Here is a 57671-nt window from a genome sequence, read left to right as displayed (position 1 = left end):
CTACATTAGGCGCGAGTCTCTCGCTTTACATGAGGGAATCGGTTTGCTAGAATAGGATCGAATTGTTAACCTTTTATAATTATAATTGGTTAACAATAAAATGCGATAGGGGCGGTGATCAGGGATGGAAACGGCCACAACCTGCGAAGAGCTGGCAGCTTGGAATAAGGCGTACTTATGGCATCCGTTTACACAGATGAAGGACTATGTTCAAAGCGAGCCTCTCATCATTGAACGGGGCGAAGGCGTCTTGCTTTACGATGTTCGGGGACGCGCTTACTATGACGGGTTTTCGTCGGTCTGGCTCAACGTGCACGGACACAACGTTCCCGAGTTGAACGAAGCGGTAGCGTCCCAACTGGCGAAAGTCGCTCACTCGACTCTGCTCGGCATGGCCAATGTGCCGGCGATCGAGCTGGCTGCGAACCTGGTGCGTATCGCTCCGGAGCGGCTGACGAAGGTGTTTTATTCCGATGCCGGCGCGACCGGCGTGGAGATTGCGCTCAAGATGGCGTTCCAGTACTGGCACAACCGGGGCATCGGCCGCAAAACGAAATTTATTACGATGAACCAGGCTTACCACGGGGATACGATCGGCGCCGTTAGCGTCGGTGCGATTCCGCTATACCACGATGTCTTCCGGCCGCTGCTGTTTTCCTCTTACGTCATACCTTATCCTTACGCTTACCGCACTGCGGGCGGAGCTTCCGCGGCGATGGAAGCAACGCTGTCCGCGCTGCGGGAGCTGCTGGAGTCGCGGGCGGACGAGATTGCGGCGCTACTTGTGGAGCCTGTCGTGCAAGGAGCGAGCGGCATCATCGTCATGCCGCAAGGATGCTTGCGCGAGATTGCCGCGCTGTGCCGCAAGCACGACGTGCTGCTGATCGCCGACGAGGTGGCGACAGGCTTCGGCCGCACCGGAGCGATGTTCGCCTGCGATTTGGAGGGCGTATCGCCCGACTTGATGGTCGTCGGCAAAGGGTTAACCGGCGGCTATCTGCCGCTGGCGGCAACGCTGGCAACCGATGAGATTTATGCAGCTTTTTATGCGGATTACGCGGAGCAAAAAACATTTTTTCACGGTCACTCCTATACGGGCAATCCGCTTGGCTGCGCTGTCGCGCTGGCCAGCCTCCGGCTTCTCGAGGAACGGAAGATGATACATACGGTAAATGCAAAGGCCGCATTTGCGGCGAAGAAATTGGCTCTGCTAGCCGATTGGCCGCATGTCGGCGAAATCCGGCAGCAAGGCCTGATGATCGGGATTGAGCTTGTCCGGGATAAAAAGTCCCGCGAGCCTTATGCCTGGATGGACCGCATCGGTGTCCGCGTCAGCATGCGGGCGCGAGAGCTCGGCATGCTGACCCGCCCGCTCGGCAACGTGATCGTTTTGATCCCGCCTCTCGCCAGTACGGAAACGGAGCTCGATGCAATGACGGACATTTTAGCGGCTGCGATCTACGACGTCACCGAGGAAGGCTGGGGAACGTGACGGGGGCGCACGTATCGTCTGCGCACGGCGACGAGAAGCTGCCGGGCCGGAAGCGGTGGCGCGGATTATTCGTCACGGGTACGGATACCGACGTCGGCAAGACGGTGATGACGGCGGCCATCGCCGCCGCGCTTCGCAGCGAAGGGCGGAACGTCGGCGTCTGGAAGCCGGTCCAGAGCGGGGGGCTTCTTGGCAAAGGAATCACCGATGCCGAACGGCTGCTGCGCGGGACGGGTATCGTTGAGCGGCCGGAACAGGTCGCGCCGTTTACGTTCGCAGCGCCGCTGGCTCCGGCACTTGCCGCCATGCAAGCCGGTGTAAGCTTGACGATGGCCGGGCTTCTGGCGGCAGGGGAACCGTTGGCCGAACGGTACGACGCGCTGCTGATCGAAGGGGCAGGGGGCGCTGCCGTGCCGTTAACCTCCGACGCCCTCGTGGTGGACCTCATCGCCGAGCTTGGCGTTCCGGCGCTGATCGTCGCCCGCTGCGGCCTCGGCACGGTCAACCATACGTTGTTAACCGCAGGGCTGCTGCGGCAGTGGGGAATTCCCGTCGCGGGCGTCGTGATGAACGAGGTCGATCACGCGACATCGCGCAACGATCCGAGCACCGCTGCGAATGCGGAGCTGATTGAGCGCTATGGCGGTCTCCGCGTGCTGGGACGGTTCCCGTGGGTAAGCGGCGAAGCTACGATGGAGAGACTCGTGCAAGCTGTGAAGCAGCATATCGACATTTCGCCAGTCCGACAACTATTGGAAAATGAAATAAATTCGTAGGAGGAGAGGGAAATGAGGATGAAGGCAACCGAAATGTCTGGAATACCTGAAATATCCGAAACGGCGGCGGACTGGCAGGCGTTGGCTCAAAAGGCGCTGGATGGAGAACGTTTGTCCGTCGAAGAAGGGCTCGCCGTGCTGGAGGCTGATGACGACGAAGTGCTGCCGCTGCTGCAGGCCGTTTTTCGGGTACGCAAACATTTTTACGGCAAGAAAGTCAAGCTGAACATGATTATTAACGCCAAAAGCGGCCTTTGCCCCGAGGACTGCGGCTATTGCGCCCAATCCGTCGTATCCTCCGCGCCAATCGCCAAGTATCCGCTGTTGGAAAAAGCCACGCTGCTGGCCGGCGCGCGCGAAGCGATGGCCCGTCAAGCGGGAACCTATTGCATCGTCGCGTCCGGCAAAGGCCCGACGGACAAAGAATTGGATCAGGTCATCGAAGCGGTCAAGGAAATCCGCGCGACAATGCCGCTCAAAATTTGCGCGTGCCTCGGCCTTCTGAAGGATGATCAAGCCGAACGCCTCGCGGAAGCGGGCGTACACCGCTACAATCATAACTTGAACACGAGCAGGGCGAACTACCCTTCCATCACGACAACCCATACCTACGATCAACGGGTCGAGAGCGTGGAAAAGGTGAAACGCTACGGCTTGTCCCCTTGCTCCGGCGTTATTATCGGCATGGGCGAGACGAACCGCGAAATCGTGGAGATGGCTTACGCGCTTCGGGAGCTGGAGGCCGACTCGATTCCGATCAACTTCTTGAACGCCATTCCGGGGACTCCGCTGGAACAAGCGGGCCGTACTCCCGCGATGAAGGCGCTCAAGGTGCTGGCGCTGTTCCGGTTGATCTGCCCGTCGAAGGAAATCCGCGTGGCGGGCGGGCGCGAGGTCAATCTCCGGACGCTTCAGCCGCTTGGCTTGTACGCCGCCAATTCGCTGTTCGTCGGCGATTATTTGACGACGAAAGGGCAGGACGCTGCGGCCGATTATCAAATGATCGAGGATTTGGGCTTCGAGATTGAACAATGTGCGCTTTAAGGCGGTGACGGTATGAAATGGATCGAAGACGAGCTTCAGAAGCTGGAAGATCGGTCGCTGAACCGTTCGCTGCAGATCAGCGCCACGGCATCCGGCCGACAAGGTTACGTGCTGCGCGGACAAAATACGCTGCTTGACCTGTCGTCCAACGATTACCTCGGTCTGGCCCGACATCCGGCTATTGTTGACGCCATGATACAAGCACTTCTCGCCGAGGGTGCCGGTTCCGGCGCGTCGCGTCTGGTCACCGGCAATCGGCCTCCCTATAGCCGTCTGGAAGATGCTCTCGCCGCCTGGCAGCAGAGCGAGGCTGCGCTTGTTTTTGCCAACGGCTACATGGCGAACCTTGGCGTCATACAGGCGCTTGCAGGCCGCGGAGATGTCGTGTTCAGCGACCGGCTGAATCACGCGAGCATCGTGGACGGCATCGGGCTAAGCCGCGCCGAGCACGTCCGGTACCGCCACAACGACATGGAGCATTTGCGCCGGTTATTGCACAAGCACCGCGATGCAGGACGCAAGCTGATCGTCACGGACGCGGTCTTTTCGATGGATGGCGACCAGGCGCCGTTAGCCGAGCTTGTTGCACTGAAGCAGGAGTACGGAGCCATCCTCATGGTCGACGAAGCTCACAGCGGAGGCGTTTATGGAGAGCGCGGCGAAGGGCTGTGTCATGTGCTGGGGCTGCAAAGCGGCGTGGACGTGCACGTGGGAACCTTCAGCAAAGCGTTCGGCGTATACGGAGCCTACGTTTCGGGCAGCCGTGTGCTCATCCGCTGGTTGGTCAATAAGGCGAGGCCGGTCATCTACTCGACGGCGCTGCCCCCGTCCGTCATAGCCGGGATTGCGGAAGCTCTGAAGCTGGTGCAAACGGAACGCCGGCGGCGCGAACGGCTAGCCGCGTCCAGTCGGCAGTTCCGTTCCTCACTACGCAAGGCAGGTTTTCAAGTCGGGACCGGAGATTCGCCGATCGTCCCGGTTGTCGTCGGGGACAACGCGACTGCCCTGCGTTTCAGCTCTGCGCTGGAAGCGGAAGGCATCGCCGCCGTTGCCATCCGTCCCCCGACGGTCCCCGATGGAACGGCGCGCATCCGCTTTTCCTTATCGGCTGCGCATACCCCGGACGACCTGGCCGATGCTGCCAGCCGCATCGAACGGGTCGCTTTGCGGTTGGGGGTGCTTGCGCGATGACGGACCCGATTCACATCTTCGCAAATCGAACGGCATCCGCCATAACGCATACAACGGCAGGACAGCGCTGCGCCGTTATCTTATGGCTGACCGGATGGAGCATGCCGGAAACGGTATTTGCGGAGCTTCAATCGCATCTCCCGGAATTCATTCATGTCCCGGTACAATTCATCTGCGCCGAAACGCCGGAGCAGATGATGGCCCTGGCTGAAGCGGCTGCCGCCGCTTGGTTCAACGGGACAAACGGCGCCCATCCGAACCTTGCCTCCTCCGGCAGAAGCAGAAAGCTCCTGATCGCCGGCTGGTCCCTCGGCGGATTGCTTGCGCTGCGGCTCGCCGCCCGGGGGTTCGCGGACGGCCTTGTGCTTTTCGGCGCAACCGCCCGATTCGTCCGCTCCAAGGAACAGTCGCATCTCGGCTGGCCGGATGCCGTTCTCCGGCAAATGTCGGCGGCGATCGCCAAGGACCGGCTGGCGGTAGAAACCCGATTCCGTCTACGGCTGCTTTCGGATGAGGAGAAGAAAAGCGTCTACAGCCCGCAGCTACCCCTGGCAGGAAGCTGGACGACCGCGGCGCTGCTCGCCGGCATCCAGCTTCTGCGGATGGAGAATCATATATCGGCATTGCCGGAGATTGCTTGTCCGACGCTTCTTGTCCACGGCAAAGAGGATGAAGTATGTCCGTACGGTGCGGCGGAGGAGCTGTATGAACGGCTACCGCGGGCGGAAATCCTGCCGGTTGATGGCGGCGGGCATATCCCGTTTCTTGGGCGGGAGGCAGCTATGGCCGAAGCGATAAGGAGGTGGCGGCATGGAGCACAGGCTGCATTCGATTCGCCGCCGGTTTGACCGCTCCGCCAGGGCATCCTACGACGCGCACGCACGCGTTCAACGCGTCATGGCGGACAAGCTCGGCAGGTCGCTGGCCCGCTGGAAGCAGGGAGTCGGCGAAACGCAGCCGCATCTGCTGGAAATCGGCTGCGGCACCGGCCTGCTGACCGAGATTTTGCTGCGCGATTGGCCCGATGCGCTCATCACCGCGCTGGATATTGCCCCGGTCATGCTGAAAGCGGCGGAACGGCGCATCCGGACTAAGGCGTCATCGGTCGCTGCGAGCCAACGGCTCCCCGTAAGCTTCCATCTGGCGGATGCCGAAGCGTGGGCCGCCCAAGCGGAGCCGTTATCGTTCGATCTGATCGTATCGAGCGCTTGCTTTCAATGGCTGGGCCGTCCGCATGAAACGCTGCGGCATTTGCGGCGGCTGCTGCGTCCCGGCGGTTTAATGGCGTTCACGACCTTCGGTCCGGAGACGTTCCGCGAGCTGCACGAATCGTTTGCCGCCGTTTACCGCTCCCGCGGTCTGGAGCCGCAGCGGCACGGCCTTCCTTTTCTTTCTGCCGGCGAGTGGCGGAACCTGCTTCAACATGCGGGCTTTGCGGACGTTCGAGAGGAGAGCGCCATCCGGACCGAAGGCTATGCCTCCGTCAGCGAATTTTTGCACTCGGTCAAAGCGACGGGAGCCAGCGCATCGGCGGCCGACGCTCCGCGCGGTCTTGGCTGGCGCTCCTTATTCGCCGGTATGTTTCGGGAATACGAAAAACGGTTTCCGGCCCCGGAAGGGATTGCAGCCACGTACGAGCTTCTTTTTCTCCAAGCGGAAGTTCCCTCATGACAAAGTTTCCTGGAAACGGTAAAATGGAAACGAAGTTACTGGAGGTGAGATGGCGATGTGCCGCTATGCAATGTATGGCCCGTACAAAAATATTTACGCTTGCTTTTCGTGCCGCAAAGTGTTCAAGCAGACGTCCGATTATGAACTGAGCAAAATCGAAGTGGCGAACAGACAATACAAATGTCCACAATGCGGGGAAGTCATGAATAATATGGGACACGACTTTCAAGCGCCAAAGCAGAAGGATACTAGGCAGTGGAAAAAAGTCGAGATCCTCTATGCTCACGGCTTCAGCTATCATTCCTGCGGATGCAATGGACCGGGGTACCGGCCTGCGAAGCTGAACGAAGTCGAGGCGTTTCTGGAGGCGAATCAAACGTTCAAGACTGAAGGAGAGGTTCTGCTGCGGAAGCTGTCGGTCAAGGCATAGAACTGCTGGACATATAATAACGAAAAAAAGGCCGGGGATGCTTTCCCACAGGCCTTTTTTTGATGGCTCGACGGACCATTCGATCATTCGAACCACTAGAACTTAGTGTACCGTATTTTGGAAGTTCGCGGCAAGAGAACGTTTATTCGGTTCCATCGGCCAAATGAATACATTTTACCAAATTTGAGCAATGTATCAGTAGAACCAGAGCCACATACCAATTGCAGGTGACGGAGGATGCGTTTCTTCAAATTAACCAGAGCCGGAAGGTCCGAACGCAGCGCCGCTGGAAAATGGGAGGCCAATGGAGCCTGCTCTACTCCACAGGAAGCCGTGCCGTTAAGCCCGGACATGGAGCTTAATTTAGAACACATTCGGGTGACGACGGGAAACAGCCCGGATCTAATCATACGGACGATTCGCATCGGAGCTTCAGGTACGACGAAGGCGGCGGTCATACATACCGACGGGCTGACGGACAAAGAAATCATTACCCGGTTTCTGGAGTCGTTCATGCTGCATGCCCGCGATCCGGCGCTGTTCCGGGATTTGCATGGGGCGGAGAGCCCAGGGACTCCGCTGCAAATGCTTGAAAATTTTACCTTAACGCTCAGTTCGGTAACGGAAATCGACAATTTTAACGCGCTGTTCGATAATCTGCTGTCCGGCAATATGATCATTCTGATCGACGGGTTCGCCAAAGGGCTGTCCGCCGATACAAAGGGTTGGGAAGACCGCGGCGTCCAAGAGGCATCCGTGCAATCCGTTGTGCGCGGGCCCCGGGAATCGTTCTCGGAATGTCTGGGTACCAACATTGCCTTAATCCGGCGCAAAATCAAAGACCCGAAGCTGTGGCTGGAGACCCGGTCGATCGGCCGCGTGACGAAGACGAAAGTCACTTTGATGTACATCAAGGGTATTGCCAACGACAGCACGGTTGAGGAAGTGCGCAGCAGGCTGGACCGCATTGATATCGACGGTATTTTTGAGAGCGGGAATATCGAAGAGCTGATTCAAGAGAAAACGATTACCCCGTTTCCGACGATGTATAATACGGAACGCCCCGACTCGGTCGCAGCGAATCTTTTGGAGGGCCGGGTGGCGATCGTTGTGGACGGGACGCCGTTCGTTCTGGTCGTGCCGGTCGTATTCGCCCAATTTTTTCAGTCTCCCGAAGATTACTATCACCGGTCGGATTACGGGATTATTCGCATTCTCCGATACATTTCCCTGATGATTGCGCTGCTCGCTCCCGCTTTATTTATTTCCGTCACCACCTTTCATCAAGAGATGCTGCCGACCACACTGATGACGAGTATCGCGACACAGCGGGAAAGGGTGCCGTTTCCGGCGGCTATCGAAGCTTTCCTGATGGAGTTTACGTTCGAGCTTCTCCGCGAGGCGGGCATCCGGATGCCCAGAGCGATCGGCCCTGCGATTTCCATCGTAGGGGCGCTTGTGCTAGGGGAGGCGTCGGTCAGGGCCGGTCTGGTATCCCCGGCGATGGTCATCGTCGTGTCGATAACGGCCATTGCCAGCTTTGCCTTTCCTTCGTTCGCGATGTCCATTCCGATCCGGATTTTGCGCTTCGCCTTGATGGGATTGGCCGCATCCTTCGGCCTTTTCGGCGTGTTTATCGGACTGATTGTGCTTAACCTGCATTTGTGCAGTCTGCGTTCGTTCGGAGTTCCATATATGGCGCCTTTTGCCCCGTATATTCCAAGCGACAAGAAAGACGCGATATTCCGGTTCCCGTTGTCTGCGATGCGAAAACGGCCGGTCCTGATGCAGAGTCCGAATCCGGTTCGGCAAAATACGGTCCCGTCTGAGCCGAATGCAGATCATCAGCGGGAGGGCAAGAGAGGTAACCCATGAAGCGTAACGTGTCGGTGGTTTGCGTTTTATGCCTGCTGCTCGTCCTGACCACGGGCTGCTGGAGCCGCCGCGAGCTGAACGAGCTGGCGATCGTTACAGGCATTGGCATCGACAAGATCGATAACCAATACTTGCTGTCGCTCCAAGTGCTCAACATGGGGCAAGCGGGGAGTGAAGCTCCGGGAGGCGGGGGCGGCTCGAGTTTGCCGGTGACGACGCAGTATATAAAGGCGGATTCGGTCTTTGAAGGCTTTCGCCGTTTGACGACCAAGCTTCCCCGCAAGCTGTATTTTTCTCATATCCGGGTTCTTGTATTTAACGAAACGCTTGCGCAAGAAGGACTTCGGGACATCCTTGATCTGTTTGTGCGCGATCATGAAATTCGGCCGGATTTTTTCCTTGTCGTGACCAAAGGGGTCGAAGCCAGGGAAGTGATGAGCCAGATCGTGCCGATCGAGCAGTCGCCTGCTACCGCCTTGTTGAAAAACTTGGAAATTTCTGAAAAAAACTGGGCTCCTACCGTTGCCATTACGTTGGACGAGTTTATTACGGATCTAATGAAAGCAGGCAAGGAAGGCGTGATGACCGGGCTGCAATTGAACGGGGATCCTCAGAAAGGCCAGACGGATGCAAATTTAAAAAGAGTCGACCCTCCAAGCTTTTTCCGGTTTTCCAGCATTGGGGTGTTCAAAAACGACAAGCTGGTCGGCTGGCTGAACGAGGATGAAAGCCGGGGCTTCAGTTATATTACCAACCGTGTCAATGCCTCGGTCTTTGAAGTGCCGTGCGATTCGGGAGGAAAGGCGGTGGTCGAAGTTCTTCGCAGCAGCACGCGCTTAACAGGAAAGGCGCCCGGCGGGGAACCGGTAATTACCGTGGGTATCGCGATGGAGGGCAATATCGGAGAAATCTCGTGCAGGGAAGATTTGTCCAAGTCGGAGACAATCTATGCGTTGGAACGCCAGGCGGAGCGGAAAATCGAAGGCTTCATCCGGCAGGCCGTCCGCAAAGCCCGGCAGAGCAGCCGATCCGACATCTTCGGATTCGGCGAGGCGATTCACCGCTACGATCCCCGGAACTGGAATCGGTTGAAGGACGATTGGGACCGGTATTTCATGAGCGCCAAAGTGGATACCCGAATCGACGTCAAGCTGCGCAGAACGGGCAAGGTGGGACAATCGTTCATCGACAAAATGAAATAAGGAGGGACGTTCGTCATGTTGAAGGTGCTGCTCGTCTTATTGGCCGCAGCTGCGATTATTGCTATCGAATGGCGTTCCTTGATGGAGCGGAAGCTGAAGAGAGAGCTGTGGACGTTCTTCCTGCTGTGCCTCGTCGGAACAAGTCTGGGTGTGGCGGAAGCGCTGCGGCTCAACATCCCCAATCCGCTGGACTGGATCTCCGCGCTGTATAAGCCGCTGAGCAACCTCATCTACGGAAGCTCGGCTTAAGCTCAAATCGTCTGTCGAGGAAATGGCAGGTGGAATCGTATGTTCGATAACGACAAGATCGATACTCATCAATTTACGCTGCTTGTGATTTTATTTGTTGTCGGGGATGCGCTGTTGTACGTGCCTTCGTGGCTGGCTTCCTCCGCCAGACAGGATGCCTGGCTGGCAGCCGTTCTCGGATGCGCCGAGGGCTTGGCGATCGCATGGCTGTACACGACGCTGGCCAAACGCCACTTTCCGTCGACGCTAATCGATCTATGCCGCTCCGTCCTGGGCCGATGGGCGGGAACGGCGGCTGCTTGCTTCTTCATCAGTTTTATTCTGGTCGATATTTCCCTCATGCTGTATGAAATCGGGGACTTTATCACGACACAAATGATGCCGGAGACTCCGATTGAGGTCGTCATTCTGCTTTTCACCGGCGTCATCGTATTAGGCGTGCGGCAGGGGGCGGTTACGCTGGTTCGCTCGTCCGAGTTGGTGTTTCCTTCGTTTGTGCTGCTTTACCTGATTCTGATCTTGTTTATTTCCCCGCAGATCAGGCCGGAGAATGCCCAGCCGGTGTTGAACGAAGGGATAAAACCGATTATCGAAGGGAATTTAAGATTTTTCGGGAATTTGGAGGAAAGCGTCATTCTGCTCATGCTGTTTCCTTTCGTCCGCAACCCGGGCCGAGGGGCGAAAGCTTTTATGACGGGCTTGGTTGCCGGCACGATCATTCTTACTGTATTTTCCACAGTATCCATTCTTGTGATGGGCAGCGATATGACCGCTTTGTTAGCCTATCCGAGCTATGTGCTGGCGCAGAAGGTTGCTGTCGGCAAGTTTTTGGAACGGATCGAAGCCATTATGGCGTTTATTTGGTTCATTACCGTTTTTGTCAAAATTTCCGTCTGCTTTTATGCGGCTTCCTATGGAATAGCGCAGATCGTGAAGCTGCCGAGATACCGTCCGGTCACGCTGCCGCTTGGGATGATTAGCTTTGTGCTGGCTCTGGTGTTCGTTCCGAACCGGCCGTATTTTGACCATTTTGCGACGAAGTTCTGGACTCCTTACACGCTCACCTTCGGATTGTTTCTCCCTTTGCTAATGCTTGGAGCGGCCTGGCTGCGCAGGTCGCCCGGGAAGAGATGAGGTGAAGGAATGGACGGTCAACGGCAACTATCGGTATATCAATTTACAGTCCTGACGATCTTGTTCTCGCTTGGCTCCACGCTGCTCGTCATTTCATCGGGAATGGCCGATGAGCTGAAGCAGGATGCCTGGCTGGGCGCCGCTTTGGGCACCTTGGGAGGGCTGGCGCTCGTCGCGCTGTATAATGCCTTGGCGGGACGATTCCCGGACAAGACTTTGGCGGAGCTTGGCACCTATCTGCTTGGAAAAATGGCAGGCCGTGTCTTTATGCTCGTCTACTTCTATTTCAACTTTTACTCTGCAGCAGCTTTAATCTGGTATGTCGGCAACTTCCTGACGACCAATCTTTTCGTTGACACCCCCCGGCCGGTTCTGATGATCCTTTATGTCGCTGTCATGATGTACGGGACGCATCTGGGGCTTGGGGCTTTAGTCCGCTCTGCGGAGGCGTCTTTTTTGATCTTTATGTCCGCGCTTGTCGTTGTCATGTTATCGCTGCTGCCGGAAGCCCAGACCGGGAACTTGATGCCGGTTCTGGAATCGGGACCCGGAACGCTTGCGCGGGCTTCGTTTACGTTTACGAGTTTCGCCTACTTCCCGTGGATTTCGCTGCTGATGATCTATCCCAAGCATGTGGCCCGACCTAAAGCGTGCGGTAAAGCGCTATATACCTCCGTTATAAGCTCGGGCGCGATTTTGACGGCCGTAACCGCATTGACGGTCATGGTGTTAGGACCCGACCGGACGGCCATCGAGATATATCCTACCTATAGCCTGACGATGAAAATCAATATCGGCCATTTCTTTGAACGCATCGAAGCGCTGCTTGTCCTGTTGTGGCTGCTGGCGATATTTTATCAAGCGGTAGTCTGCTATTACGCGGCCGTAACGGGCTTGGCCCAGATGATTCGGGTGGACGAATACCAATCGCTCAATTTGCCGATGGGCCTGTGCCTCGTTCCTTTTGCGCTGCTCATTTATCCGAATGTGAGCTACGAGCAGACATGGGATTTTAAGGTGTGGCCGTTATTTTCTCTGACGTTTGCCTTGTGGCCTGCGCTTCTGCTGCTGGTGGCGGCAGTTCGGGGCAGAAAGTCGAAACGTTATACAAAAAATGGTAGGTAAAGCGCGGACGATTCGTTATAATGAGAGCAGGATCCCAAGGAAGGTGGCTGCACATGCTCTCAAATGTACCGGTAAGCTTCGCTTCGCTTCAATTTCGTAAGACCGCTGAAGAGGACTTGGAGTTTGTATTAACGACAGAGCAGCATCCTGCGAATGCGCCATTTATCATTCCGTGGACCCCGGAGCAGCACCGGGAAACCATGCGCAGCAGCGATAAGCTGCATCTCCTCGTTGAAACGCTGGATGGCAGGCCTGTCGGTTACCTTATTCTCGCCGGATTGACGAGTCCGAACCGCTGCATCGAGCTGGTCCGTATCACAATCGCCGATCAAGGGCGGGGGTACGGCAAAGCGTCGATCCGGTTCGTTCAGAACTATGCGTTCAAGCACTTGAGGGCGCACCGCTTGTGGCTGGATGCCAAGGAGCATAACGCAAGAGCGAAGCAGCTTTACGAATCGTCGGGCTTTAAGGCTGAAGGAATGCTGCGGGAATGCATCCGCACGAACGGCGGGTACGAATCGTTGATCGTCATGTCTATGCTGGAGCGGGAGTATGAAGAGCATGGCGCCGGGTGAAGGAATATATTCCGGACCTTGGTGTCCGCCTAAAGTCTGAACAATCGGGTTTTACTGCATATTTTTTCTTTAGTTGGGCATGGTAATCAAGATCGTCCAACCCGGAGGCTTCGCGGATGAAAAAGTATGCTTTTAACGAAATTACGACTTGGCAATATATATTTCTCATTTTCACCTCGGAAATTGGCATCGGCGTTCTCCCGTTTCCTGCGAATGTGGCCCGGTACGCGGGGACGGACAACTGGATATCGGTCATCTTGGGCTGGGCTCTGATTACGGCCGCCAGCTTGTTTATCATCCAAGCCATGAAGCGTTACCCGGACGGGACGCTGCTTGATCTGCTGACGAATTATTGGGGCAAATGGGCGGGGATGGCCGGCGCGATCGTCGTCGCTCTCTATTTTGCTTTCTTCTCGTACGTCGTTTTCTCCCGGACGGTGATCTACGTCAAAGCATGGTTGCTGCCGCAAACAGCGGAGCTTATGCTCGTCGTATTGCTGATCGTTCCGTTCTGGTTCATTGCCCGCAGCGGAGTCCGGGTCCATGGCAGATTTGCGGAGTTCGTTGTTTTGATCTGCTGCTGGATGCCTTTGATTTTTATCTACGTGCTTGGCGACGCCGAGTGGCTTCATCTGCTTCCCGTGCTTAAGGAAGGGTGGGGACCGGTGCTAAAGGGTACGCCGGAGATGGTGTTCACTTTTTTAGGCTTTGAAATGACGTTTGTGCTGTATCCGTTTCTGCTAAAGAAAAACCGGGCGGCCATCGGGGTGATTACCGGCAATACGCTGGCCTTGCTTGTCTACTTGCTGTTGGACTTTACTTGCCTGGTGTTCTACAGCCCGGACGAGATCTCGCAATATAACGAACCGGTGATCAGCTTGCTGAAGGTGGTCGAATTTCCTTTCATCGAACGGTTTGAAATTGTGTTTCTCGCGCTGTATCTTTTACTTATCGCCCTGACGTGGATTCCTTTTACATACTGCTGCGTATACTCCACGAGCTGGATGCTGGGCAAGCGGGACCATCGGCCGCATCTGATCGTATTTTTGCTGCTGCTCGTGGGGTCTTATTGCTTTTATCAGCCGACGTTCCGCGCGAACAACAAAATGATCGATTGGATGGGTAAATTCGGAGCAGGCTTTGCCGTCGTGTTTCCGTTGTTGCTCTGGATGCTTGTTGCGGCTACCGACCGGTATCGGAGGACGGCCAGTTAATTGACAATGATAATCTTTATCAATATTATAAATATGGTAAGTTTATCTAGGGGAGTGATTCCATGTTTATTGAAATGAAAACGATTATCGTGAAAGAGGGAACCTCGGATCTGGTCGTTCAGCGCTTCAGCGGAGAGGGTGCCATTGAAAAATCCGAAGGCTTTATCGATTTAAGCGTACTTGTCAAGAAGGCGAGAAAAGGCGACGAAGAGGTCATTGTGATGATTCGCTGGGAGTCTGAGGAAGCGTGGAAGAAATGGGAGACCAGCGAGGTTCATCTCGAAGGTCACCGGCAAGCAAGAGGCAAGCCGAAGCCGGAGCATATCGTCAGCTCAAGCCACGGAAACTATGAAGTGAAAACGTCCAAAGGGCCGTATCGGCAGCAAGCGCAAGCGTGACGGGACCGCTCCCGTCCATTCTATCGATTCGGAAACGAAGCCTTCGGCTTTAGCTCCACACGGGGCGCCGGAGGCTTTTTTTGTTGCCCATATGCTGGAAGGAATCCCTCTGGACAATCGGGGCGGGCTCCTTTACAGTAGAGAGGAATGACTTGACAAAAGGAGTACGGGAAATGAAAAGCAAGCTCAAAAAAGTATTACTGCCTACGATGGCGTTAAGTCTGATGATCATGGCACCCGCTATTGCGGAAGGACCGTCCCAAACGGCGGGACAGCAGTCGCCGCTGCCTGAAGAAATCGCCTTCCAAATTCCGACGAACAATTATTGCAGCGCGGATAAGTCTCTGGATTTTTCGTTCCAATTATCCAATGCCGGCAGCACGCCTGCCGATATTACGGTGTCCTTCTATCAACAGGACGGCACCAAGCTTACGATGGAAGGCACGTCCTACCAGGAGATCGGCTCCACGATTATCCCCGGCAAGCCTTTTACGCTGAAGGGCTATGCCACAGGGCTGTACCATATTAACTTTGGCAACCATCTCCAGTGCAGCGAGCGCGTATATCTGGGGAGAATTTTCGTCAACTCGGGCAAAGCCTCGCTGCTTGCGAGAGGCTGGGTGAATACGAACGGAGCGGTTCAAAACGTTGAAGTGAACGGCAATCAGACGTTCGAGCTTGCCGCCGTGCCAACGGCAGCCGAAGCGGCAGCGGTCAAAGCAGAGTAGGCCAATCCAGTTAGTCCATAGAGGAGCGTCGGTTTCGTTTAGGAGCCTGGCTCCTCTTTTTTGCAGGATAGACGAATGGAAGCTTTTGGGAGGGTTCGTTATGGGTGCCAATTGGGACGACGAGAGCATCGCGAGGGAAGCTTTAAAGCAATTCCCGGTTCATGGGGAGCGGCTTGTTTACTTGGGGAAGAGCGATAATGTGACCTTTCAGGTGAAGACGAAGCAGGAAAGCGTGAACTATCTGATGAAGCTGCATTATGCTGCAAGGGGAAGTCATTCCAAAAAGACCGTCGAATCGGAGCTGCTATGGCTCGAAGCGTTAGCCGCGGATACGACCTTGACGGTGCCTTCTCCGGTAAGAAACCGGGACAACGAACTGACCGTAGAGGCAGTCGTCAACGCATCCGGGAAAAGCATCGTCGTCACGCTGCATCGGTGGGTGAATGGCGAGCTTCTGGACAGGGAGCCGACAGCCGGGGAAGCTCGAAGCCTGGCCCAACTCATGGCCGCGTTGCATCGGCATGCGATGGAGTGGAACGCTCCCGCAGGGTTCACCCGGCCGGTGTATGATACGGACAACGTCTTGTCACTGCCCGTTTCGTTAAAGCGGCTGCCGGAGCTGAACGTCATTTCGGACGAAGCATATGCTTGCCTGGAGCGGACCGCGCATAAAATCGCCGCCGGGCTGCAGAGCCAAACGGTGGACAAGTCCACCTGGGGACTGATTCATTCGGATCTGCACGAAAGCAATTACGTCTTCGATCAGGGCATTCCGAGACCCATCGACTTTTCCGCGTGCGGCTTCGGCTTCTACCTGTTTGACGTGGCCGAAACGTTTCTGCATCTTTCGCCGGAGAACCGGCGCGAATTTTTGTCCGCCTACCGGGAGGAACGGCAGCTGCAGGAGATCGACGCGAAGAGCCTGGACCTGTTTTTCGTCTGGGCGATTCTGCGCAACTTCGCTTTTCTCGCCCATAACCCTGTGGAGCATGCGTCGCTATCCGATCTTATCCCCAAAGTGGTGAAAAGCTACTTTGCAAACTATTTAAAGGACGAACCGGTACTGGGAGGGGGATAACGTGCTACTGTTTGAAGCGATCAAAGACAGGTCGATGGCAGCGCTCGAAGCCGCAGCGCTAGCGGACGATGTGAACAGGCCGGACAAGTTCGGCCGCACTCCGCTGCACTATATCATTACGCAAAAGGCGCCGATGGAGATGTTTGCGTTTTTGCTCGCCAAGGGGGCCGATCCGCAGCTGGAAGACAAGCTTGGCTTAACGGTGCTGGAAAAAGCGGTCAAATTCGGCAATAAGCGGGCGGTGGAGCTGCTGATCGTGCATGGCATCGAACTGGATCATCCGAAGGGCATTACGCATACGCCTTGGTTTAAGGCGAGACATCATCCGGAAATTGCCGATCTGCTGCTTGGCGCGAAAGGAGCCTTCCGGTTAACGCTGACGGGGGCGGAACGCGAGCTCGTCGATTCTCTGCTCTATTCGGAGAACGAGGAGCGCCTGGCCCGGCTGCAGCTGTTGAATACACCAGAGCTTCTGCATGCTTTTGTGCTGGAATTTAACTGGGATGACGACTTGGAGCCGATCGAGGCGATTGTGCGGCACCCGGAGTGCCGGGAAGCGACGGCTTACGAAATATATGACCTTGCGGACGGAGACTATTGGCTGGAACGCGAGAGGATCGAGGATGAGTACGAGCAGCAGTACATCGCGCTGATTCGTCATTTGCTGGAGAGATTTCCGCACTTGAAGAATACATAAAAGGAGAAGCAGAAGCATGAGGGAGAGAATAAAAGCATGGATCGCTCGATGGGACACGCTGCTGAAACGCCTCGAAGCGCAGGGCGCAACGGTGCGCGAATGGGTCGTCGAGTCGGAAGCGGACGAGCAACGCGTGCGGGAAACGGAGGCGCGCCTCGGAATCGCGCTGCCGCCGACCGTGCGACGGATCATCACCGAAGGAGCCGGAAAAGTTACGATTTATTGGGATTTTGATAAGGAGACGCTAGCTCCTTTTGAGTCGTCCGGGGAGCTGGCATGGAGTGTTGATACGTTCGAATGGCCGTATTTCGGCGATGACGAGCTGGAGGAGGAGAAGCGATATCTCGCTTTTCATGTAGCCGGCAACGGGGACTATGTGCTGCTTGATCTTGAAGGCTGTCCGGACGATCCGCCGGTTATCAGCTGGGGACATGAGACAGGCGAGTTTCTGCTGCTGGCCCCATCGTTCACCGAATTTGTGGAGCGGGTAACGGAGTTGGCCTTCATCGGCGCGGAGGACAGCGCGTATGAGCCGTTTTGTGGGCCGGACGGTCTGGATGTCGACGGGCCAAACGCGAAGGTATGGAAAGCTTGGCTGGACCGCTATTTGACGCTTACGCTGGAAGACGCGGCGAAGGAGCTGCCGCTGCTTATCGACTATATTACGTTCCATGAAGCGGAGGAGGCGGGGGTATGCGAAGCTCTTGCGCGCTATGAGCCAGCCGCCGTGCTGGAGGCATGGCTGTCCAGGCTGGAGCGGGAGACGTACCGGGGTAACCGGGATCGGCTGTTCGGGTACATAGGGGAAACCGTTGGCGAAGCGGCGGCAGATTGGGTGCGTATGCTCTGGTCGGACCGGCCTTCGGTTGAAGTGTCGAACCATAGCAGAGCGTATTTGTCGGCATGCTGCCTCCCGGGAAACGAAGGGCTGGAACGGGTATTGGCCCGGCTGGAACTGGAGGCGCAGAACAGCAAAATTGATGGCTACAGCGCCAATGGTTTGCTGCGGTATTTCCACAGCCGGGACGTCATCCGGTGGATGGAGTCTCACGTCGCGTTTCCGTTCGGAGGATGGGACGAACTGTTCGCGGCCTCCGCGCCCTATTGGGAGGACATCCGCCGCTGGCTGGACGGGCATGAGGCCATGCGGCAGACAGTGCTGTCCGCACTCGGGAAGCTGTTCGCGAGAGGGGAAGTTCCGGAGGGCGAGCCGGATCGCGGTGAAATCATCCGTCTGCTGGATAAGGCCGAGCGAGAAGCTGTGCTGAAGAAAGAAAAGGAAGCGGTTCGCCGGGTAACGGCGCATTTAGCCGATTGGCGGTAACGGGGTAGGGGCAGGGCGAATGTACTGTCCCATTTGTTCGGCTGTTGACATTTGGTTGAAACTGGTGTACAACTGTACTAATTGAATTTCCTATTAAATTCGTTGACGAGAACGAGTACGCTAATCCCTTGTTCCCCAGAGAGTTGGCCCTGTGCTGAAAGCCAACGTTCAAGAATTAGCCGAACATCCTCTCCGAGAAGGAATGCTGAAGCTTCAGTAAGCAGCCCCGGGATCCCGCCGTTACAAGGGACGCGTATGATGGTACGTCGTAGAGGTGCCGCGGAATCATGTTTCATGATGATTGCTGCGGAACAAGGGTGGTAGCGCGAGAGCAAATCTCGTCCCTTTACGGGGCGGGATTTTTTTGTTTTTCAAAAAGAAAGGATGAGATCTGTGAGAAAAGTCGACGTGAAAGAAAAAGCGAGAGTCCGCGAGCTTCGCGTGCTGGAGCAATGGAAGCGGGACGAAACGCACCGTAAATCGATCGAGAACCAGGCCGGACGGCCGAATTTCGTATTCTACGAAGGGCCGCCGACGGCTAATGGCTCGCCGCATATCGGGCATGTGCTCGGGCGCGTCGTGAAAGATTTTATTTGCCGCTACAAGACGATGTCCGGCTATCGCGTCGTCCGCAAAGCCGGCTGGGACACGCACGGTCTCCCGGTCGAGCTGGGCGTCGAGAAGCAGCTCGGCATCTCGGGCAAGCAGGAGATCGAGAAATACGGCGTGGCCGAATTTGTGGAAAAATGCAAAAGCAGCGTATTCGAATACGAGAAGCAGTGGCGGGAGCTGACCGAGGCGATCGCATATTGGACGGACATGGACCATCCGTATGTGACGCTGACCAACGAGTATATCGAGAGCGTTTGGCACCTTTTGTCCGTAATCCATGGCAAGGGTTTGCTGTATAAAGGCCACCGGGTCAGCCCGTACTGTCCGGACTGTCAAACGACGCTCAGCTCGCACGAAGTGGCGCAAGGGTATGAGGATGTCAAGGACTTGAGCGCCACAGTAAAATTCAGGAGCAAGCGCGGAAACGAAATCTTCCTCGCTTGGACGACCACTCCGTGGACGCTGCCGTCCAACGTGGCGCTTGCCGTGAATAAAGATATCGACTATGCGAAGGTAAGGTACAACGGCGAAGTGTATGTCGTCGCGGAGAAGCTCGCCGGAGACGTGTTCAAGGCGGACTACGAAATCGTGTCGGTGCATAAAGGATCGGAGTTCGTCGGCACCCCTTACGAGCCGCCTTTTGGCTATGTTCGTCCGGTCAAAGGGCATATCGTCGTCGATGCGGACTACGTGAGCGATACGAGCGGGACCGGTATCGTTCATACGGCTCCCGCGCACGGGGAGGACGACTACCGGACGACCCGCAAGCACGAGCTGGATTACGTCAATCTCGTGAATCTGGCCGGCCGCTACACCGAGCAGGTGACGGAATTCGCCGGGCGCTTCGTCAAAGATTGCGACGTCGATATCGTGAAAAGCTTGTCCGAGCGCGGCCTGCTGTTTTCCAAAGAGCGTTACGAGCACAGCTACCCGTTCTGTTGGCGCTGCAAATCGCCGCTGCTGTATTATGCGATGGAAAGCTGGTTCATCCGGACGACGGCGGTCAAGGACCAATTGATCGAGAACAACCGCAACATCAACTGGTATCCTTCCCACCTGCGCGAAGGGCGTTTCGGCAAGTTTCTCGAAGAGCTCGTTGATTGGAATATCAGCCGCAACCGCTACTGGGGGACGCCGCTGAACGTCTGGCTGTGTCAGGATTGCGGGCAAGATCATGCGCCGGGGAGCCGGAAAGAGCTGCGGGAGCGGGCGATTCAGCCGCTTGACGAGAGTCTGGAGCTGCACAAGCCGTACGTCGACGAAGTGAAGCTGCGCTGTGCCTGCGGCGGCACGATGGAGAGAACCCCGGAAGTGATCGACGTCTGGTTCGACAGCGGCTCGATGCCGTTTGCGCAGTACCATTACCCGTTCGGCGACGAGCAACTGTTCCGCGAGCAGTACCCGGCGGATATGATCTGCGAAGGGATCGATCAGACGCGGGGCTGGTTCTTCAGCCTGCTGGCCGTCTCGACGCTCTACAACGGTCAGTCGCCCTACAAAGCCGTCATTTCGACCGGACACGTGTTGGACGAGAACGGGCAGAAGATGTCCAAGAGCAAGGGCAACGGCATCGATCCTTGGGAAATCATCGAAGAGTTCGGCACCGACGCGTTCCGCTGGGCGCTGCTGGCCGACAGCGCGCCGTGGAACAGCAAGCGGTTCTCCAAGCAAATCGTCGCCGAAGCGAAATCGAAGGTAATCGACACGCTCCATAACGCACATGCGTTTTATGCACTGTATGCGGCGATCGACGGCTATAAGCCGGAGGAACACCCGCCTCGGACTTCCGCAAACGAGCTGGACCGCTGGATTTTGTCGAGGCTGAACAGCACCTTGCGTCAGGTCGTGAAGGGGCTGGACGACAACGATTTCCTGAATCCGGCAAAACAGATTGAGGCGTTCATCGACGAACTGAGCAACTGGTATATCCGCCGCTCCCGTGACCGGTTCTGGGCCAGCGGCATGACCGAGGATAAAGTGTCCGCGTACCGGACGCTCCGCGAAGCGCTCTTGACGCTCGCCGCCATGATCGCGCCCTATGCGCCCCTTATCGCCGAAGACATCTATGGCAATCTTGGCGGCGTGGGAAGCGTTCATCTCGCGGATTACCCGAAGGCGAGCGATTCCGCGGTGGATACGATCCTTGAGCGGGACATGGAAACCGCGCGGCAAATCGTCGAACTGGCACGCAGCGTCCGCAACGAAACCGGGATCAAAACCCGCCAGCCACTGGCGGAGCTGGTCGTTTCGTGGGACCGGGACTTCCATCTGAGCCGGTACGCGGACATCGTCAAAGAGGAGATCAACGTCAAAGATATCCGCATCGAGCAAAGCGACAGCGGGTTCGTGGACTTCAGCTTGAAGCTGAACCTGAAAGTGGCCGGCAAAAAATACGGCAAATTTGTCGGACCGGTGCAGAGCCACCTGAAGCAGCTGTCCGCCGCGGAAGCGAAGCAAGCTGTCGCTGCGGGCTTCCTGGAGGTGGCGGTCGACGAAGAAACGCTTCATCTGACGCTCGACGAGCTGCTCGTGGACAAACAAGCGAAAGCCGGTTTCGCGTCCGCTTCCGGCTACGGAATCACCGTTGCTCTAAATACGGCGATCACGGAGGAGCTAGAGCAGGAAGGGCTTGTCCGGGAGGTCGTCCGCGCCGTTCAGGATTACCGTAAAAAGCTAGAACTGCCGATCGAAAAGCGCGTCGCGCTCGTGCTCGACGTCGATCCGCAGCTCAAGGAAGCGCTGGAGCGGTTCGATCATGTGCTACGGGACAACGTGCTGCTGTCTGGCGTCCGTTATGCCAAGGAAGTCGGGATGGAATCCGTTTCGTTAGGAGAGCGCACGATCGGCCTGCGTATTGAATAATCAAGCTGCTTTTGCGTGAAGCAGAGGGGACATATACGGTACGAAGCATCAAGATGTGAGACGTCTTGACGCTTTGTGCCGTTTCTTTTTTAGCGGGCCTCCCAAATTATTGGTGGCGAAAAAAATTGATATATGACGTATGTTGACAGGTTTTCTTGATTACAATGAGGGAGTATTTCAACGACTAAGGAGGAATCATCGATGAAATCTTTGCATGGAAAGGTAGCTTTGGTTGCCGGCGCTACGCGCGGCGCAGGCCGAGGCATTGCAATTGAATTGGGAGCGTCCGGAGCCACGGTTTATGTCACCGGCCGGACGACCCGGGCGAAACGGTCCGAGTATAACCGGCCCGAGACGATCGAAGAGACGGCCGAGCTTGTCAATCGCGCGGGCGGCAAAGGAATCGCGGTTCAAGTGGACCATCTTGAACCGGACCAGGTCCGGGATCTGGTCGCACGAATAGAACAGGAACAGGGGCGACTGGACATCCTGGTCAACGACATTTGGGGCTCCGAATACTTGGTGCAATGGAACGTGCCCGTATGGGAGCAGTCCCTCGAAGGAGGGCTGCGCATGCTGCGGCTGGCGGTCGATACGCATATCATTACGAGCCATTTTGCGCTTCCCTTATTAATCCGCAGCGGCAACGGACTGGTCGTTGAAATGACCGACGGCACGGAAGAATACAACCGTCAAAACTACCGGCTGTCGCTGTTTTACGATTTGGCCAAAACTTCTGCCATTCGCATGGCCCGGTCCTTGGCCCATGAGCTTGCGCCACACCAATGTACGGCGGTGGCAGTGACTCCCGGCTGGATGCGCTCCGAAATCATGCTGGAGCATTTCGGGGTGAAGGAAGAAAACTGGCGCGACGCCGCTTCGAAAGAACCGCATTTCATGATCTCGGAAACGCCGCGGTTTGTAGGCCGGGCCATTGCCGCGCTGGCGGCCGATCCGAAGGTGTCCCGGTGGAACGGCCAGTCCTTGTCGAGCGGCCAGCTTGCGCAAGTGTACTGGTTCCATGATCTGGACGGCTCCCGGCCGGATTGCTGGCGGTATATCGTCGAGGTGCAGGACGCGGGAAAACCGGCAGATGTCACCGGGTACCGTTAATCGGTTATAATGAAATGTACTTCTGCGAAGCGAGGTGGAAGCTCGTACTATTTGCTTTTTTCCGACTCGCTGCTCAACATTTTGGGGTTTGTAGTCAAAGAAAAGTACCGAAACCAAGGTGTTGGCGGTATGCTGATCCAGAGTCTTGAAGATTGGGCGGAAACCAGCGGGTTTTCCGGAATTAAGTTGCTGTCCCATCCGAGCCGGATTCACGCCCACCGGTTCTACGAACGAAGAGGATATGTTTTTACAGACCTTAGCCGAGAAAGCCCTTACCTTTAGACATGGGATGAATCGGCTTAGGACAAGGGCTGTCTTTAGCCAGCTTCATTATCCTACATTCTTTCATCTTGTTGCAGTTGTATATTTAGACTGATACAATCGGCGTATGAGAGAAGAATATAGAAGAACGGCAACAACCGTATCACTCATCAACTATCATTTTGTGTTTTGCCCGCGATACCGAAGAAAGGTACTTGTGAATCAAGTAGAAGCGCGATTTAAAGAGCTTGTGCAAGAGCTGTGTCAGGAAAACGATTGGCTTATGGTTGCGATGGAAGTCATGCCCGATCATGTGCATCTATTCTTAAATGTGCGACCAACGGATTCTCCAGCGGACATTATGGCAAAATTGAAAGGTGCGACCTCGCGATTTTTGCGTCAAGAATTTAAGCACTTGAAGCATCTGCCAAGCCTTTGGACACGTTCCTATTTTGTCAGCACGGCAGAGAATGTTTCGAGCGAAACCATCAAACGTTATGTGGAAGAACAAAAGACAAGGGGGTGAAGCCATGCAAACCGTAACCGTTCAAATTCGAATATTCCCAAACAATGTTTCCCTGCTGAAGGAGATGGGGGGCGAATACATCAAAACGGTCAATCTCCTAACCGAACAAGCGGAAGAATCGGGTACATTTCCAAAGCTCACCTCCAAGGATGTCGATGCCAAACTTCCATCCGCAGTAAAGAACCAAGCTATTCGAGATGCGCGAAGCATTCATAAAAAGACGAAAAAGCAAGGAAAACGTCCGGTTCTCAAGCGCAGAGCCTACTACGTAAATAACCAGAACTATTCACTTGGGGACCATAGCGTTGCATTTCCTGTTATGTTGGACGGAAAGGTACAGCGACTGAAGATTTCGGCCCGTGTAACGGAACGTGAACAACGTTTTCTATCCAGCGGCAAGCTTGGCCTTTTAAAAATGGTTGAGAAGTCGGGCAAGTGGTACGTACAAATTTCTGTTGAAAGAAAGACAGAACAAACAACGGGCGATGTCATGATGGGAATTGACTTGGGCTTAAAAATCCCTGCCGTTGTTGTCACCTCAACAGGTAAGACGAAATTTGTTGGCAACGGCAGACAGAACAAGTACATTCGCCGCAAATATAAAGAGCGAAGAAGAAAGATGGGCAAGTTAAAGAAACTGTCTGCGATCCGTAAGCAAGAAAATAAAGAACATCGCTACATCAAAGACCAAAACCACAAAATCAGCCGTAAGATTGTGAACATGGCGATCGAAGAACAAGTGTCGGTCATCAAGATGGAAAAGCTGACGAACCTTCGCCAAACGACAAGGACAAGTCGTAAAAACGCTAAAAACTTGCATAACTGGACGTTCTATCAATTGCAAATGTTTATCGCATACAAAGCGGCATTGGCCGGGATCAACATCATCGAAGTCAATTCTGCCTACACCTCCCAAACGTGTCCAAACTGCGAGAAACGGAACAAGGCAATGGACCGAACGTATCAATGTTCATGCGGGTATCGCGCACACCGCGACAGAGTTGGAGCCATCAACATCATGCGCCAACCTGTGATAGATGGTAACAGTCTATCAGCCTAGATAGCTATACGCTCTGATCTAGGATGAGCTAATGAGCTAGCTCTTAACTTAGCAGTCTGCACAAAACAGAAATGGCCTGCGTGCGTTAACTAGCTAAGAATCCCTCGGCTTTAGCCGTGTTGGAGGCTCAAAAAGGACCAAAAAAATTATATTAAAAAGTTCAACTAGCACTCTTTTCTTGATCGGCATCATACGGAAAAAAAAGGATATTTGAGGATGCTCCTCGAATACATTACTTCACTATCATACGCCATCTCATGCCGACAAGGAGTGAAGTTTAGACGATGATCGACCGCCGCCATGATGTAAGACCCGAAGTAAGAGCTTATCTGGAACGAATCGGATATGATGGTCCGCTGGACGGAAGCGCGGCCGTGCTGGCCGAATTGCAGGAATGTCATATTCATTCGGTGCCTTACGAAAACCTGGATATTGTGCGTCGCATTCCGCTGTCATTGGAAGTCGAGGATCTGATCGACAAAATTGTCGTTCGTGGCCGCGGCGGATACTGCTTCGAGCTGAACGCGCTCTTCGGCTGGCTGCTGCGGGAGCTGGGATACCCTGTCGCGGATTTCGTAGCCCGCTTCTGGCGCGACGAGCCGGCCCCGCCCCCCAAACGCCGCCATCAGGTGCTGAAGGTCGAGGCGGAAGGGGCGACGTATCTATGCGATGTGGGAGTAGGCGGGATTGTGCCACGCCGGCCCGTCCAGCTCATCGAGGGACTGGAGCATCAGCAGGGAGACGAATGCTACCGGATGGAACGCGACCCCTACTACGGTTGGGTGCTCAGCGAGCTGAAGGATGGGCAATGGTGTTGGCTGTATTCCTTTACCGAAGAACCGCAGCTGCCTAAGGACTTCATCATGGCGAGCTATTGGTGCGAGAACGCTCCCGACTCGGTCTTCATCAACCATGCCAGAGCGGCGATTCGTACCCGGGACGGGCGGAAGACATTGGCCGGGGAGGAGTTCCGGATTTTCACCGCGGACGGTGTCGAAACCTTTACCCCGCAAACAAAAGAAGAGTATGACGAAGCGCTACGCAGTCATTTTGGGATTATTTTGGAATAAAGGAGGGGGACGCATGAGCCTTCGACAAAAAATCCAAAAATGGTTTAAATACTTCGTGATTATGACGAAAATGTAGTTAATGCCACACGTAATTAATGATGCTAATTATTAATGAAGTGAAAAAAAGAACTGCCGCACCGCTAAGAAACGGGGCTGGCAGTTCTTTGCTTTAAGTCGGCTCGACATGCGCGCAAAATTTTGTCGCTGAGCTCCGGATCGTTGACGGAACGGGCCAGCAAAATCGAGCCGACCATGGTCGCGGTAAGAGCGATACTTTTGTCCTCGCCTTGGCCGGCAAGTCCCGAAACGAAAGAGAGGAAGCGGGATACTTCTTCGGTAAACACTTCCCGTATGTCGTCGGAAGAGCGGGCGATTTCGCCTGCCAGAGCTGGCATGATGCACCCTTGCTCCGCAGAGTCACGGTGGGCCGCGCTCAAGTATGATTCGATCACGGCGCCAAGCTTCTCCTCGACTGACGCCTGTTCCGCGACGGAACCAAGCCGGGTGACGGTGCTTTCCATCGCGCTTTTGCAGGCTTCGGCGACGAGCTGCTCCTTGCTGTCGAAATGGGCGTAGAAGCCGCCGTGCGTCAGTCCGGCTCCGCTCATGATTTGCGGCACGCTGACCGCTTTGATCCCGTTCGCCCGGAATGCTTGCGAGGCGCTTTGTACAATTTTATGCCGAATGTTCATTTTATGTTTTTTGGTATAAGGCATTATTTCTCACCACGCCTAACGATAATTTATGTATTCTCCCTGATGTCACGAAGGAAAGCATTTGCGGAACGCCGTAAGCAGCTTGAGCGGGCCTTTCGTCCGGATTTTGCGAAGCAGCATAGCGGGAAGCGGATGCTCCATCTTCCCAAGGACGCGAATCCAGGTCCCGCTGTCTGCGTTCAGCTCAAAATCCGCTTCGCCGGTATGCCCCTCCGTTACGGTGATCGTCTGCTGCTTGATCACGACCGTTGCTTTCGCTTCTTCCTGACCGGTAAAGGTAAAATGATACGTTGCGTTCAAGTCCTTGGCCTGATGGCGCTGAAAGAAGAGCGGAAGCATCTTCAAAAAAGATCGGACGGACTTCGAACGCAGCCCGTTGCTTACCCGCTTCACCCGCTTGTGCGGAAAACGGCGGACGACATGCTGCTCGGCATCGGAACCTGGAACGACATAGATCGTTTCTTTTTTGTTCTGCAGCGGCTTGACGATGTCCTCCAGGAATTGCTTGCGGTTGTTCCAGAACGCGCCGATGACGTCTTCTCCTGCGGGACAGACGGCCATACAGTAGGCCGCCTTGTAATTCGCGCCGAACGATAAGCTCTGCCACATGGAGGCCGTTTCTCCGTCTTCGACTCTGGAGCGGTACGCTTTGGCGTTTTTGCTGTCCGCAATCGTCTCGATCCAGTTGGTGAACCCGCCCGAAAATTCCCGGTAGTTGTGTGTGTAGCACGCCGAAAAATTAAAGTGTCCATCCGGCTCGATGGCGCCGACGGGGCAGGCGGCGACGCAGAGCTTGCATTCCAGACACGGATTGTAGTCGATGGGTCTCGACTCCTCCGATATGCGGGCGTTCGTCACGATGGTCCCGAGCAAAATGAAATTGCCGAATTTCGGATGAATGACAATGCGGTGAATGCCCATTTGGCCGAGCCCGGCCGCCACGGCGATCGGCTTGTGCGAAATGACCCATTGCTTGCCGTTTCTTGCTACCTCCATGGGGAAGCCCATCGGAGGATTCACCGCTCGGATGCCCATCGCCTCTAGGCGGGCTACAATCTCATGCCCCACATGCGTAATGCGGTCGTGCACATGATAAAATTCCGCGTTAGCGACGGAGCGGGCCGCTGCCCGCACCGGCTCGCGGTTCATTCGGCATACGAAGCTGATCAGCAGACCGGCATCCGGCAGCAGCTCGCGTATTTCGTGCCGCTGCCCATCCAGCTCGGGCCGGTCGACCGCGACGAAGCCGACGTCGTCCGCTCCCGCTTCCAGGCAAAGCTTACGCAGCCAGGCGGAATCAAGGGCCGTTTCACGGGACGTGCCGGAAGGGGGCTGTTTGGCAAGGTGCTGGCGGACGGTAGGATGTTCTTCGAGCTTTCTTCTCATTGATCATTATAGCTCCTTTCGTTCCAAAAACGAAAATGAAGAAACCGGATCGATGATTTAAATATGATGATCATCATAAATATTATAGTCATCATATTTAAAATGGTCAATAAATATCCACATTTGAAGAACCCGCACCAGGACGCAGGCGGGACCGAATGCACCCCAAAAATCACCCGAATACCGCTGTTCAACCCATGAGCATTAGTCTTGACAAACACAATATCTTGATATAGATTTGAAACTATCATCTACATATCGTGATTGGACAGGTGCCTTTCGCTATAGACGCGGACAGGCTTAATAGGGAAGTCCGGTACAAAGCCGGCGCGGTCCCGCCACTGTAAGGATGAGTGTCCCTCCGAGTTCGCCCACTGGTCTTGCTGCATAGATGGCCGGGAAGGGGGAGGGAGCGATGACTCCGAGCCAGGAGACCTGCCTGTCCATTCGACACCCGCCCTACGGAGATAGGAACGTGTCCGGCATCGTGCTTAGACAGCATGTTTATTTACATGCTGTTTTTGAGACGCATTCGGTCCGTTCCGCGGGCCGGCAGCGTCTTTTTTTGCCGGGCCCGGGGCGTTGGCGGGAGAGAAAAAAGGAGACGAGAACCCATGCTGATTGCGTACGATTCCAGAACGGGGAATGTGCGGAGATTTATCGGTAAGCTGAATATGCCATCGGTTCAAATTGAGGAGAACATGCAGATGGACGAGCCTTTCGTCCTTGTTACGTATACGACCGGTTTCGGTCAGGTTCCGGAGAAAACGGCCGCTTTTCTTGAGCGCAATCACAGCCGGCTGCTTGGGGTTGCCTCCAGCGGCAACCGCAATTGGGGCGACGGCTTCGCCAAGAGCGCCGATCGGATTTCATCCATGTACGGCGTGCCGGTCTTGAGCAAATTCGAGCTTGCAGGGACGAAGCGCGATGTAGAAACGTTTAGAAGCGAGGTGGGCACCGTTGCGGCATATTGAATTGAACAACCAACTGATGCGGCGGGAAGCGGACGGATTTTTCCAATTAGAGAAGGACCGGGAAGCGGTCCGGGCGTTTATGGAAGAGGTGGAACGCAGCAGCATCCGTTTCGCGGATACGTCTGAAAAGGTCCGTTATATGATCGACAACGACTTCTATGAGAACGTGTACGACCGCTATTCGCCGGAAGAGGTCGAGGACGTCTACCGGATTACGCACAGCTACGGCTTCCAGTTCCAGTCGTACATGGCGGCATCGAAATTTTATACGGATTATGCGATGAAAAGCAACGACCGTTCGCTCTACCTGGAGCATTATCCCGACCGCGTGGCGATCGTGGCTCTGCATCTCGGACGAGGCGATGCGAACACGGCTCGGGCCTTGGCGGCTTCGATGATGGAGCAGCGGCTGCAGCCGGCGACTCCGACGTTCCTCAATGCCGGAAAAAGCCGGCGCGGCGAGATGGTGTCGTGCTTTTTACTGGAAATGGACGATTCGCTCAACTCGATCAACTACGTGCTCGGCACGTGCATGCAGCTGTCCAAAATCGGCGGCGGCGTCGCGGTGAACCTGTCCAAGCTGCGCGGGCGCGGAGAGCCGATCAAAGGCGTGGAAGGCGCCGCCAAAGGCATCATGCCGGTGCTGAAGCTGATGGAGGACGCGTTCTCGTACGCCGATCAAATGGGACAGCGCAAAGGCTCGGGTGCGGCCTATTACAATATTTTCGGCTGGGACGTTATGGAATTCCTGGACAGCAAGAAGATTAACGCGGATGAGAAAAGCCGACTGAAGACGCTCTCGATCGGACTGATCGTTCCGAATCGGTTCTACCGGCTGGCCGAGGAGAACGAGCCGCTTCACGTATTCGCGCCATACTCCGTCTGGAAGGCCTACGGGACGCATCTGGACGACATGGATATGGACGAGATGTACGACCGGCTGATGGCCGACGATCGGGTGCGCAAGAAAGCGGTCATGAGCGCGCGCGATATGCTCGTGAAGATCGCGACGGTGCAGCTCGAATCCGGGTACCCGTACATGATGAACAAAAGCAACGCCAACCGGGCGCATGCGCTTAAAAATATCGGCTCGATCAAAATGTCTAACCTTTGCACGGAGATTTTCCAGCTTCAGGAAACGTCGGAGATTGCCGATTACGGGCAGCCGGACATCATCCGGCGCGACATCAGCTGTAATCTGGCTTCGCTTAACATCGTCAACGTGATGGAGCAGGGCAAAATACGCGAATCGGTCCGCGAAGGGATCATGGCGTTAACGGCAGTCAGCGATATGACCCATGTGGCCAATGCCCCGGGCGTGGCGAAAGCGAACCGCGAGATGCATTCGGTCGGGCTCGGCGCGATGAACTTGCACGGCTTCCTGGCGAAGAACAAGATCGCGTACGAAAGCGAAGAAGCCAAAGATTTCGTCCGCACCTTCTTCATGATGATGAACTTCTACTCGCTGGAAGCCAGCATGGAGACGGCGAAAAAGACGGGCGTTACGTTCGCGGGCTTCGAACGGTCGGATTACGCCGACGGCACTTATTTCACCCGTTACACGAGTACGGATTACCGCCCGGGTACGGAGAAGGTTAAGGAACTGTTCGGGCAAATGGCGATCCCTTCTCCCGAGGATTGGCGGGCGCTGCAGGAGGCCGTTCGTACGCATGGGCTGTATCATGCCTACCGGCTGGCGATTGCCCCGACGCAAAGCATCTCGTATATCCAAAATGCGACCTCCAGCATCATGCCGATCGTCGAGCCGATCGAGACGCGGACGTACGCGAATTCGACGACGTACTACCCGATGCCGTATATGAACCGGGACAACTTTTTCTATTACAAGTCCGCCTACCAGATGGACCAGTTCAAGGTGCTGGATCTGATCGCGGAGATTCAGGCGCACGTCGACCAAGGCATCTCGACCGTGCTGCACGTCAACAGCGACGTGACGACGAGACAGCTGGCACGGTATTACATTTATGCGGCCCGCAAAGGCTTGAAGTCGCTGTACTATACCCGGACGAACCGGTTGACGATGGAAGAATGCATAAGCTGCTCCGTGTAACGACGACAGCATTCGAGCAAGGCAAGAGAGAGGAGCCAATGGGATGAGCGTGTTGAAGGCGGTCAACTGGAACCGTCCGGATGACGATTTTACGATAACCTTCTGGAACCAGAACATCATGCAGTTCTGGACTGACGACGAAATTCCGCTGTCCGACGACAAAATGAGCTGGCTGACGCTCAATGACGACGAACGCGATTTATATATGAAGGTGCTTGGCGGATTGACGCTGCTCGACACGGTTCAGGGCGGCGTCGGGATGCCGAAGCTGCTGGAGCACGTCGAAGGGCTGCAGCGCAAGGCAGTGCTCGGCTTTATGGGCATGATGGAGCAGATTCACGCCAAATCGTACAGCAGCATCTTTACGACGCTGGCGACAACCGAAGAGATCGACGGCGTGTTCCGCTGGGTGGAGCAAAATGTGTTTTTGCAGACGAAAGCGGAGACGATCTCCCAGTACTACAACCACATCCGGACGCCGAAGGAGCTGTACTTGGCGATGTGCGCGTCCGTTTTGCTGGAAAGCTACTTGTTCTACAGCGGCTTTTTCTACCCGCTCTATTTGGCCGGGCAGGGTAAAATGACGAGCAGCGGCGAAATCATCGATCTCATTCTCCGCGACGAGAGCATCCACGGACTGTATGTCGGCGTGCTCGCGCAAGAGGTGTTCGCCGGGCTGAGCGAGGAAGACCAGGTGGACGTTACCGAGACGTTGCTCGGGCTGCTGCGTTATTTGCACGGCAACGAGGAACGGTATACGGAGCAGCTGTATTCCTCCGTCGGCTTGGTCGACGAGGTGAAGGCGTTTCTGCGTTACAATGCGAACAAAGCGCTGATGAATTTGGGTCAAGACCCGCTGTTCGAAGAAGAAGAGATCAACCCGATCGTCTTGAACGGCATCAGCACGCGGACGAAGCAGCACGATTTCTTTTCCAAAAAAGGAAACGGCTACGTGCGCACGATTCATGTCGAGCCGCTGACCGACGACGACTTCCGGTTTGACTAAGCCGAGTGTGTAGGTCGTTGACTTAAGGCTAGAAGCACGGTTTGCCATCCAGATTATTCGCTTGAAGCGGATCGGATGGCGGATCGTGCTTCTTTTAATGATGCCCGAAGAAAAAATCCCTCCAGTGTTCGGCATGCTCCGCATGAAGGCGGACACCGGGTTCCGTTCCCTTTACAATTAAGAAACGAAACGGAGGGAGGAATCGTTAAATGCGTGCAAAATCCATTATTTTTACTTCGGTCCTGATTGGCTATGTCGGTCTCGGCATTCTCAATCCGCTTGTCGCTCCGCTGATCCGCGAGCTCGGACTATCGGAAACGGATGCCGGCTGGATTGTAGCGGCTTCCTCGTTCATGGTGCTGCTCACTTCGGCGTTCTGGGGAAGCTGGAGCGACCGGATCGGGCGCAAGCCGGTGCTGTTGATCGGGCTGACGGGCATGGCCGCCAGCTTCGGCATGTTCGTTGCGGTGACCGAGCAAGGCTTGGTCGGCAAGTTCCAGCCTGCCGTATTGTTTACGCTGCTGCTGATCTCGCGCCTGCTGCTGGGAGCCGCGTTTCCGGCTATCCTGTCGTCCAGCCAGGCATATATGGCGGATATTACGACCGAGAAGGACCGCGCCGCCGGGATGTCGTTAATCGGCGCGGCCAACGGGCTCGGGCTTGTCGTCGGTCCTGCGGTCGGTGCGCTGCTGACCGCCTTGAGCTTGCTGGCCCCGATCTACCTCGCGGTAGCGCTGCCTCTCCTTGTCATGCTCTGGGTCGCCTTCGGCATGGCGAATTCCAAGCCGCAGACGCACGGTCAGCAGAAAAAAATGCTGCGCAAAGGAATACTTCCTTACCTTGCGGTCGCCATGATCGTCATGATGGCGTTGATCCAAACGCAGGTGACTGCCGGATTTTATTTTCAGGATAAGCTCGGCTTGTCGGCGACCGAAACGGCGCAAGCGGTCGGCGCAGCTCTGTTCTGCATCGGCTTCATGATGGCGCTGGTTCAGTTCACGGTTGTCCGCAAAAACCGGCTCACCCCGCTGAAATTGCTACAGCTGGGAGTCCCGGTCTTCGCCGTCGGTCTTGTACTGCTCGTAAGCTTCAGCCATATCGCGCCGTTCTTTGCCGCTTTCGCCCTGATGGGGATCGGGGTAGGGCTGGCCATTCCCGGCTTCACCTCGGGGGCTTCCTTGGCCGTAGCGAAGCATGAGCAGGGCGCTGCCGCAGGGATGATCGCCGCAGCCATCGGCATCGGATCGCTACTCGGCCCGTTGACCGGCACGTTCCTGTATCGGATCAGCCCGGAAACGCCGTTCTGGCTGTTGATCCTGCTGCTTGCGCTGCTCACGGGATATGTGTGGGGCAGCCGGGGAATCCGGGGGGATCAGCAGACCGTGGTTGACTAATCAATTGAGAATTATTATCATTTAAGAGGAGGGATGAACGACTACGAAGTGAGAGGATTCAGGTGCTAACGATGATGGCTGAGGATTTTCATCAAATATATAATGCGTTTTTCGACGGTTTTCAATTGTCGCGCCGTTATGCCGATCGGACCGAGCGGCTGCCCGTTCCGCGTCAAGCCGGAGAAGGCACGCTGCGTCGGTTCGTGCCGCGACCGGATTTGGAGATCGTCATTTCGGATTACACGCTTACGAGGAACCGTCAATTTCAGCTGCGCACGGATTCGGCGATGGTCGAGCTTAGCTTTTGCCTGCAAGGGAAGCGGGAGTTGAACATTTCCGGCACGAGGCATGAATTTTGCGCGAACCGCTGCACGCTGCAGCTGGTGGACCGGTTTCACGCGCATTTTGACTTCGACGGGAACCAGCCGATGCTTGCGGTTGGTATCGGGATTCCAGTCGCGACGTTCGACCGTTTTATGGAAGATTTTGAAGGGAAGCGCTTCGTCGATTTTGCCAAGCTGGTCGACCGTCGTTCGTTTCGCCTGTTCGAGCAGACGATCGAGCCCGCGGCTTCCGTCATCCTGCAGCAGATGCTGGACGCTTCCTACTCGAACGAGACGCGCAAAATTTATATGGAAAGCAAGGCGCTGGAGCTGCTTTCCCTGTCGTTTCATACGCTGCTGTGGGATCGCGAGCCCGACGATAAGCATATCCGGTCGAAGCTGAGCAAGAACGATCTGGAGAAAATACGCCAAGCGCAAGAGGTGCTGCTGCACCGTATGGATAGTCCGCCCTCGCTGCTAGAGCTGTCTCGAACGGTCGGTCTGAACGATTTCAAGCTGAAGATCGGCTTCAAAGAAGTGTACGGGCGCACGGTTTTCGGCTATTTGCGGGAGAAGCGGCTGGAGAAAGCGCTCCTGCTGCTGCAAAGAGGGCAGGTCAACGTGAATCAGGCCGCCTGCGTCGTCGGCTATTCGAATCCGAGCCATTTTGCCGAAGTGTTCCGCGAGAAGTACGGGTTCAATCCCGGCGAGCTCGTCCGCAAGTAGCGGGTCTTCCGCGTCTGACCGCCAAACCGCCAGAGGAAATTCCTTTGGCGGTTTTTGCTGCGCATAAAAATCCCGGCAACCGCAGAAAAAATCCGTGCAGGGGTGGATGAGCGGGCTCGAATACGGTAGCATACCATTTATTGATAATGAGTATCGTTATCAGTTGGTTTGAAAGCACCGCAAGGACTGGCGGCAAAAACAAAGGAGGGCCAAAAAACATGCACAGACGAGCATGGTTACCGATTTTACTACTGATTGCGATCGCCGGGGTGATTGCCGGATGTACGGCAAGCGACCCGGGAGCAGGCGCCTCAGGGGATCAAAAAAAGCCCGAGGGGACGGCGGCGCAGGCTTCTTTTCCGAGGACGATCAAGCATATGAAAGGAGAAACGGTAATCAAGGAGCGGCCGGTAAAAATCGCGGCGCCTTATGTCTCTTTTGTCGACGACTTGGTCGTCTTGGACGAAATTCCCGTTGCCGCTCAGGGGATGGCGATGATGAGCAGCTTCCCGAATTTGCAGAAAAAGCTCGAGGGGAAATCCGTGATCGATCTGGGTAAAGAAGTGAGCATGGAGAGGCTGCTCGCGTCGCAGCCGGATCTCATAATCGCTTCCGACGATATGGCCGATAAATACGAGCAGCTCAGCCAAATCGCGCCGACGGTTATTTTTCCGTATAACGAAGATTGGAAGGGGACGCTGCAGCTGATTGCCGGGGCCATCGGGAAGGAAGAGAAGGCGGCGGCCTTCCTGGCCGACTTCGACCGCAAGGCGAAGGAATACAAAGCGAAGCTGGCGAGCCGCAGCGGGGAGACGGTCTTGTTCGCGATGTACGGCGGGAAGGAGTTCATCACCTTCAATGAACAGCGCGTCGCCGACTTTTACAAGGAGCTTGGACTAAAGCCGGTGCCCGGCAATGAAAAGGGCGGGTCCTTGTCCCTCGAAACGCTGTCGACGATGAATCCGGATCATATTTTTATCGTCAACAACTACGCTACGCCGATTAAACAGGGCGTCAAAGAAACGCTGAAGGACAACACGATCTGGAACGGAATGAAAGCACCCAAAAGCAATCAAGTTTACTATATCGAGGATACGTCCATCCTCGGACCGATGCCGCTTGGCAAAATGATCGCGATCGAAGAAGTGATGAAGGCGATGGGGAATCGGTAAAGGGCCGCCCTAGTGGCTCACGGACCGCGAATGAGTATACGAGACGGCTGATGGAAGCCGTGAGCGAATAAAAAAGAACCCCGTCATTACGGGGTTCCGTGCGATTTAAGGACAAGCCGCTTCACGAAAGTAATATCCGGCTCGAACCATCGTTTGGCATGGGCTTCGACCCATGGCTGCGACAGCAGCCAGACGATGCCGAAACCGGCGATAATCGCCAGCCCTTGGCTCCAGGGGGTCTGCAGGTAGACGTAAATCCCCGCCGCGAGCAGCGATTTCAGAATGAAGGCATGGAGCAGAAAGACGTACCCCGTCCGTTTTCCCCAATCCGTGATCCGGCTGGCCGCCCAAGGCACCAAGCTCAAAAAAGCGAGCGAAGCGGCCGCCTGCACCCCGTACATCCCCAAGCGATATATTCCGGCATACCACTCCGGATGACCGGCCTCTGCGTAGGTGAAGCTGCCGTACAGCCAGCGCGGGTCGATTCGTCCGCCCAGCCAGAAGAAGCAAATGACGCCTATGCCGAGAAGGACGGCGGGCATACGCAGCCGTTTGACTATGGTTTCCCAATGCTGCGGCAGGAAGTATCCTGCCAGGAAGAACGGAAAGTACACCAAGGTCCGCGATACGCTGAGCCAAGCTCCGGGCCATGGAAGATAACCGACGGCGATGCCGAGCAGCAGCGAGACGATCAGCGGATGGCGCATATGAACGAACGCGCGCAGCAGCAGCCTCCAGCAAAAGTGGCTGAGCAGGAACCAGAGCAGCGAGTAGGGCATGAAGAACGAATGAATCACGCCTTTAGCTTGAAAGAAGACGATATCCGCCAAGCTGTACAGCGTCTGGAACAACACATATTGATACGCAATCGTGCAAAGCCCGTCGATTCCGGGCCGGTCGAGACGGAAGCTTTTGGCAAAGTATCCCATCGCCAGCGCGAACATCGGAATATGGAACGAGTAGATCGTCTCGTAAAGGGCGAACAACGGCGAGCTCCGATCAATCATCGGTTCGATGATGTTGGCTGTGACGACGCAAGCGATAAGCAAAAATTTCATATTAAGCGCATAAGTGTTAAGCGATGGTGCGGAAGCCTTTCCCACGGGAAGTCACCTCTATATGTTCTGTGTCTGCCGGCTTTCTCGCCGCTGTGGAGCGGCGAGAAAGCCGGCTCCTCGTCTTGAGCATACCTCTTTCGATGCGCCGGAGCAGTGAGAAGGATCACGGCTCATTGGTGATCAAAATCACAGACATTTCGCAGTCGCAAGAAATGAATCTGTGTGACGATGTCAAACTTCACCAAATCTTCATCCGATCCTCATCTTCTCTTCATGAAAGAAGGCCAGGGCGATGCTACAATCAGATTATGAATTTAGACCTAATCTAAATATAAATCATGAGGAGGAATCATCCATGAATGAACAATTAACGGTACTGTTGAACAACCAAATCGCCAACTGGTCGGTCCTGTACGTCAAGCTGCATAATTACCACTGGTACGTCAAAGGTCCTCAATTTTTCACGCTGCATACGAAATTCGAGGAGCTGTATACGGAAGCGGCGCTGCATGTGGATACACTGGCCGAACGGCTGCTGGCGTTGGGCGGCAAGCCGGTTGCGACGATGAGCGGAAGCCTTCGGCTCGCCTCGGTTCGCGAGGCGGAAGGCGAGGAGACGGCGGAGCAGATGGTAGCGGCGCTGGTGAACGATTTTACTCTGATCATCGGGGAGCTTAAAACAGGTATGAAATACGCCGAGTCCGTGGAGGACGAAACGACGGGAGATCTGCTGTTGGCCATTCATTCGAGTCTGGAAAAGCACGTCTGGATGCTGAATGCGTTTTTGGGCAACTAATTCAAGCGGTAAGATACATCTCGCAGTCCTGCAGCTCTGCCTTCCGGTGCGCGGCTTGGACAATCGGCTTGCTTCTATCGTATGATGAAGTCATAGATATGGAAGAAGCTGTATTGGAGGAGATCTGAACGATGAAGCCGCGTTCCAAAAAGATAGGGTACTTGCTCGCGGGAACGGCCCTTGCCGCCGCTTGTGTTGTACTGGTCGCATACGGCGGCGAGCCCCCTGCATGGCTGCTTGCGTCCGGGAAGGGCGCTGCGCCGGAGGCTGCCGAAAAACAAGCCCCGATCCGCCGCGAAATTCTCGATTTTCATATGACCGATCTAGATAAAGGCCGGATTCGCTATACGAACGGCACAAGCAGTGTGACGGAAGACGGAGGCGCCCATTGGACGGAGCCGGCCTCGGGCCTCCCGGATGCAGCGACATCCGGTACGAACGGGTCAAGCGCTTCGCTAACCGATGGCAAAAAGCTCACGACGATTGCCTACCAGACTAAAGACTACCCGGTGAAGCAGTCGCAATTTGTCACCGACCGGGTCGGCTGGGCGCTTGTCTCGGCCGGAACGGAGCTGGCCATTCCGCTGCTGGTAACGACGGACGGGGGACAAACCTGGCATGCCGAGGTGACGCCTGCAGTGAAGGATGCGCTGCAGGAAGAAAAGCAGCGTCAGCAGCGGATCAGCAGGGAGGCGGCTTTGTACGCTTCTCCCGAGCAAGCCAAGAGGGCGATGGATACCGCCTGGACGCTCCTGCCGGACACGGCCAGTCCCGGCGACGTCGTGCTGGTGCGGCATGATCAGCCCGGCGAAGTCGCTTGGCAGGGGAAGACATATGAGCTGCGGCCGTTCGAGGCCGGGTATTTCACTTACCTTCCGGTGCCGATGAAGGCCAAGCCCGGCTCGTATCCGATCGGCGATCAGACGCTGAAGATCAAGGATAAAAAATTCGAGACGCAGCACCTCAAAGTATCGAAGCAGATGGAAAGCATGCGTCAGGATACGAAGCGAATCGAAGCCGACCAGAAAAAAATCGATGCCGCGCGAAGCAAGTCGGAGCCCGCATTCCTGTTCTCCGATCCCTTTATTCAGCCGATCGAAGGGATATTGACGACGCCGTACGGTCATACCCGTTATGTGAACGGCAAGTTCGCCAGCTCCCATACGGCCATCGACTTGGCGGCCAAAGAAGGCACCCCGATTAAAGCAGCGAATGACGGCATCGTAGCGCTGGCCGACAATTTCTATTTGACGGGCAATACGATCTATATCGATCATGGAATGAATTTGTTTTCCCAGTACGCGCATTTGTCGAAGCTTCAGGTGAAGACAGGGGACCGGGTGAAACGTGGCGATATTATCGGGCTGGTGGGCTCGACCGGATTCTCGACGGGACCGCACCTGCATTTTACGTTCTGGGCGCACAACGTTCCGGTCAACCCGAATCTGTTCTTTAATGCGACTCCGTTTCAATGGCTGAAGCAGGAGCCTCAATCGCGTTAAGTAGGCAAGCCTGCTGCTTTCCGGAAAAGTCCGGCGAATAGCGCCGCAGCTATGCGCCGGACTCGCAAAGCAGCAGTGACATGTGAACGGATTGCTTCCGCACTATGTCTATCGGAGGCCAAGACTTCTGTCGCCCTTCTTATATACCGCAGGTTATGAATTACATAGATTAACATATATTATTATTTATCCATCAACCATTGTAAAATAAACCTTATCAAAATAAAGACAAGTGGAAAGGGGGAGTCAGAGTGGAAACGACAGCTAAACAACAAACAGGAGAGAAACTGATGCGAGTCCTCGTTTTCACCCTGGTTATCTCTGTCATGAGCGCGACGATGTTCAACATCGTGTTGCCGCAGATTGGGGCGGAGTTCCGGCTAACGCTTGCGCAAGTCAGCTGGGTCTCATCGGTCTATATGCTGATTTACGCGATCGGTTCGGTCACCTACGGGAAGCTGGCCGATAAGTATAAGCTCAAAAATTTGCTGACATTCGGGCTAATCTTCTTCGCGGTAGGTTCCCTGATCGGGTTAGCTGCGCAAACGTATTGGATGGTACTCCTCGGCCGGATTTTGCAGGCTGCCGGGGCGTCGGTGGTGCCTGCAACGGCCATGATCATCCCGATTCGCTACTTCCCGCCGGAGGCGCGCGGCCGTGCGATGGGCATTGCGGCCGCCGGGCTGGCGCTTGGTGGAGCTCTCGGGCCGACAACCTCTGCTTTGATCGTCAGTGTCGTTCATTGGCGCTGGCTGTTCCTGCTGCCGGTCTTGGCGCTGCTTACGCTCCCGTTCTATCGCAAGTATCTTGACGACGAACCGGGCAAGGCGGGGAAAATCGATTGGCTGGGTGGAGGCCTGCTGGCTATAACGGTAGCGCTGGTACTTCTCACCGTGACGAATGAGGCTTGGCTTCTTGCAGGCTGCGCATTGCTTACGCTAGGATTGTTTATCGCGCGCATTCGCTCCTCGGCCGAACCGTTCGTCCAACCCCGGCTGTTCCGCAATAAAAGCTACTCTTACGGACTTGCGATCGCTTTTGTAGTGAACGGGGTCGGGTACTCGCTTGCCTTTTTGAGCCCGCAGCTTTTATCCCTCGTCAACGGTCTGGCTCCGGGATTGGTTGGCTTCAGCATGGTTCCGGCCGCCATCGCGTCGGCGCTTCTGGGCAGAACAGGCGGCAAGCTGGCGGATGACAAAGGCAATCCGTTCCTGTACTTCACGGCCTCGGCGCTGCTGATCGCGTGCTTTATCTTGCTGTCGACCTTTGCGGGAATTTCGCCGATCGCCATTGCCATTTTCCTGATCTTGGGCAACGTCGGGCAGACGTTCATGGTCGTGGCTTTGTCGAACACGATTTCCCGGACGCTGCCTAAGGACCAGACCGGTGTGGGGATGGGGCTGCTCTCGCTGCTGAACTTTATCTCCGGTGCTCTCGCCGCCGGCCTGTACAGCAAGATGGTCGATCACGGTTCCGCGTTTCAATGGAATCCGGCGAACATATCGTTGAATCACGACGCGTTCGTATTCAGCAATATTTATACGGTGCTCGCGATTTTGCATCTCGCGACGCTGGCCTTCTACTTTTTTCAGTTCGGCAAGGTCGTTCGGAAAAGCCGTGTCGTGGAAGGGTGAACGAACGGAGAACATGGCCCGCGATGATTGCTGCAAAACGAACCGATACGAGCCTTCAAGCGTCCCGAAGCGGGACGCTTTTGTTTACTTTAGTATCGTCTAGTAGTCTTCCTTGCCGCAAGCGAACATGATATACTTCTAAATACTGAACTGTTTTGTTTATCGCATGAAGACTAAATAATGAGCATTGGACAGGTGAACGACATGGCTGCACGCGCTTCCGTACGCCAACACATTTTGGATGTCGCTTCCGAATTATTTTATCGTGAAGGGATCCGTTCCATCGGTGTAGATACGATTGTTGAGAAAGCGGGTATTAGTAAAGCAACCCTATACCGTCATTTCACAACCAAAGATGAGTTGGTTGTTGCCTATCTCGAGGCACAGGATCATATCAACTGGCTGCACTTTGACGAAGCGATCGCTGAGCATGCAGGATCGCCAAAAGAGCAGATGCTGGCGTTGATTGATGCTACAGTGGAATTGTTGGAGCCGGGATATCACCGAGGCTGTCATTTCTTGAATGCACTCGCCGAATTTTCCGAAGAAGATCATCCCGTACATCTACTGGCGGTCGAGTACAATCGAGCAATTCGCATGCGATTATCCCGCCTGTGCCAACAAGCAGGCGCGAGCGACGAAAACCTGACCGATCAGTTGATGCTGGTGATCAACGGCGCTTTGTCGTCGGTCCCGATATACGGCTTTGCCGGTCCTGCGGCCCAGCTTAAAACAATCGCCGCACATGTGATTGATTCCTATCTTGAAAAAGAAGAAGCGTAATGAAAGCAGCCTTATAGGCCAAATCCCTCTGTTGATCATCATCCGAATGGTTTCGATGAGATCAACAGGGGGATTTTTAATTGCCGAAAAAAAACTTGTTGACACGAAACAAAACTGTACAGTATTATTTTGATATGAAACAGAACAGAACTGTTTCGTTTCGATAAAATGCAAAGCACTACATCCATGGAGGTGTCCCACGAATAGGTTGCAGTAAAGAAGGAGGTCTTCATCTAGGGGGCGGGCGTTCCCCTTTGTCGGTTGTTACATAAAACGACTTTCAAAAGAAGTAAAATCCCGGCTAATCATAAGGAGGAAATAATATGAGTGATATAACTGTTATCGGCTTGGGGCCAATGGGCGCTGCGCTCGTACAGGCGCTGCTACGAAATGGTCACCGCGTTACCGTTTGGAACCGGACGAAGGAAAAGGCTGAACCATTGGCCCGGGAAGGAGCGATGCTTGCTGCTAGCGCGGCATCTGCGATAAGTGCGAGCCCGGTTACGATCGTCTGCGTTGCAAACTACGAGACTTCGTACGGCATACTGGATACCCAAGAAGTTGCCCAGGCCCTTGCTGGTCGAGTCCTCGTTCAGCTTAGTACGGGGAGTCCCCAACAAGCACGAGACAATGAAGCGTGGGCACGTGAGCGGGGGGCCGACTATCTGGACGGTGCCATCACGCCTACTCCGCCTCAGATCGGGCGGGCGGACACCACCATTTTTACATCGGGCACGTACACCGCGTACCAAAAGAGTGAGCCGTTTCTCAAGAGTTTGGCCGGTAATGTGCCGTATTTGGGAGATAAGGTTAGTTCTGCATCTTCGACAGATCTGGCATTTCTTTCCTACTTATTCGCTTCGATGCTGGGGTTCTTTCATGCGGCACGTATTCTGGAATCGGACGGCCTTCGCGTGGATTCGTTCGGCTCCATGATTGCTGAAATATCTCCGGTTATAGGAGAGATGATCAAACACGAAAGCGAAGTTATTCAAACCGAAACGTACGATCAGCCTCAGAGCTCTCTTAATACTTGCATGGCAACGGTAAAACTGTTCTTGGAACAAGCCCGCGAAGCCGGGATTAACTCGGAATTTCCAACCTTCGCCATGGGTCTTTTCAAGAAAGCCTTGGATGCGGGCTATGGAAATGAGGAGCTCGGCGCACTTATCAAAGTGCTTCGATAGAGAGACGGACCGCGATCCTTACACTGCTCAGGTTGTCATGAAAAAAACAGTTGCTTCGGCAGCCGTTTTTTTTATATCGGAAGTGATGTTCAATGCTGGCTTCGTAGCTCCGGCAAGTTGAATTGAATATCGCGGAGATCGGCGTCCTTGGCGGCGAAGTCGAGCAATCCGCGACCTTCCTCGGCCAAAGCTTCGCAGTCTTCACCGGATAATGGCTCGAACGGCTCGATGACCAGCGTGGCGGTACGGCGTTGGCGTACGATCCTCCATATCCCCCGGACGAAGCCGTCGACGAGGATGGTGGCCCGAATGATGCCGTTCTCGGTGCAAACAAGAGGACGGTACTCGTCCGCCAGGATGCGCGTTCGATCGGCATAGGACACGAGCATGTTATCGAACTCGCCCAAAAAGCGGGGTGGCGCCGGGGTATCCGGCCCGGGGAGCGGCGCGCCCGGCACATCGAACAACTCGCTGTCGTCCTCGCTCCTGTAAACGGATAGACGCGGCCGGAGCCGGTCGATCGTTTCGCGCAGCCGGGTTAGTCCCGACCACACCTGCATGTCCTTGACCGTGGCCGGTCCGAATGCGGCGAGGTAGCGGAGAATCGTCTCCTCCAGCGATGGAGCAGAGGCTAACGATTTCCCCAGCCAAGCTTCCGCAGAGGTGTGGGCGGCTTGACCGCCGTCGCCCCAGATGCCGCGAGGCGGGACTTGAACGAGCGGCACCAAGGCGCGTACGGCGTTGGCGAGCGCGGCGGGTTCGCGGTCCGGCCACTGCTCGCGCAGCAGCTTGCCAAGCTCGCCGAGTGTCCGGGGCTGTTCCTCAACCAGTATCCGGCCGACTGCCGCGACCGCTTCAAGATTAAGCCCCGTCAGACGCCGTCCGAAGCTGCCGCTGAGAGCGCGTTCGTAGACGGACTGCATCAAGGGACGCAAGATCAGGCTATCGCGGGCGGTAACCAGATGAATGGTGGAACGCATCAGCGCGATGCGAACTGCTCGCCGGTCCAGGAGTAAACGCGACAGATCGTCCTGACGGAACCCGCGCAGCCGCGTCCACAGTCCGTAATAGGGCGGGTTGGGCGCTTGAGCCTGCATGCCGACCAGATGCTCTAGCGCCTCTTCTACCGGCATGTCTCCGCGCTGCAGCAGCAGCTGGCGCGCCAGCAGGGCACGGTTCAAGGCGCGGGCTTCGAGCACGACGGGACGAGAGGTTTCCCCGAGGGGGTCGGTTGCAGCGTTCTTCGGCCGCGGTTGTGTTTGCACGAGATGAAGACCTCCTTAACAGCGCAATCAATCTGTACTATCCTTTAATTCCTATCATACTTTGGTAATCCTGACAGCATTATGTCCGTATTGAAATGGCTTATGAAATAACGACCGCCTCCTCGGGACATCGTCCGAGGGCTCGAACAACCCCAAGGAGGCGGCCTAAGGACAAAGCATCATTGGGCGCCGATCCGATTTTCAAAACCGTCCCGATCTGAAAATCGACAACAGCAGCCATAGAAACATCAGCGCGGCGACACAGAAGCCGATTTCAATGACAGGAAAATTCCACAGCAAGGTCGATTGTCTACCGAGCGACGAGCCGATAATAAGACCGACCATAATAATGCTGAATGCGAGCAGGACGATGCTAAATGATAGTTGATTGCTGATGCGGTCCATTTTTCGCATCAAGGCATCGAGCTCGGCGATCGAGATTTCAAAGCGCAGCCTGCCTTTCTTCACCATTCCGAGCAGCTCGCGCAGCTTCACCGGCGTCTCCGTCAGCAGAGTGGCGGCCTCGCTCACCTGATGCCACACGCTGTCGGCCACGTTGCGGGGACTGAACCTTTCGGCGAACAGCTTTCGTCCGAACGGTTCGGCGATGCTGATGACGCTGAACGTCGGGTCCAGCGAAGTGACGACACCTTCGAGCGTCAGCAGCGCTTTGCCGAGCAGCGTGAGATCGGCGGGAATGCGCACGCGGTGTTCGTAAGCGACGGCGAGCAGGTCGTTGACCGATTCGCCAAGCTTGACACGGCTGAGCGGCACGTCGTAGTATTTTTCCCGCAGCTCGTCCACATCCGCGCGCAAGGAGTCCATGTCGACATCGTCGGGAATGATGCCGATGCCTTCAATCGCCTTGATGACGCCGTCGGTGCTATTGCGCCGCAGGGCAATGACCAGCGAGCCGAAATGATATTTCATCATCGGGGTAAGACGCCCGACCATGCCGAAGTCGATCAATCCGATCACCCCGCCCGGGAGGACGATAATGTTGCCCGGGTGCGGATCGGCATGGAAGAAGCCTTCCACAAAAATTTGCTGAAAAACGATTCGGGCAATCGTTTCCGCGAGCTTTTTCGGCTCGTACCCCAGGTCTTGCAGGCGCTCCGTTTCGGTAGGCTTTACGCCTTCCAAATACTCCATGGTCAGCACATTGCGGCTCGAATAATCCCAATAAATCCCCGGTATACATACATCCGCATCGCGCTCGAACGGCTTCGCCATCCGCTGCGCGCTGCGGCCTTCGTTCGTATAATCCAGCTCGGCGCGCAGCGACTGGGACAGCTCGTACACCATGTCGCGCACCTGATATTTGGCCGCCCAGTCGAGCCGGTGCTCGGCCAGGCGGGCCAGATCGTCCAAAATTTCAAGATCCGTTTCAACAATGGAACGAATGTTCGGACGCTGGATTTTGACGGCGACCGGCTCGCCCGTATGCAGGCGGGCGAGATGGACCTGCCCGATAGAAGCCGCGGCGATCGGCGTCTCTTGAAATTCCGCGAATAGTTTCTCGAAGGGCTCGCCGAACTCGCTTTCCAGAACTTCGCGCACTTGCTCGAAAGGGAAGGGCGGAACCCGGTCCTGCAGCTTGACGAGCTCGTCGATAATATGAGCGGGCAGCAGGTCGGGACGCGTGCTGGCGATTTGGCCGATTTTGACGAAGGTCGGGCCAAGCTCCTCCAGAAACGTCCGGATGCGCTCGCCGATGGTACGCGACCGAGCCTCCCGCCGTTCATTCAAGCCGATGCGCGTCCCCGCAAGCAGATCGGGCAGTCCAAGCTCTTTGACGAGGAAGCCGAGGCCGTTGCGGGCGAATGCTTTGGCAATGTCGCGGTACCTCTGCAGGTGCCGGATTTTCCGTCCGAGATTCATGAGCTTGCGGGAGGTAACGTTTGGTCGGCTTCGGGCTGCTTGCCTTCCAGCTCGGCCACGCGGCGTTCGAGCTCCCCGATGCGCTGGGTCAAACGGACGTAATCGTCTTTGGTCGTCAAGTTCATCTCATGAAGCGCCTGACGCATGTAGCTGCGCACCTTCTCCTCTAGCGTGGATTGGGCTTCCTCTCCTTTGCGTACCAGATCGTCCACGAACTGCTGCGACTCGGCCTTGTTCAGTTCTCCTTTTTTGACCAGCTCGTCGACGAATTTCTCCGCCTGCTCTTTGCTGATCACCGCAAAGCCCAATCCCATCGAAACCGCTTTTCCCAACAAATCTCTAATCATCTCTGTCCCTCCTGTTCGTATCTGTATAGGGTGATTTTACCATAGCGTGCGGCAAACACCAAAACGGACGCCAGGCACGCTCTCCGCCTAAAAAAATTCGCTGATGCGCACGGATTATCAAAAAAAATAAGGGATTTTGTTGTACAATACATTCCATGACACGATGGCTGGAGGCTTGGTGAGCGAATGGATTATTTCAAAAGGATTCAAGGGGCGATACAGTTTATCGAAGACCGCCTTCAGGAGGAGCTGGACATTACGGCCATAGCGTCGGCGGCTTGTTTTTCGGCTTTTCATTTTCAACGGCTGTTTCAAGCCATCTCGGGATTTTCCGTGCACCAATACATTCGGAGACGGAGACTGTCCGAAGCCGCGGTTTTATTGAAGGAAACGGGCAGAAGCGTTCTTGACATCGCGGTTGCGTTTCAATACGGCTCGCAAGAAGCGTTCACCAGGGCGTTCGAGAGTCAATTTGGCATCACGCCGGCGAAATACCGGAAGGAATCCGTCCCGATTCGTTTGCAGGACAAAGTGAATTTTCTCGATTATCAACAATATACGGAAGGGGAATTGAACATGAACCGGCCTGAGATTATCGATTTGGACGCGATCCGGATCATCGGCTACGAATACCGGACAACGCTGCAAGAGGAGCAATATTTCGAAGAAATTCCGCGCTTTTACGGCGAGTTCGGGAGCAACGGATTATTTCTGAAGATTCCGGGCAGAGCGGCTCCGGAGATGGCCTACGGGATTGCTTGCGAGTTTCAGGATGACGGCCGATTTTCGTTCGTGATCGGAGAAGAAGTGCACGAGTTTACGGATAATTTGGAGCCGGGATTCGTCTGTTACGAAATTCCGAAGGGGAAATACGCGGCATTTCGGGTCGACGGACCGCCGCAAAATACGAGAAAATACATATACGGCACATGGCTGGCGAATTCGAATTACGAGCGGCGGGAGGGGCCGGATTTTGAAGTGACCGATGTACTCAAGTCGACTCCGGATGCCATAAGCATGGTCATTTATATTCCTATTGAATAAGTGGATTTAGAAGCTGCAATCCCGGCAGCTTCTTTTTTATGGCCGGGGACACGATTGCTTAACGCCAACGGTCGATTTTTGACCAAAGATCAGCTACAATAGTCAAGGCATCCCGAATTGAAGTCGTGAAGGAGAGTTACCGTTGACGTTATCCCATGAACGCGGCATGGAAGCCCCGTTCCAGCTCCGGCATTATCTTACGCTGATTACCGTAGTCATTATCGCCGGGATGAACCAAGGGCTTCTGCTGCCGCTGCTTACTCTGCTGCTTGACAAGACGGGGGTCTCGACCGGGGTGAACGGCTTGAATGCGGCCGCTCTGTATATCGGGACTTTTGTTACGATGTTTTGGATTGAGAAGCCCGTGCGCCGTTTCGGCTACAAGCCGGTGATCGTCGGCGGCATCCTGATCGTGCTTGTCACGCTGATCTTATTTCCATTATTTCCTAATTTTTGGGTATGGCTTGTGCTCCGCTTTATGGTCGGCGTGGGAGACAGCGGTCTGCATTATGCGACCCAGCTATGGATCGTATCGCGCTCTCCGGCGGACAAGCGAGGCCGGTACATCTCGCTCTATGGGATGGCTTACGGGGCAGGATTCAGCTTGGGACCGCTTGGCATCAACCTGCTGCCCTACGGGATGTGGGCGCCTTTTCTGGCGACGATGCTGTGCACGGTCGTATCGCTGATGTTCGTAAGCCGGCTGCCTAATGCGCTCCCGGAAACGGTGAAAAGGGAGCAGGGGGCGCAAGCCGTCACCACCTATCCTGCCGTGTTCCGATTGGCTTGGTACGCTCTGCTTACCTCGTTCCTGTACGGTTACATGGAATCGTCCATGAACAGCAATTTTCCCGCTTATGGCTTGCGCATCGGCATGTCCGACACCTGGATATCCCTGCTGCTGCCGGTCATCGGAATCGGTTCTCTGATCCTCCAACTGCCGCTGGGCGTATGGAGCGACCGGTGGGGCCGCAAGCCGATCCTGATGGCGGCAGGCCTGATCGGCGGGGCCGCCTTTGCAGCCGTCCCGTTCGCCGCGCAGGGGAATCTGCTGCTGGTGCTGATTCTGTTCGGGCTAGCTGGCGGGCTCGTCGGTTCGTTCTTTACGCTGGGGCTTGCTTACGCGGCGGACGTGGTGCCGAAAGCCGTGCTGCCCCGCACGAACGTCATCGCCTCCGTGTTGTTCAGCATCGGGAGCATCACCGGGCCGAACATTGGCGGCTTCAGCATGCAGTATTTCTCCGTCCACAGCATGTTTTACTGGCTTGGCGGCGCGTATGTCTTATTTGCGCTGCTTGGACTATGGTTCCGGCCGAAGGCTCCGTAAGTTCCCTGAGTCAAGGAGGCAATAAGGGGGCCGCACAAATGCGGCTCTTTTTTGCATGCATGCGCGATTTGAAGCAATTTGCCTTCATTTGGACATAAAGATAGCTCTTGCGAGTCATTTGAGGACGATGAATTTTGGTTATAGTTAATCAAGGAGCTTGGCGTGGCAGTCGGGCATTTCCGCAAAATAACCTTCGGCTCTATGTACTGGCTGGCTCGGAAAATGACATAATGTTCCATGTCCGCACAATGCTTGTTCCGTTATACTTGATGTGTTCACAACGGCAGATAAGAAACCAACGGAGAGGGTGGAATGGAATGAAAATCAGTAAAAATAAGTTCGTTTTCTTGGCGGCAGCCTTCGGTATATTGTGCATCGGGGCCATTCTCGTTGCTTTCATTCAAGACGATTCGAGTTCGGTGGACCCTTTGATCGCTGAAAAAGCGGCGGGTTACCAGGTCGCGACCGTCCAGGTAAAGGAAGACGGCTTTGAGCCCAAACAAATCGAGCTTCAAGCGGGTGTGCCGGCCAAGATCAACTTCAAGAAATCGACGCGATTTACTTGCATCAAGAGCATGATCTCCAAAGATCTGGGAATTATCGACGCTCCATTGGCAACCGGAAACAATATCGTCGCCTTACCCGAATTGAAGCCAGGCACGTATCGCTATCACTGCGGAATGTATATGTTTGACGGAGTCATTACAGTGAAATAAATAAGAACGACGGGGAAGCAGGAACGTTGTCCCGTCCTGTCGGCGATGATTGAAGCGCCGAGCGAAGCGGTGGTCGTCTCCCGATATTTTGTCGGGGGAGAGCCACCGCCTATTTTTTATGATTGGAAGTCCTCAAGTTTGCGCGAGAGGATGCTGCCGGTGCTTTGGTTCGATTATTCCAGATTCGTACGGTTCATATGAGGTTCGTATGGAAATACATTGGATAGTAGATCCTTTTAAGGAAGGTGATCCGAAATGAATACGACGACGGCTTCAATCGACAGCTCCAGGAACATCATCGAGGTCTCCAGCGAAGGAACAGTTGCCGCGGCTCCGGACCGGGCGCTGATTACGCTGGGGGTAGTGACGGAGAAGGCGAATCTGAGCGAAGCGCAGACCGAAAATGCCGGAGCGGTGGCAAACATCCTCCAGTCGCTGTACCAGTTGGGAATTCCGAAGGAAAAGGTGCAGACGGTCCAGTACGGCATCGAGATCCAATACAATTACAAGGACGGGGTGCAAACGTTCCGCGGCTACAAAGTCACCCATCTTCTGCGAGTGACGGCGGACAAGATCGAGCAGACGGGAGTTATCGTGGATACGGCGGTTCGTCATGGAGCGAACACCGTATCCGGCATCCAGTTTACTTCGGCTCATCCGGAGGCTTATTACCATCAGGCGTTGACGTTGGCAGTCCACAGCAGCCGCCAGAAGGCGGCGACCCTTGCGAAAGCGATGGGCGTAGCGCTTCATCCTACCCCGGTGCGGATTCAAGAAACGTCTCACGCCATCGAACCGCGCCCGTATCAGATGGCGTCCTTTGCCGCTGCGGGCGCTACTCCCATTCAGCCGGGAGAGCTGAGCATTTCCGCCGCTGTCAAAGCTTATTATTCTTATTCTTGATTCCCTGGGTCGAATGAAAAAGTAGATGTCAGTCCAGCGTAGTCTCCGGCCATGCTTGCGAGCGGCTTCCAGCGCTCCGTTACCGTTTTATAATTTCCTGCATAGGCGGCGGAATCCACTTGCACGCGCTGCACGATTCCTAGAACGAGATGATCCCCACCTGCGGGAATAATTCGATCCAGCTTCAGCTCGAACGCAATCGGCGCTTCAAGCACGGCCGGCACATCGACACTTTTGCAAAACTGTGGCGTGACTCTCGCAAGCTCGAACTCGTTACGCTGCGGCTCGACGTTAGCGGACGAACGCTGCATCGCCTCGCCTAATGGCTCGGAAACCATATTAATGACATACTCGCCGACCTCGCGAATATTGGTCAGCGTATCCTTGACCGTACCTTCCCGTTCGCCTACGCCCGGTCCGATGGAAATCAGCAGCGTGGGCGGATTGCGGGAAGCGACTGTAAAAAAACTAAAAGGCGCCAAATTAAGAACGCCGTTTTTGCTTTTGGACGAAACCCACGCAATGGGTCTCGGTACAACCGAGCCGATCATCAGCTTGTACATGGCCCCCGTGTACCCATGCAACCCGAATTCCTACGGCGGCCGCCGGACGCGGTACTCTTAAGTATAGTCGTGTACCGGATAATAAATAGTACGCACTTTAAAGTTAGTACTTACCTTAAGGAGAGGGACGCCGATGCCTGAACGGACGGAAACCGCGGAAATACATAACAACCAAACCCCGTTTGACTATACCTTGTCCATTATTGGCGGAAAGTGGAAAATGAAAGTTGAACGAGTTGGAAAGCAGCGGTATCGTTAACAGGGAAGAGTACCGGCAAACGCCTCCGAAGGTGGAATATTCGCTAACGCCAAGGAAAACTTTGATGCCCATTCTGGAGGAGATGTGCAAATGGGGAGTGCACAATCAATTGCCGTTGAAATGAACGCACCGACCCAGTACAATGGGGCTAGATGATAATCATTCTCATTGGATAACTGGAAGAAGGTGCGTTTTTTGAAGCCGAATGTCGTGGTAACCAACATACACGATTATTTTGACGGGATCGCCGAATTGGTCCATGGAACGGTTCGTACCCGAAGCTGGGAGCAGCAGCTTTCCCCGCCGCTTCATATCGGAAAGGGGAAGATCACCCGGATGCGGATTCGTCCGGGAATGGAGATTGTTGTTTCGGATATGACGTACGAGCACAATATGAAGCTGCACATTATGGAAGCATGCCGGCTGTTCGAATTGAGCTACTGCGTAAGCGGTGAAATTTATTGCGAATGGGACGGCAAAGAAAATTTGACGGGGAGCTGTACGGGCAACGTTCTTTTCCTGGAAAATATTCGAGTATACGAGGAAATGAAAGCAGGTCTCCGACAGCAATTGCTGGAGGTGCGTTTTGCCCCCGAGGAGCTGCTTCGTTATGCCGACGATGCGATCGAGAAGCAGGGGATGGAAGCTTGGATGAAGCGGCATAAGGGTAGTATTGATCCTTATTCCGATTCTCCAGCCATCCGTAAATGCGTATCCGAACTCATGCACTGCACCTACAAAGGATCGATGAAGCGATTGTATATGGAAGGCAAAGCGATGGAGCTTCTTGCTTTGTTTGCCGAGGCGGGCGGACGAGGTCCTGTAGAGGGCAAGCTCATGCTGCGCCGCGACGATATCGAGAAGCTGAAGGAGGTCAGGCAGTGGGTGATCAGCCGGGCTGAGCATCCACTGTCCATCCGGGAACTCGCCAGACTCGCCGGGATCAACGAATTTAAGTTAAAGAAGGGCTTTCGCGAGCTGTTCGGTACAACGATCTTCGAGCTTGTAAGACAAGAGCGGATGGAAAGGGCGCTTCGCTTCATGGAAGTCGAGCGAATGAATGTAGGAGAAGCTGCCGTTGCCGTCGGTTACAGCAATGTCAGCAATTTTACAACCGCGTTTCGGAAGCACTACGGTTGCAATCCCGGCGAATATGTAAGGCAGCTTCACCATCTGGATTTGCGGCAAAGCATAGAACAGGAGAACAATAACAGTTGAAGCGGGCCCTTCAGACCCTTGGATTTCCATAGGTTTGAGGGGTTTTTAGTGTATTTCATCCTCCTTATACAGGGATAAAAACTTCCTCCACAGGTAGCACGGTGATGGCTTTTCGAATGATAATCATTATCAAACGCTGACTGACGGGCTGACGGCCGCCTGTTCCAACGTGAAAAGCTTAGATTTTACTGTAGGAGGAAATTCCATGTCCAATCCGATCTCCGAAACATTCACATCCGATCGTTCCCCGAAGCAGCAGACGGACCGCCGCCGTTGGTATGCGCTTGCGGTGGTTTTGCTGCCCATCCTGCTGATCCAATTGAATACGTTCATGATTCAGGTCGCGCTGCCGTCCCTGCAGAACAGCCTGCATGCGGGTTTTTCCGAAGCCCAGTTTATTGTCGCCGGCTACTCGCTCGGCATGGCGCTGGCTTTGATTATAGGCGGCAAACTCGGCGATATGTACGGCAGAAAACGAATGCTGATCATCGGCGTGGCCGGCTTTACGCTTATGGCTGCGATCGGCGGGTTGGTTTCCGATCCGTCGGTTCTGATCGCCATTCGGGTCATGCAGGGGCTGTCTACAGCGATTATTCAGCCGCAGGTATTGTCGACGATGCAAGTCAGCTTCCCGCCGCAGGAGAAGGCACTCGCTTTTGGAATTTATGGCGCATTGATCGGCGTCGGCTTCACCTTCGGCCTGATTTTGGGCGGCCTGCTGGTCGATTGGAATTGGTTCGCGCTCGGTTGGCGGAACGTTTTCTTTTTCAACGTGCCGATCGGTGTGCTTGTTCTGTTGTTGTTGCCGATCATCCCCGAATCTCGCGGGGGGCAGGCTCAAAGCATGGACTGGAGCGGCGCCATCCTGCTGGTCGCCGGTTTGTTTCTGCTTATTTATCCGCTGTCCGAGGGGCAGAAGCGAGGCTGGCCGCTCTGGACGTGGAGCTGTCTGGCCCTGGCTATCCCCGTTCTGTTGGCCTTCGTCGCCGTCGAAATCCGGAAAAGTAAGCATGGGGCCGTTCCGCTTGTTGATCTGTCCATATTCAAATTGCCTTCGTTCCGAGTCGGCATGATCACGGTAACGGTGTTCTACAGCGGCATGTTCTCTTTCTTCTTTATCCTGAGCTACTTCCTGCAATACGGCTTGCATTACAGCGTCCAATCCTCGAGTCTGGTATTTCTGCCGATCAGCGTCGGTTCTTTCCTGAGCTCCCTGGTATCTTCTGGAATCATCAGGAGATGGGGAGTAGTCGTGCTGAAAATAGGTGCGCTGGTCATGGCGGTCTGCAGCTTTGCGCTCATTGGATCGCTGCATGCCGATGCGGCGGAGCTGCTGACCATGCGGAATATGACAATCCTGCTGATGTACGGTCTTGGTCTGGGATTGGCAGGCACGCCGCTTGTCAATGTAGCACTCAGTGTCGTGCCTTCGAAAAATGCGGGCACAGGCTCCGGCTTGTTCACGACCTTCACATATTTGGCCAATTCGCTGGGGGTTGCGCTGATCGGAATTTTGTTCTCGGCCATGCTGGGTAAGCCGTTGACAGCAGCACATCTGCCGGATTATGTACGGGCATTTTCCGTCTCTTTAACCGCTACCGGGAGCCTTGCTTTTGCCGCGTTTATTTGCCTGTGCTTTCTGCCCAAGCGGAAGGTGTGAGAGCATGTGCCCGTTTGTGCTAAGTAAGCAAAAAGCCTTCGAACTGCAGGGTTCGAAGGCTTGCTTTGTTTGTCGTGGACAGAAGGTCGTTTAAGGCTGCGGGTCGTCGATTTTCATATGGTACATCGTGCGGTCGCCCATCGACCAATCGGGGAAGTAGAGCTGGTCTTCGGCTATATATAACGCCGTTGCCCGCGCTTCGGCCAGTGCTTGACGCCCGGTGCCGTCCAGCCGGATACGCTCCATGGAAGCATGCCCCGAGACCCCGAAGCCGCCGCTGACATAGTACAACCAACCGTCCCGGTAGTTCAGTCCGAAAATCGGAGTCCTCGCGGGTTCGTGCAGGGGAATATCGACGGAGCCGTCAGCGCTCATTTTGCGCAGCTGCTTGCCGTCCTTCACATAATAGATCCATCCGTCAATGATACTGAACTCCGTCACATTATCCCGCAGCTCCGTTCGTCCCGATCCGTCGTTCCCCATGACGTAAAGCTTCGTTTTCTCCCCTTCGATGGTCAGATAATAGAGGCGTTCGCCTTGCAGAAAAAAATTCTTGACGGCCATCCCGGAAAGCAGCGTCTGCTTCTCCGAACCGTCCGTTCTTATCCGCTCCATGCCTCCCGGAGTGTAGTAGGGGGCGTTTTCGTTACCGCTGCGTTCGGCAAGGCGGAGGTAGTATATCCAATCGTCCCGGACCCACAGGCACCTGGCATTCGTCTGCGATACAAGCGTCCGCTCCGTGCCGTCGGTTTTGATTTTGTAGATGGCGTTTGGCTTGCGAGGCTCGGATGCGATGTAGTACAGCCAATCCCCAACCACATTGATGGAGGTAGCTTTATCGTCCGAAAGTTTGGTCTGACTCGAACCGTCCGGCTTGGATTTGACCAACTTGTGCGCTCCCTCCGACCAGAGGTACGGATTCATGTACACCCAGCCGTTCTTGACGGCAAGCTGCCCGCCGTTCGCCAGGTTTACCGCTTGAGTGCGTTCCTCATCGTCGAGTCTGGCACACGATTGGATGGCAAAGCCGCGTACGTTATCCCAAGAAGTTTTCCAGTTGAACTCCTCGTGAGCAAACCTCCAAGTCATCGGGAAATAAGCGATGTTGCGGTACAGCAAAACAGGATAAGGTTCGTCTGCATTAACGATCGTTTTGCCGTTCACCTTCACGGGAAAAGGAGCGGGGACGGCAGCTTGCGGACCGCCGCTGTTGGCATTGACCTCTGCGGTCAGATCTTGTGCCAGAGGAACGCAGCCGTCTTTTTTATCCAGAGATAGCCCGTTCTCCTTGCTCCAAGAAACGGCCAAGCCCAAAGAAGACGTATAATTCCAGGTCATCGGAAAATAAGTGACGTCTCGGTATAGCAGCAGCGGGTACTGGCTATGTGTTTGGTCGGTAACCGTGCCGTTCACGGCCACCGGGAACGCAGGGAACGACGCTTGAACCTCCGGCGAAGCTGCCGCCCGAGAAACGGGAGCCGGCCAAACAAGCATAAGGCTCAAAGCAGCCGCTGCGGTCCAAGCTTTCAAAATTTGAGGCATGATCAAACTCCTTTCCGGCTAGAGCTTCGGACAAGTTTTGCGGCGCTTGAAGGAAAAAGGTGACGTTGTTTTTAACGCCGGAAACTCCTGTTTGTTGCGCGTTTTTACAGGGGGACGGGAAATTTACGGGCGGTCATTTTGAGGAGGTTGCGAAGATAAATAAACGAAACTCATTTTTGTCTATTTGTTATGTGTGTGGGGGGCGGATCTAACCGTACGATAATCAACGCTTATAAGGAAGTAAAACCCGTGTTAAACAATCGCTATGTTCGAACCACCATTTTATCCAGAGTTTGTCTGCAGCTTGGCATTGGGTAAGAAACTTTGCCATTCTGCTTTACGTCACCGAGTTGACGAAGAACGACCCGTTGTATGTATCGCTTACCGCGGTTGTGGATTACGCGCCGATCTTTTTGTTCTCCACTATCGGGGGGATATTCGCCGACCGGTGGCTGCCGAAACGAACGATGGTCTGGTGCAATCTCTTGTCCGCCGTCTCCGCTTTCGTCGTGCTGCTGGTAGTACACTCAGGCTCGTGGTACGCGCTGCTTTTTACAACCTTTATCTTCGCCGTGCTTTCCCAGTTTTCCCAGCCGTCGGTGATGAAGCTGTTCAAGCAGCATGTGCCGGAAAAGCAGCTGCAAGGTGTCATGGCGATGTCTCAGTCGTTGATGGCCGTCTTTATGGTGGTCGGTCCGGTCATAGGGACGTTCGCTTATCAGCGATTCGGCATCGAAATTTCGCTTTGCGTGATGGGTGCGATGCTGCTTGCCTCGCGCTGATCTTGTCCTTTCTCCCGCGGGAAACCAAGACCCCGGCTGTGGAGGACCGGAGCTTTATGCGGGAGCTGCGGGACGGACTTCGTTATGTCTGGGCGAGCTGCCCGCTCCGGACGCTGGGAGGGACTTTTACCGTCTCTGGCCTGGCTGTCGGGCGGATTTCACCGCTTACGATCTTTGTCGCCATGGAAAACCTAGGCCAGAACAAATCGTTCTTGCAGTGGCTTCTGATGACGAGCGGCGCCGCAATGCTGGTCGACCAGCATTCCATTGATTCTCCTTTTGAAAGCTACCAACGGGCTGGGCTTTCCATGTATCCACATCGGCATCAATACTTTGATCCTGCAAAATACGGAAGGCTCGTTTATCGGCCGGGTCGGGGGCGTGCTGACGCCGATGTTCATGGGCATGATGGTCGTCGGCATGGCTTTGGCGGGGTACTTGAAGGATGCTTTCGCTGTACACGGTGTATTCAATCAGCGGAGTATTGTTCTTCATCGGCGCACTGGTGCTGGTTCCGCTTATGGGAAACGTCGTACCCCTGACAAAAAACAGGCGCAGGGATAATGGACGATATTTCTTCGGGGACGGGGAGTTTGAGTCGTTACCTGCGCATTGCTCTCAAATGGTTTATAATAACCCATTTAGAAGTGTTTCGAGTTTGTCGACAGCTTTTCTTTTTTGCTTTTGTTTCGTATATGTTAATCATCGTTAATATGGCCGAGTAGTCTTTGATATCGCAGGAAGTTTTATACCGGCTTCATCCATTAAGCTAGTGTACGTATGTCTGAGCGAGTGAGGAGTGGGGAATGATGGAAGTTTTTCAATCCATCAGGAGCGACCGACGAATAGCATGTGAAGAAACCCACGCTCTTAAAAACGTGGGTTTCGCATTAATCTGATAATGTCTATAAAAATAGACATCCCGAATTTCTCAAATCTAGTTTAGTACAATAAAGTAACCGCTGTCTCCTCCCGTGATACTGCCTTTACTGTACGCGTAGACTGAGAACCTAATTAAAGTGTTCCTTGGCAAAGCGTCTTTCTCGCCTTGTGACAAGTAGTGTTGCTTATAGGTAGAGCCTGCTGGATAAGTCGATGATCCACCTAAAAATGTATTTCCGTCTGGAGTCGAAAAATACCAGCGTGATTCATCATCTGTTGGCGACTGAGACCATGCAAGGAAACTGGGGGCGGAACCAAAAATTGCGGGATTATTAGCTGGTTGGTTTGGAAGAAGTATTTTCGCTGCGGCAAACGATGCCGTTGAAAAACTTAGAGCAAGAATGATTGAAAGAGCCATCATCAACAGAGTTCGTTTTGGGAGTTTCAACCTAAAACACCTCCATTTTAAATGCACATGTTTATTTGAAAGCTGGCCAGCTATTCAAAATGTATTTCATTAACTAAACGATAACATAATATATAAAATATGTAAAATAAAGAATATTTTATAATATAACCATAATAATTAGGGAGACCTTTACGAAAACAAGGTCGAAGCGAGCATCGATCGAATCGTTATCAAGCAGTAGTAACCAATAGGCAATACTGACAGCGGAGATGCAAAGGATGAGCCTGCATGATTTACTGCTCGAATACCACAAAGCGAAGAAGGATCTCATAACTTTGTCCAACAAAACGGTAGACAAAGAAGACCGCTCGTTGATTTCGGATACGAGCAATCGATTGCGAGCGAACAAAGGTAGGGGACCACTCCTGGATGGATCAG

At 54.8% G+C, this 57671-nt stretch carries 50 protein-coding genes, 3 pseudogenes, 1 riboswitch and 1 other annotated feature; of the genes and pseudogenes, 44 read left to right on the top strand and 9 right to left on the bottom strand.

Features of this window, described 5'->3' with window-relative positions; genetic code table 11:
• The first annotated feature begins 124 nt into the window (after positions 1-124).
• The 25 genes and pseudogenes from bioA (at position 125) to QMG93_RS22830 (ending at position 25707) form a co-directional block, all read left to right on the top strand.
• A complete protein-coding gene (gene bioA / locus QMG93_RS22950) occupies positions 125-1492 on the top strand; it encodes an adenosylmethionine--8-amino-7-oxononanoate transaminase (RefSeq protein ID WP_281940623.1) in 1368 nt (455 codons plus the stop codon).
• Positions 1489-2268: a dethiobiotin synthase gene (gene bioD, locus QMG93_RS22945; protein ID WP_281940621.1), complete on the top strand. Its 780-nt coding sequence runs from the start codon at positions 1489-1491 to the stop codon at positions 2266-2268. Before bioA ends, bioD begins: the two co-directional genes overlap by 4 nt.
• An 18-nt stretch (positions 2269-2286) precedes the next feature.
• Complete coding sequence (bioB, locus tag QMG93_RS22940; protein WP_281940709.1) at positions 2287-3312, top strand: biotin synthase BioB; 1026 nt, start codon at positions 2287-2289, stop codon at positions 3310-3312.
• Between the two features lie 12 nt (positions 3313-3324).
• Positions 3325-4503 (top strand): 8-amino-7-oxononanoate synthase, encoded by a 1179-nt coding sequence (gene bioF / locus QMG93_RS22935; protein WP_281940619.1) that lies wholly within the window; start codon positions 3325-3327, stop codon positions 4501-4503.
• Positions 4500-5351, top strand: a complete 852-nt coding sequence (locus tag QMG93_RS22930; RefSeq protein WP_281940617.1) for an alpha/beta hydrolase — start codon at positions 4500-4502, stop codon at positions 5349-5351. Before bioF ends, QMG93_RS22930 begins: the two co-directional genes overlap by 4 nt.
• Positions 5314-6174 carry a malonyl-ACP O-methyltransferase BioC gene (gene bioC / locus QMG93_RS22925; RefSeq protein WP_281940616.1) on the top strand — a complete coding sequence of 287 codons (861 nt, stop codon included), beginning with the start codon at positions 5314-5316 and terminating at the stop codon, positions 6172-6174. The genes QMG93_RS22930 and bioC overlap by 38 nt, the downstream gene beginning before the upstream one ends.
• 55 nt (positions 6175-6229) lie before the next feature.
• Entirely contained in the window at positions 6230-6604 is a 375-nt protein-coding gene (locus QMG93_RS22920; RefSeq protein WP_281940614.1) for a hypothetical protein, read from the top strand.
• A gap of 237 nt (positions 6605-6841) precedes the next feature.
• Positions 6842-8479 (top strand): spore germination protein, encoded by a 1638-nt coding sequence (locus QMG93_RS22915; protein ID WP_281940613.1) that lies wholly within the window; start codon positions 6842-6844, stop codon positions 8477-8479.
• A complete protein-coding gene (locus QMG93_RS22910) occupies positions 8476-9681 on the top strand; it encodes a Ger(x)C family spore germination protein (RefSeq protein WP_281940611.1) in 1206 nt (401 codons plus the stop codon). The genes QMG93_RS22915 and QMG93_RS22910 overlap by 4 nt, the downstream gene beginning before the upstream one ends.
• Before the next feature lie 15 nt (positions 9682-9696).
• Complete coding sequence (locus QMG93_RS22905) at positions 9697-9930, top strand: hypothetical protein (RefSeq protein ID WP_281940609.1); 234 nt, start codon at positions 9697-9699, stop codon at positions 9928-9930.
• A 39-nt stretch (positions 9931-9969) separates the two neighbouring features.
• Positions 9970-11064: a GerAB/ArcD/ProY family transporter gene (locus QMG93_RS22900; RefSeq protein ID WP_281940606.1), complete on the top strand. Its 1095-nt coding sequence runs from the start codon at positions 9970-9972 to the stop codon at positions 11062-11064.
• 9 nt (positions 11065-11073) lie between these two features.
• Positions 11074-12189 carry a GerAB/ArcD/ProY family transporter gene (locus tag QMG93_RS22895; protein ID WP_281940604.1) on the top strand — a complete coding sequence of 372 codons (1116 nt, stop codon included), beginning with the start codon at positions 11074-11076 and terminating at the stop codon, positions 12187-12189.
• A 53-nt stretch (positions 12190-12242) separates the two neighbouring features.
• Complete coding sequence (locus tag QMG93_RS22890; protein WP_281940602.1) at positions 12243-12764, top strand: GNAT family N-acetyltransferase; 522 nt, start codon at positions 12243-12245, stop codon at positions 12762-12764.
• A 116-nt stretch (positions 12765-12880) separates the two neighbouring features.
• Positions 12881-13978, top strand: coding sequence for a GerAB/ArcD/ProY family transporter (locus QMG93_RS22885; protein ID WP_281940600.1), 1098 nt, complete (start codon positions 12881-12883; stop codon positions 13976-13978).
• A 62-nt stretch (positions 13979-14040) separates the two neighbouring features.
• Positions 14041-14376 (top strand): antibiotic biosynthesis monooxygenase family protein, encoded by a 336-nt coding sequence (locus QMG93_RS22880; protein ID WP_281940598.1) that lies wholly within the window; start codon positions 14041-14043, stop codon positions 14374-14376.
• 173 nt (positions 14377-14549) lie between these two features.
• The gene (locus tag QMG93_RS22875) at positions 14550-15104 is read left to right on the top strand and encodes a hypothetical protein (protein WP_281940596.1); all 555 of its coding nucleotides are present in this window, start codon (positions 14550-14552) and stop codon (positions 15102-15104) included.
• Positions 15105-15204: 100 nt separating this feature from the next.
• On the top strand, positions 15205-16182 hold the full coding sequence (locus tag QMG93_RS22870) for a phosphotransferase enzyme family protein (RefSeq protein WP_281940594.1): 978 nt from the start codon (positions 15205-15207) through the stop codon (positions 16180-16182).
• A 1-nt stretch (position 16183) separates the two neighbouring features.
• On the top strand, positions 16184-16879 hold the full coding sequence (locus tag QMG93_RS22865) for a DUF4274 domain-containing protein (RefSeq protein ID WP_281940592.1): 696 nt from the start codon (positions 16184-16186) through the stop codon (positions 16877-16879).
• Positions 16880-16895: 16 nt separating this feature from the next.
• Positions 16896-18203 (top strand): SMI1/KNR4 family protein, encoded by a 1308-nt coding sequence (locus tag QMG93_RS22860; protein ID WP_281940590.1) that lies wholly within the window; start codon positions 16896-16898, stop codon positions 18201-18203.
• A gap of 93 nt (positions 18204-18296) precedes the next feature.
• Positions 18297-18552, top strand: a binding site (T-box leader).
• Positions 18553-18596: 44 nt separating this feature from the next.
• On the top strand, positions 18597-21677 hold the full coding sequence (gene ileS / locus QMG93_RS22855) for an isoleucine--tRNA ligase (protein ID WP_281940588.1): 3081 nt from the start codon (positions 18597-18599) through the stop codon (positions 21675-21677).
• Between the two features lie 201 nt (positions 21678-21878).
• Complete coding sequence (locus tag QMG93_RS22850; RefSeq protein WP_281940586.1) at positions 21879-22790, top strand: SDR family oxidoreductase; 912 nt, start codon at positions 21879-21881, stop codon at positions 22788-22790.
• 36 nt (positions 22791-22826) lie between these two features.
• Positions 22827-23072: pseudogene (locus tag QMG93_RS22845) on the top strand (GNAT family N-acetyltransferase); the annotation flags it as partial.
• 106 nt (positions 23073-23178) lie between these two features.
• Positions 23179-23577 (top strand): IS200/IS605 family transposase, encoded by a 399-nt coding sequence (tnpA, locus tag QMG93_RS22840; RefSeq protein WP_281940583.1) that lies wholly within the window; start codon positions 23179-23181, stop codon positions 23575-23577.
• 4 nt (positions 23578-23581) lie between these two features.
• Positions 23582-24637: an RNA-guided endonuclease InsQ/TnpB family protein gene (locus QMG93_RS22835; protein ID WP_281940581.1), complete on the top strand. Its 1056-nt coding sequence runs from the start codon at positions 23582-23584 to the stop codon at positions 24635-24637.
• A gap of 284 nt (positions 24638-24921) precedes the next feature.
• A complete protein-coding gene (locus tag QMG93_RS22830; RefSeq protein ID WP_281940579.1) occupies positions 24922-25707 on the top strand; it encodes an arylamine N-acetyltransferase family protein in 786 nt (261 codons plus the stop codon).
• A gap of 140 nt (positions 25708-25847) precedes the next feature.
• On the opposite strand, the gene QMG93_RS22825 is transcribed toward QMG93_RS22830, so the two are convergent.
• Together QMG93_RS22825 and QMG93_RS22820 are read right to left on the bottom strand one after the other, a co-directional pair.
• The gene (locus tag QMG93_RS22825) at positions 25848-26423 is read right to left on the bottom strand and encodes a TetR/AcrR family transcriptional regulator (protein WP_281940577.1); all 576 of its coding nucleotides are present in this window, start codon (positions 26421-26423) and stop codon (positions 25848-25850) included.
• 45 nt (positions 26424-26468) lie between these two features.
• Positions 26469-27809 (bottom strand): SCP2 sterol-binding domain-containing protein, encoded by a 1341-nt coding sequence (locus QMG93_RS22820; RefSeq protein WP_281940575.1) that lies wholly within the window; start codon positions 27807-27809, stop codon positions 26469-26471.
• 253 nt (positions 27810-28062) lie between these two features.
• A riboswitch (cobalamin riboswitch) is annotated at positions 28063-28267 on the top strand.
• A gap of 156 nt (positions 28268-28423) precedes the next feature.
• On the opposite strand from QMG93_RS22820, the gene nrdI reads away from it, so the two are divergent.
• The 6 genes from nrdI to QMG93_RS22790 all read left to right on the top strand — a co-directional run bounded on the left by nrdI (position 28424) and on the right by QMG93_RS22790 (position 35475).
• On the top strand, positions 28424-28783 hold the full coding sequence (nrdI, locus tag QMG93_RS22815) for a class Ib ribonucleoside-diphosphate reductase assembly flavoprotein NrdI (RefSeq protein WP_063184682.1): 360 nt from the start codon (positions 28424-28426) through the stop codon (positions 28781-28783).
• The gene (nrdE, locus tag QMG93_RS22810) at positions 28770-30854 is read left to right on the top strand and encodes a class 1b ribonucleoside-diphosphate reductase subunit alpha (protein ID WP_281940571.1); all 2085 of its coding nucleotides are present in this window, start codon (positions 28770-28772) and stop codon (positions 30852-30854) included. Before nrdI ends, nrdE begins: the two co-directional genes overlap by 14 nt.
• Positions 30855-30897: 43 nt before the next feature.
• Positions 30898-31860 carry a class 1b ribonucleoside-diphosphate reductase subunit beta gene (gene nrdF / locus QMG93_RS22805; RefSeq protein WP_281940569.1) on the top strand — a complete coding sequence of 321 codons (963 nt, stop codon included), beginning with the start codon at positions 30898-30900 and terminating at the stop codon, positions 31858-31860.
• A gap of 209 nt (positions 31861-32069) precedes the next feature.
• Positions 32070-33254 (top strand): MFS transporter, encoded by a 1185-nt coding sequence (locus tag QMG93_RS22800; protein WP_281940567.1) that lies wholly within the window; start codon positions 32070-32072, stop codon positions 33252-33254.
• 71 nt (positions 33255-33325) lie between these two features.
• On the top strand, positions 33326-34303 hold the full coding sequence (locus QMG93_RS22795; protein WP_281940708.1) for a helix-turn-helix transcriptional regulator: 978 nt from the start codon (positions 33326-33328) through the stop codon (positions 34301-34303).
• A gap of 218 nt (positions 34304-34521) precedes the next feature.
• On the top strand, positions 34522-35475 hold the full coding sequence (locus tag QMG93_RS22790) for an ABC transporter substrate-binding protein (RefSeq protein ID WP_281940565.1): 954 nt from the start codon (positions 34522-34524) through the stop codon (positions 35473-35475).
• Between the two features lie 86 nt (positions 35476-35561).
• Here the strand turns inward: QMG93_RS22790 and QMG93_RS22785 are convergent, their stop codons facing one another.
• Positions 35562-36578 carry an acyltransferase family protein gene (locus QMG93_RS22785; RefSeq protein WP_281940563.1) on the bottom strand — a complete coding sequence of 339 codons (1017 nt, stop codon included), beginning with the start codon at positions 36576-36578 and terminating at the stop codon, positions 35562-35564.
• A gap of 310 nt (positions 36579-36888) precedes the next feature.
• Here QMG93_RS22785 and QMG93_RS22780 point away from each other — a divergent pair, with 310 nt between their 5' ends.
• The 5 genes from QMG93_RS22780 (at position 36889) to QMG93_RS22760 (ending at position 42435) form a co-directional block, all read left to right on the top strand.
• Positions 36889-37329 (top strand): Dps family protein, encoded by a 441-nt coding sequence (locus QMG93_RS22780; protein WP_281940561.1) that lies wholly within the window; start codon positions 36889-36891, stop codon positions 37327-37329.
• A 131-nt stretch (positions 37330-37460) separates the two neighbouring features.
• Positions 37461-38831, top strand: a complete 1371-nt coding sequence (locus QMG93_RS22775) for a M23 family metallopeptidase (RefSeq protein WP_281940559.1) — start codon at positions 37461-37463, stop codon at positions 38829-38831.
• A gap of 251 nt (positions 38832-39082) precedes the next feature.
• Positions 39083-40465, top strand: a complete 1383-nt coding sequence (locus tag QMG93_RS22770; RefSeq protein ID WP_413789321.1) for an MFS transporter — start codon at positions 39083-39085, stop codon at positions 40463-40465.
• Between the two features lie 180 nt (positions 40466-40645).
• On the top strand, positions 40646-41248 hold the full coding sequence (locus QMG93_RS22765; RefSeq protein WP_281940555.1) for a TetR/AcrR family transcriptional regulator: 603 nt from the start codon (positions 40646-40648) through the stop codon (positions 41246-41248).
• Between the two features lie 323 nt (positions 41249-41571).
• The gene (locus QMG93_RS22760) at positions 41572-42435 is read left to right on the top strand and encodes an NAD(P)-dependent oxidoreductase (protein ID WP_281940553.1); all 864 of its coding nucleotides are present in this window, start codon (positions 41572-41574) and stop codon (positions 42433-42435) included.
• A gap of 89 nt (positions 42436-42524) precedes the next feature.
• On the opposite strand, the gene QMG93_RS22755 is transcribed toward QMG93_RS22760, so the two are convergent.
• The 3 genes from QMG93_RS22755 to QMG93_RS22745 form a co-directional block, all read right to left on the bottom strand.
• Entirely contained in the window at positions 42525-43700 is a 1176-nt protein-coding gene (locus QMG93_RS22755) for a winged helix DNA-binding domain-containing protein (protein ID WP_281940550.1), read from the bottom strand.
• Positions 43701-43901: 201 nt separating this feature from the next.
• Positions 43902-45581, bottom strand: coding sequence for an ABC1 kinase family protein (locus QMG93_RS22750; protein WP_281940548.1), 1680 nt, complete (start codon positions 45579-45581; stop codon positions 43902-43904).
• Positions 45578-45928, bottom strand: coding sequence for a phasin family protein (locus QMG93_RS22745; RefSeq protein ID WP_281940546.1), 351 nt, complete (start codon positions 45926-45928; stop codon positions 45578-45580). Before QMG93_RS22745 ends, QMG93_RS22750 begins: the two co-directional genes overlap by 4 nt.
• A gap of 186 nt (positions 45929-46114) precedes the next feature.
• Between QMG93_RS22745 and QMG93_RS22740 the strand changes: the two genes are divergently transcribed.
• From QMG93_RS22740 to QMG93_RS22725, 4 genes are all read left to right on the top strand, one after another.
• On the top strand, positions 46115-46972 hold the full coding sequence (locus QMG93_RS22740) for an AraC family transcriptional regulator (protein WP_281940545.1): 858 nt from the start codon (positions 46115-46117) through the stop codon (positions 46970-46972).
• 166 nt (positions 46973-47138) lie between these two features.
• A complete protein-coding gene (locus QMG93_RS22735; RefSeq protein ID WP_281940706.1) occupies positions 47139-48299 on the top strand; it encodes an MFS transporter in 1161 nt (386 codons plus the stop codon).
• Positions 48300-48616: 317 nt separating this feature from the next.
• On the top strand, positions 48617-49015 hold the full coding sequence (locus tag QMG93_RS22730) for a cupredoxin domain-containing protein (protein ID WP_281940542.1): 399 nt from the start codon (positions 48617-48619) through the stop codon (positions 49013-49015).
• A 255-nt stretch (positions 49016-49270) separates the two neighbouring features.
• Positions 49271-49918, top strand: a complete 648-nt coding sequence (locus tag QMG93_RS22725) for an SIMPL domain-containing protein (RefSeq protein WP_281940541.1) — start codon at positions 49271-49273, stop codon at positions 49916-49918.
• Here QMG93_RS22725 and QMG93_RS22720 read toward each other — a convergent pair.
• On the bottom strand, positions 49909-50481 hold the full coding sequence (locus tag QMG93_RS22720) for a flavin reductase family protein (protein ID WP_281940539.1): 573 nt from the start codon (positions 50479-50481) through the stop codon (positions 49909-49911). The two genes, QMG93_RS22725 and QMG93_RS22720, sit on opposite strands and share 10 nt — an antisense overlap.
• A gap of 227 nt (positions 50482-50708) precedes the next feature.
• On the opposite strand from QMG93_RS22720, the pseudogene QMG93_RS35430 reads away from it, so the two are divergent.
• From QMG93_RS35430 to QMG93_RS22705, 3 genes and pseudogenes are all read left to right on the top strand, one after another.
• Positions 50709-50864, top strand: a pseudogene (locus QMG93_RS35430) (winged helix-turn-helix transcriptional regulator); the annotation flags it as partial.
• A 71-nt stretch (positions 50865-50935) separates the two neighbouring features.
• Positions 50936-51958, top strand: a complete 1023-nt coding sequence (locus QMG93_RS22710) for a helix-turn-helix transcriptional regulator (protein WP_281940537.1) — start codon at positions 50936-50938, stop codon at positions 51956-51958.
• A 205-nt stretch (positions 51959-52163) separates the two neighbouring features.
• The gene (locus QMG93_RS22705; protein WP_281940535.1) at positions 52164-53618 is read left to right on the top strand and encodes an MFS transporter; all 1455 of its coding nucleotides are present in this window, start codon (positions 52164-52166) and stop codon (positions 53616-53618) included.
• Between the two features lie 90 nt (positions 53619-53708).
• On the opposite strand, the gene QMG93_RS22700 is transcribed toward QMG93_RS22705, so the two are convergent.
• The gene (locus QMG93_RS22700) at positions 53709-55160 is read right to left on the bottom strand and encodes a DUF5050 domain-containing protein (protein ID WP_281940533.1); all 1452 of its coding nucleotides are present in this window, start codon (positions 55158-55160) and stop codon (positions 53709-53711) included.
• Positions 55161-55409: 249 nt separating this feature from the next.
• On the opposite strand from QMG93_RS22700, the pseudogene QMG93_RS22695 reads away from it, so the two are divergent.
• Positions 55410-56465 (top strand): annotated as a pseudogene (locus QMG93_RS22695) (MFS transporter); the annotation flags it as partial.
• A gap of 414 nt (positions 56466-56879) precedes the next feature.
• On the opposite strand, the gene QMG93_RS22690 reads toward QMG93_RS22695, so the two are convergent.
• Complete coding sequence (locus tag QMG93_RS22690) at positions 56880-57272, bottom strand: hypothetical protein (protein ID WP_281940530.1); 393 nt, start codon at positions 57270-57272, stop codon at positions 56880-56882.
• Between the last annotated feature and the right edge of the window lie 399 nt (positions 57273-57671).

Source organism: Paenibacillus tyrphae, assembly GCF_027925525.1.
Classification (GTDB): domain Bacteria; phylum Bacillota; class Bacilli; order Paenibacillales; family NBRC-103111; genus Paenibacillus_G; species Paenibacillus_G tyrfis_B.
The sequence above is the reverse complement of the archived record's forward strand: the minus strand, read 5'-3'. Positions and strand labels throughout refer to the sequence as shown.

Bases quoted from the DNA above. Each gene is read 5' to 3' on its own strand.
- bioA (WP_281940623.1), top strand. From the start codon at position 125: ATGGAAACGGCCACAACCTGCGAAGAGCTGGCAGCTTGGAATAAGGCG.
- bioB (WP_281940709.1), top strand. From the start codon at position 2,287: ATGAAGGCAACCGAAATGTCTGGAATACCTGAAATATCCGAAACGGCG.
- bioF (WP_281940619.1), top strand. From the start codon at position 3,325: ATGAAATGGATCGAAGACGAGCTTCAGAAGCTGGAAGATCGGTCGCTG.
- QMG93_RS22930 (WP_281940617.1), top strand. From the start codon at position 4,500: ATGACGGACCCGATTCACATCTTCGCAAATCGAACGGCATCCGCCATA.
- bioC (WP_281940616.1), top strand. From the start codon at position 5,314: ATGGAGCACAGGCTGCATTCGATTCGCCGCCGGTTTGACCGCTCCGCC.
- QMG93_RS22920 (WP_281940614.1), top strand. From the start codon at position 6,230: ATGTGCCGCTATGCAATGTATGGCCCGTACAAAAATATTTACGCTTGC.
- QMG93_RS22915 (WP_281940613.1), top strand. From the start codon at position 6,842: ATGCGTTTCTTCAAATTAACCAGAGCCGGAAGGTCCGAACGCAGCGCC.
- QMG93_RS22910 (WP_281940611.1), top strand. From the start codon at position 8,476: ATGAAGCGTAACGTGTCGGTGGTTTGCGTTTTATGCCTGCTGCTCGTC.
- QMG93_RS22905 (WP_281940609.1), top strand. From the start codon at position 9,697: ATGTTGAAGGTGCTGCTCGTCTTATTGGCCGCAGCTGCGATTATTGCT.
- QMG93_RS22900 (WP_281940606.1), top strand. From the start codon at position 9,970: ATGTTCGATAACGACAAGATCGATACTCATCAATTTACGCTGCTTGTG.
- QMG93_RS22895 (WP_281940604.1), top strand. From the start codon at position 11,074: ATGGACGGTCAACGGCAACTATCGGTATATCAATTTACAGTCCTGACG.
- QMG93_RS22890 (WP_281940602.1), top strand. From the start codon at position 12,243: ATGCTCTCAAATGTACCGGTAAGCTTCGCTTCGCTTCAATTTCGTAAG.
- QMG93_RS22885 (WP_281940600.1), top strand. From the start codon at position 12,881: ATGAAAAAGTATGCTTTTAACGAAATTACGACTTGGCAATATATATTT.
- QMG93_RS22880 (WP_281940598.1), top strand. From the start codon at position 14,041: ATGTTTATTGAAATGAAAACGATTATCGTGAAAGAGGGAACCTCGGAT.
- QMG93_RS22875 (WP_281940596.1), top strand. From the start codon at position 14,550: ATGAAAAGCAAGCTCAAAAAAGTATTACTGCCTACGATGGCGTTAAGT.
- QMG93_RS22870 (WP_281940594.1), top strand. From the start codon at position 15,205: ATGGGTGCCAATTGGGACGACGAGAGCATCGCGAGGGAAGCTTTAAAG.
- QMG93_RS22860 (WP_281940590.1), top strand. From the start codon at position 16,896: ATGAGGGAGAGAATAAAAGCATGGATCGCTCGATGGGACACGCTGCTG.
- QMG93_RS22850 (WP_281940586.1), top strand. From the start codon at position 21,879: ATGAAATCTTTGCATGGAAAGGTAGCTTTGGTTGCCGGCGCTACGCGC.
- tnpA (WP_281940583.1), top strand. From the start codon at position 23,179: ATGAGAGAAGAATATAGAAGAACGGCAACAACCGTATCACTCATCAAC.
- QMG93_RS22835 (WP_281940581.1), top strand. From the start codon at position 23,582: ATGCAAACCGTAACCGTTCAAATTCGAATATTCCCAAACAATGTTTCC.
- QMG93_RS22830 (WP_281940579.1), top strand. From the start codon at position 24,922: ATGATCGACCGCCGCCATGATGTAAGACCCGAAGTAAGAGCTTATCTG.
- QMG93_RS22825 (WP_281940577.1), bottom strand. From the start codon at position 26,423: ATGCCTTATACCAAAAAACATAAAATGAACATTCGGCATAAAATTGTA.
- QMG93_RS22820 (WP_281940575.1), bottom strand. From the start codon at position 27,809: ATGAGAAGAAAGCTCGAAGAACATCCTACCGTCCGCCAGCACCTTGCC.
- nrdI (WP_063184682.1), top strand. From the start codon at position 28,424: ATGCTGATTGCGTACGATTCCAGAACGGGGAATGTGCGGAGATTTATC.
- nrdF (WP_281940569.1), top strand. From the start codon at position 30,898: ATGAGCGTGTTGAAGGCGGTCAACTGGAACCGTCCGGATGACGATTTT.
- QMG93_RS22800 (WP_281940567.1), top strand. From the start codon at position 32,070: ATGCGTGCAAAATCCATTATTTTTACTTCGGTCCTGATTGGCTATGTC.
- QMG93_RS22795 (WP_281940708.1), top strand. From the start codon at position 33,326: ATGATGGCTGAGGATTTTCATCAAATATATAATGCGTTTTTCGACGGT.
- QMG93_RS22790 (WP_281940565.1), top strand. From the start codon at position 34,522: ATGCACAGACGAGCATGGTTACCGATTTTACTACTGATTGCGATCGCC.
- QMG93_RS22780 (WP_281940561.1), top strand. From the start codon at position 36,889: ATGAATGAACAATTAACGGTACTGTTGAACAACCAAATCGCCAACTGG.
- QMG93_RS22775 (WP_281940559.1), top strand. From the start codon at position 37,461: ATGAAGCCGCGTTCCAAAAAGATAGGGTACTTGCTCGCGGGAACGGCC.
- QMG93_RS22765 (WP_281940555.1), top strand. From the start codon at position 40,646: ATGAGCATTGGACAGGTGAACGACATGGCTGCACGCGCTTCCGTACGC.
- QMG93_RS22760 (WP_281940553.1), top strand. From the start codon at position 41,572: ATGAGTGATATAACTGTTATCGGCTTGGGGCCAATGGGCGCTGCGCTC.
- QMG93_RS22750 (WP_281940548.1), bottom strand. From the start codon at position 45,581: ATGAATCTCGGACGGAAAATCCGGCACCTGCAGAGGTACCGCGACATT.
- QMG93_RS22745 (WP_281940546.1), bottom strand. From the start codon at position 45,928: ATGATTAGAGATTTGTTGGGAAAAGCGGTTTCGATGGGATTGGGCTTT.
- QMG93_RS22740 (WP_281940545.1), top strand. From the start codon at position 46,115: ATGGATTATTTCAAAAGGATTCAAGGGGCGATACAGTTTATCGAAGAC.
- QMG93_RS22735 (WP_281940706.1), top strand. From the start codon at position 47,139: ATGGAAGCCCCGTTCCAGCTCCGGCATTATCTTACGCTGATTACCGTA.
- QMG93_RS22730 (WP_281940542.1), top strand. From the start codon at position 48,617: ATGAAAATCAGTAAAAATAAGTTCGTTTTCTTGGCGGCAGCCTTCGGT.
- QMG93_RS22725 (WP_281940541.1), top strand. From the start codon at position 49,271: ATGAATACGACGACGGCTTCAATCGACAGCTCCAGGAACATCATCGAG.
- QMG93_RS22720 (WP_281940539.1), bottom strand. From the start codon at position 50,481: ATGTACAAGCTGATGATCGGCTCGGTTGTACCGAGACCCATTGCGTGG.
- QMG93_RS22705 (WP_281940535.1), top strand. From the start codon at position 52,164: ATGTCCAATCCGATCTCCGAAACATTCACATCCGATCGTTCCCCGAAG.
- QMG93_RS22700 (WP_281940533.1), bottom strand. From the start codon at position 55,160: ATGCCTCAAATTTTGAAAGCTTGGACCGCAGCGGCTGCTTTGAGCCTT.